Origin of the sequence: Paenibacillus faecalis, assembly GCF_900289175.1 — a bacterium.
In the GTDB taxonomy this organism is placed as follows: domain Bacteria; phylum Bacillota; class Bacilli; order Paenibacillales; family Paenibacillaceae; genus Paenibacillus_AQ; species Paenibacillus_AQ faecalis.
This window is the reverse complement of the sequence record NZ_LT985747.1, coordinates 3,313,295-3,370,965: the sequence shown is the minus strand read 5'-3', so window position 1 is coordinate 3,370,965 and position 57,671 is coordinate 3,313,295. Positions and strand designations below refer to the sequence as shown.

The window sequence follows — 57,671 nt, the reverse complement described above, 5'->3', positions numbered from 1 at the left end:
GCGTCTGCGGAAGAGCAGGGCTAATCAACGGATCTTTTGCCAGTATATTATGGATGCTATCCTTTCCGTATCTAGTACTATAATTATAGATGAATATTCCCTCCGAGATGAGCAAGTTGATTATTTCGTGAGCTCGCTTATTACGAAAGATAGCCCGGTTGTGTATTACACGTGGGATCGAGATCTTGCTTAACGAATACCCGGATGGTGTTCTAATGTAACCTTCAGCCGTACATGTGTCTAGAGATAGGTCCTGTATTCTGAAAAAACAAGGAATCAGCCCATACGATTTGGCCGCATCTTCATAGTTCTCTATTGACTCTGTACCGGTCTTCCCGCTTGGAATACCGCGGTACGTACTGTTATTGAGTAGGATCCCCACATATTCCGGCTGCATGCTACCTCCTCCTTGTCACAGTTTTCGACAATCATTTATTTGTTTATCAGTTTATGCGGTATACAACCTGTCCCGGATGGACGGGTGTCGAGTGGTTACCGCCTATTCTTCTTGAAGCAGTTTCAGTTGTCACCAATATACCCTCTTCCGGTATATGCTAAAAGTATGATGTGAGAAGGGTGTGGAGCTATGAGCTTGCGGAAGGTTGCGGTAGTGACACCGGGGTCATTTGTTATTCCGTCGGGTAGGAGTAGCTCCGTTGAACGGGTGGTGGAACAGACAGTACCCTTGGTTCAGGGGGCGATGGATATTCGGATTTATGGAGTTGTAGGAAAAGGCTTGCCACCTAAAGGAACGATTCATGGGGTTCCATGTTATCGATTACCGTTCGGCGCATCCTACTATCGATCCTTGTTGCGCAGACTTTACAAGTGGAGACCAGATGTCGCAGAAGTTCATAACAGGCCACTCTTGGCCCAACGGCTCAAAATGCATCTTCCAGGTGTGAAAATGGTGCTTACATTGCATTCTAATACTTTTATCAGCCCTCCATATATGAACAGAAAACGATTTGGTAAAATAGCTGGCACGATGGACAGAATCGTAGTGAACAGTCACTTTCTGTTAGAGGATATAGTTTCATACCATCCTTGGCTAAGGGAAAAAATAACGATTAATCATCTTGGGGTTAACTTGGAGCAATTTTCTCCTCCATTCAGCCCGATAGCGAAGGCACTAAGAGAAGCAAGGCTTGCACATTATGGATGGAAAGGACGAAAAATTATTCTGTTTGTCGGTCGCCTGATTCCGGAAAAGGGGGTTCATCATTTGATTGAGGTTCTACCTCAAGTCATTGATAAGCACCCTGAGGCACTTTTGCTTGTCATTGGCAGTGCCTCATATGGATCGGATAGGGATACACCTTATATCCGAAAGTTAAAAGATGCTGCGAAATCATATCAGACATGGGTGAAATTTCTCCCGTTTATACCTTATCCCGGTATTGCGGACTGGTATGCACTTGCTGATATTGTGGTTGTACCTTCTTCACCAAGAGAAGCCTTTGGATTGGTTAATGTGGAAGCGATGGCAGCAGGAGTTCCCGTAATTGCTGCAAATGCTGGAGGTATTCCTGAAATTGTGGATCACGGGATAAACGGATATTTAATTCCGCCTGATCATTTAGCAGCCGGATTGTCTGAACGGATAAACGCATTGTTGGAAGATGAGATTCTCCGGACGCAAATTGGGATGGCGGGACGGGAATCAGTACGCCAGCGTTTCAGATGGGAGCATACGGCAGAGCGATGGGTTCGGCTGATGCAAAATATATAAGGTTGTAACAACACGGGGCAATCATGAGTATGGGGAAACTTTCCTGGGGGGCTAATCATATGAAAGACAGTTTACGATGAGAAGACGGCGTATGAAATTGCGAAGAGCTTTAACTGCTGCTCTTCGTGAAGTGGGGATGAAAAAGGCCTATAAATCCGGGTTTCAGGCTGGTTATGATTTAGGATTTCAGATTGGAAAAGAAGATAGCTGTCGTCCTTTTGATGGGGTCAGTATCATTATACCGACCCGCCTTCATGGTGAGAATGTAATGCGTATCATCCAAAAAATTGAAGCCTTAACTCCACATCCGTATGAGCTGATTGTCGCAAACGCTGGATCTTCAGAGGTGACCATGCAATATTTACAGAAGCGGACTGGATCTGTAAGACATATCTCGTCCAGAAACGGTGAAGGCATCGTTGGTATTCTAAACAAGGCATTTTTTGCTGCACATGGCCAAATATTGGTCGTTTTAATAGCTGTCTCACCTAACATTAATGATTGGATGGATGATCTGATCATGGAACCCAAGAGAGATTCATTGAAAATTACCGTTGTTACTTCTGCTTCCTCCAGTCATTCTCCAGAATTAAAAGCAACCTCAATATTAGGAAATGTAGATGTTCATTCTCGTATGAATGTTTGCTGTCTTGTGTTCAGCAAGGCGCTGTTATCTGATATTGGATGGTGGAATGAGGGTTTTGCAACCTTGAATGAAAGCATGAGTGAATGGTTAAGTCGAATTCCCAATCAGAATAAAATCATGGTAGAGGCTTTCAATAGATTTATCTGATCCGAAATGTAGTGTTGATCGTTTCGTATGTATAGATTTTTGCACCGGTCGACAAGGTCACGCATATGTTGAAGAAAAGGTCTGAAGGAGCGTTCCGAGTTGGAAAATAAAATCAATGATATGGTGGAGCATCTTTCATATTCTCAGAAGCAGATGGCTCGAATCTTTGAAGCGCAGCGGCACGCAGCAGTTCGTATGTCCCAAATCATAAGCTCGTTACCCAATCGTCAGCTTCAATCCCCTGAAACATTAATGAAGTCTGATGGAGGTCAGGTAGAGCAAGTAAACGGTAGCATTACAGCTTATTTGAATGCTATGGCCGATCTGCAGCAAAATGTGGCCGACACCTTGGAAATTGCCATGAAAGAGCTAAGGGTAAATGAGCAGGTGGAAGAATAGAAGTAGCAACATCGGTGACATAAGGGGGAAACGTACATGAGCAAAGAAGAATCTTTCATGCGGATTTTGGATGCATCAGTTATGATTCAGCGAAATACGTACCTTATTTTGCAAGGAAAGGCTATTGAATCGGAAAAAGTCTGTCAGTGGGTTTTGAGTCAGTATGATAGAGGTGGCGAATTGAAGGACTCTTTAGCCATTCATGAACAGATTGTGGAGCAGATTGAAGGTTTGACACGCATTGGATCAGGACTTTGCCGTAATCTGCGTATCGTTATGGGTACCTCTGAAGATGAGAATAACGTCGGCATGGGGTTTGATACGCTTGATTTTGGAGAACAGAATTGATGAAATCACGAATATATCGGGAGCAGGAGGCTAAAGTCGCCCTAATCTCTTCGATTGCAAAAAGTCAAGAAGCATTGGCTGGGATACTGGGAAATATTGCGGAAATAACAGCGCACCCCGATATTACTGCACGTACACTTGCAGAGAATATCCGGTTGCTTAATGCCTATCAATCTATAATGGCTGAAATGCTGACAGGCATACGGATTAACCGTTCCAAGAAAGGCAAACCATCTTCACCTTGGTTAAAGAACGAGTGTTTAACATGTGGAAAGGAAAATATGTTAGAGATTAGAAGATCGGGGTTACAGGAGGACTAGGTATGAAGGCATCAATGGAAAAAGACAGCGGTAGGTTAACGCTTCATTCTGGGATCCGAAAACCGTCTTCAAGATTAAGGCGTAGTCTTACGATCAAAGGAACAAAGCGACGTTACCGTACCCGTTTCGTACGGCGTAAACGACGCAGTATAAGAGGGCGTTATAGAAGCAGGCAGGAAATCCACCGAAGACGGTCTATCCCCCACGAATCCCCGGCTATTCATCAAGGTTATGATCAAGCATACTATGAAGATTTTAAGGTTGGATTTGCCCAAGGCTACGAAGATGGGCATTTTGCAGAAGCAGCTTCAACAATGCCGGGAAAGGTGATTGAATGAGGAAGAGGTGTTTTGTCCACATTCGATCATCTCTTTTTTTAGGCATGGCGGATATCTATACTTCCAATATCGTAGGTGAATGAATGATACATATATCTTTTGTTGACATAGAATGTTTAAAAGCGAGAATGGAGTGAGGTCTAGTGAATCGGACCAGCAAAATAGACAAGCGATTGATTCGAAGAACATGGCGTAAAATGAAATTTTCCGAATCATTCCGGTTTCTTTCGGCAAAGAAAATATCACTAAATCATAGAAAAACGAACTGTCTAAAAGATTCATATAAAAGCAGTATATGGAAAATTATTATTGATGCTGACAAGAAAAGCTTTCCCGTCATACTTAAAATATCCAAAAAACTGAAAGAAGCGAGGCCGGAAAGTACGGTTGAAAGAAATATATACCGTAAAGCAGTCAAAATTTTGCAACCGTTTATGCCTAAAGTGTATTTTACCAAAAAAAATGTAAGCGATCGCGATTTGTGGGTGTTCATGGAATATATTGAACCTATTAAAGGAAGGGTTCAATATAATCCTGATCACTTTGACAAGATCATTCCGACATTGGCAAATTTGCATGCGGCTACGATGGAAGATCGCTTTATACAGCAGGAAAAATTATTCGGACGTTGGTTGCCTCGATATGATTCCAAGGAAGCACGTGAGGAAAGAGTACGTTTAAATGAATTAACGCTATTTTATTTAGACGAGGCGATGAAGAATAAAGAGCTCAATAGTAATATCCAGCCGTATCATTCCTTACTACAAGCTCTGTTGAAGAAGGGAGCGGAATATTTTCCGGAGGTGCGAAAAGCAGGGTGCTGTATTATCCATGGGGATTTACACACCGCTAATATAGCCTGTCACGATGTGAATGAGAACGAATGGGACATCAAATTTATCGATTGGGAAGGTGCAAAATATGCTCCTTGCTGGTTTGATCTCGTCAATTTGATTGGCGTTTTTTTAGCCTATCGCAAGGAGTGGAAAGATCAAGAGGAAGCGATTACCCATCGCTGCGTACATTTGTATGCGAATGAAATGAGAAAGAACGGTGTTACTTTTAATTCAGATCCAGTGGAATTATATGAGAAGGCCTATTTAAAAAAAATACTGGAGAAAAGCTTATACCTGCAGTTGAATTGGGCGGTTACCGGCAAAAAAGAAGCGAAGCTGCTGTCGACTTATTTAGAAAAGGTAAGAGTATTCGGGAAAAAATTTGAATTGTATTAGCTCGTATGATGCCAGCGTATATCAAATTTTTTACTGTCAGGATGGCGGTGATCAACATAGGATATAGAAGAATTTTGGAGTGGAGGACTATGGATATGGCGAATGTACATGATTCAGCTGGATACGAGCAGGGCAGAAGTGATGGATTTAATAAAGGTAAACAAGACGGATTTGTAAAAGGGTTTGAGGATGCTAAAGCCATGTTGGATAACCCGCCGCTTAATGATATAAGTCTGAAATGGAGAGAGCATCATTGTGCTGAGCAGTTTGCGCCCCATTTTGGTACATCTGTCGTATTAAACGATCAGAAAATGGAATGTTTGAAAGAAACGTCTAAAAGTGCGATTTGGAAGCTGGAAGTATTGGCTTACAAACAAGCATCTCCTATTATTTTGAAAATTTTTAAACCACCCATTATTGATGAAAAGCTTACAGAACTAAATATGTATCGTAAGGTCAGTTCGATATTACCGGATTTAATGCCTACGATCTATTTGATTTTAGAGGGAATGAACGGTGATGACGTATGGGCATTTATGGAGTATGTCCCTCAAGTAAAAGGTCAAGTTATTTTTACCCCGGATCATTTTGATCAGATTATCCCTTCCTTAGCCAAGCTTCATGCTCTAACCTACAACGATAACTTTTACAATAAGTCGGATGTATTTGAGGATTGGCTTCCTCGATATGAATCGGAAGCTGTATCTGCCGAACGTATGAAGCACCATGAGAAGACTTTGGAGTATCTAGATAAAGCAATGGACCATCCTGAATTCAAGCAAAGGCTGAGTTCCAGTTACAACGATTTGAAGCGCATTTTGAAAAAAGGGCCGATCTATTTCCCTGAGCTTATTCAGGCAGGTAAAAGTATTACCCACAATGATCTGCAGACCCCGAACATGGGATGTCACAACATAGCTGAACCGAACTGGAACATTAAATTTTTGGATTGGGAAGGCGCGCGTTTCTCACCTTGCTGGTTCGACATGTTCAATTTGGTAGGCGTGTTTTTTGCTTACCGCAAGGACTGGAGAGCCGACGAAGATTTGGTGATTGAGCGATGTGCAAACCTATACGCTGCTGAAATGCTGAAGTATGGGATCTCCTTCGACGGAAGCCCGGTCCAATTGTATAAAAAGGCTTATCTGGAGCGTGTGCTGGAACGAAGCCTGTATCATCAGCTTCTCTGGGCAGTTGATGGTACAAAGCCTGCCCATCTGCTGGATGAATATGTGGAGAAAATCAAAGTTTGGGGTAAGGAGCTGGGATTGTATTAAGGTTTGCCTAATGACGTAAAAAGGAGGGATGTGCATGAATCATGTATTAACCTATCTTGATTTGGCAGATTCCTTGTTATGCTCTACCCCCACTCGAGCCCAAATTGCCGGAAGCCCTAAGCTTGCCTTCCGTCAAACCTACCGGATCAGAGTGGACCGAACGATGCCCTTTGAATTTATCGCCAATTTAATGCCTCCTTTTTGCAGGTTATGGGAAGCTGACGTTCGTTTTGTTTATTCTGAATACGATGCCGCTCTGACGGGACTTGGTGGAGATATGCAGGCTGACGCTTTCATCATTTGGATAGATTGGCGAGTCTATTTAAAATCGATGACAGCACAGGAAGCCATCCATTGGCTGAATGAAAGAATTCAAAAATTACGCGCGGCAACGAATAAACCGATATGGGTAAATAACTGGCCGGAGTCCCTCGTAGAAACCGATACCCTGTTCAGTTTTTCTGCAAGCGATCGGGGATGGTTCCGCAAGTTAAACATGCACATATCGGAATGGATTGAACGGAATACGGACTGTATGCTCATTGATTTAGCTGCGCTGGCCCAAGGATGCTCCGAACCTTTCCATGATTACCGCAATGAAGAAATAAGCAACTATCCGTTTTCTAACGAGGCAACGATTTTGCTTTCCCGCCACTTGAGCGTACATCTCCTTCCGGCTGCATTTGCCCCCCGGCTTAAAGCAATTGCTCTGGACCTTGACGACACCCTATACAACGGGGTTTTAGGAGAAGAGGGGCCGGAAACGGTATTGCTGACGGAAGGCCATTATCTTTTGCAGAGGCTGCTGCTTCGGCTTAAACAGTCGGGTATTATGCTAACGTTGTGCAGCCGTAATGAGGAGCAAGATGTCAAAGCGTTGTTTGAAAAGCGGGATGATTTTCCCTTAAAGTGGGATGATTTTGCGGCGGTTTGTGCCAACTGGCGGACGAAAGCAGAAAATCTCGATCGATTGGCGCAGATATTGAATATTGATCCTTCCGCTTTTTTGTTTGTGGATGATAATCCAGCTGAATTATTGAAGATGGCGGCCGCTCGGCCTGAAGTTCATCTGTTTCGGGCCAAGCGAAACGGTAGAGAAACAATGAAGGGGTTATGTCATTACCCGGGGCTTTATCAACTTCATCCCGACGATGCGGCCTTATCAAGAACAGCGGATATTCAAGCCAATCAACAGCGGGAGAGAATCCGGCATGAAGCGTCTGATTATAACGCCTATTTAGCCAGTCTGAAAATGCGGATAACAGTTTATGAGAATGATTCTTCCCAAGCCAGGCGGCTGTACGAATTAAGCCGTAAAACGAATCAATTCAACCTTGCTTTAAGGCGGATGACCGAAAGCGAAGTAAACGAAGCGATGGATATTAACCATTATCTATGTGTTGCCGTTTTTCTTTCGGATGTTTTGTCCGACAGTGGCTTGATCGGTGCATTTATATGCCGGATCGAAGGAGATCAAGCGCAATTGATTGAAACACTTTTTAGCTGCAGAGCGCTCGGCCGGGATATTGAAACGGTGGCATTCGCTTGGGTATTGGAGAAATTAGCGGCACGCGGAGTTCAGCATTTGCAAATCGATACCATCCAGGGACCGCGAAATGCTCCCGCTCTGGACTGGTTAAAGCGCTTTGTCGATGATCCTTCAAAACCGCAATCCCTTCATGAACTGTTGAAACGCGTCAAAGCAGCATGCCGTGACCATCCGGCCATGGTGGAGGTGAAAGCATGAATAATGAGTTACGGAAACAAGTCGGATCGATTCTGTCCGAGGTGCTAAATACAACGCTGTCGTCGGATGAAAATCCGAAACGCAAGGAAATGCCGAACTGGGACTCATTGAAACATATGGAACTCATTTTACGTCTTGAAGAGGAGTTAAATGTTCGCTTCTCGATCAAGGAGGTTGCAGCAATAACGAGTTTAGATGATTTAGTTGAGATCATAGAGGTGAAATCGTGAAACATAACATCATGGTAGAACGCTTCGGGATTCGATTAAGGCCGATAACGATGGATGATGCCGAGTTTATTTTCAAACTTAGGAGATCACCTGAATTGTCCAAGTATATCGGGGAAATCGATTCCCGTTTCTTCATCCATGAATCATGGCTGGAGGAGTACTTTCATCGAGAGGGCGATTATTACTTCTGTATTGAACTGTTATCAGGAAAAGCTGTCGGCACAATTGCGGTCTATGATATCGCAGATCAAACCGGTAATTGGGGCAGGTGGATTATCTCCCCTTTGATTCCAGCCGCCCCAGCTAGCGTGTGGCTTATTTTTCATGTCGCATTTGATATTCTAGGTTTGTCCAGTGTTTATTCCAACACGGTGATTGATAATGCAAGTGTTGTGTCTTTCCATGACAATTGCGGTCTGCCCCGTACAGGGATCGAACGCGATGGTTTAACCATCAAAGGCGTTTCTTATGATATGGTCATCCATACGGCAACAAAGGAGAACTGGCCTTTAATTCAAGAAAAATTGGAGAAACCAGCTATTTTGGCAGAGCGGCTGCTTATGGAGGAGGCCGACAGATAATTGTCACTTGCACATTTCGGGACAGCGAAGCTATTCGCTGTTTTTTTTTGTTACGGCTGCTATCCCGGTCAATACGAGGAGCTTTTTTGAGGGGCATTATGATGACTTTTGGTCCGGCTATAAGGACAAATATCAATGTCAACAGATCGGTACAATACATATTCTGTATACTATCAAAACATTCATGGGAGGTGATAATTTGAGTAAATCCATTGGTATAGTAGGCGGAATGGGCCCATATGCAACCATTGATTTGTTTCAAAAAATCGTAGAGAACACACCAGCAAAGACTGACCAAGAGCATCTAAGAATTTTGATCTATAATAATCCAAAAATTCAGCCCCGATCACATGTCTCCGAACCGAATCTGGTTAGCCCGCTGCCCGAGCTTATCCAATCCTGCTTACTGCTCGAGCAAGCGGGAGCAGATTTCCTTATTATGCCTTGTCATACGGCACATATTTGGTATCAGGATTTGAAAAAAACAGTAAGTATACCGTTTATCAGTATAATAGACAATACGGTAAAAACGCTGCTCGATCAAAACCGGTTTAATAACTGTAAAATGATCCTGTTTGCATCTGAAACGACGATCAAAAACCGCTTGTATCAACAAGCTTTTGCTAATTGCCCAATTGAACTCATTATCCCCGTTCCTGAAGAACAGCAAGTAGTTGATGCTGTGATTCGAAATGTGAAAGCAGGTAAATTAACAACAAACCCGTATCTCATTCATCTTGATCGTATAATAGAAGCCTATCAGAAAAAGGGAGTCGACGTATTTTTGGCTGGTTGTACAGAAATTCCGTTAATCACTCCTTATTTGAAAGTAAAACCAATCTTTATCGATACTACATTAATGCTGGCCACGACTGCTATCCGATATGCTTCACAAACTATACACACTGGAGGTTAGTGCCCTGATGACTAGATTCATGAGACAAAAAATTGCAGTAACCGGCAGTTGTGGGAAAACTACGGTTAGGGAGCTTATTGCAGCGATACTGGAGACGAAATGGAAAGTGCTCAAAACGAATGGTAATAGAAATTTGCCGGGACATACGAAAAAAAACGCACAAACATTTGAATCGGATCCATCTTATCAAGCCGTTATTTTAGAAATGGGGATGGGAAAGCTTGGAGCGGGTATTAGGCATTGCCGTTACTTCAAGCCGAATATCTCAGTCATTACCAATATCGGCACTGCTCATTACGGCAACCTCGGAAATAGCATTCGAGCCACTGCTGCCAGTAAATCAGCACTGATCCAAAATATGGACCCTAAAGGAACGCTGTTTATCAATAGAGACGATAAACATTCCAGATTGTTGTCAATAAAATCTTTTACAGGAACAGTCATCACCATAGGAATGAAACGACGAGCCGATTATCGGGCACAAGATGTAACCTATACAAATAAAGGCATGACTTTTCAGGTTATGCTGGACGAAAAACTAGAGAAGTTCTTTATACCTGCTTTCGGAATTCATAACGTGTATAATGCATTGTTCGCAATTGCAATAGCCCACAAGAACAAATTCACTGCCGCAGAGATAAGAGCAGGTCTGCAGGCTTACAAAATACCCGAGCAAAGACTGAACGTCTATTCGTACACGAAGAAATCGATTCTGATCGATGATACGGTTAATGCCAATCCCCAATCTATGAAAGCGGCTATCGATGTATTAGTTGAGCTTGGCAAGAAGAAGAAGAAGAAAGTCGTTCTGGGATCGATGCTAGAGCTTGGCGAATTTACCGAAAAAGGTCACAAAGAGATTGGCAAATATTTAGCGGAAAAGAAAGTAGATATGATATATTTGCTGGGTGATGAGACGCGATGGATTAGAGAGGGAGCAGTGGATTCCGGGTTTCCGACCGAACGGATTCAGCACTATACTGACCGAGATGCCCTTCATGTCGCTTTAATCAATCAATTTGAACGTAAGAGCGCCATTCTCGTGAAGGGTTCATGCTTAACCGATATGAAACAAACTGTCAATTTCCTGTTAGATCAATCCAATAACGTCAACATCAACCCAACGAAAACGTCCTTGAATGAGGACTATATTTATGTGAATAGCAAAACCAGGCTGAAGGAGTCTTTGATGTCCGATACAGTCACGATGCATTTCGGGCAAATGACGAAGGAGTTCAAGTTAAAGATCGACGATAAATTACGGACGGGAGAAGTCCGTTTTCCTCACAAGCTGACAGATAGAGTTACAATACCGGACTTGCAATTTGACTACTATTTCGAAGGAAGAGATTTATATATCGGACCTGTTATCGGCATTCACGCGAAGGATGTTTATCATCTCCATCCGGAAAAACAACTGCTACGCTTCACCAGGTATGCAGATATTAAAGGTCTAGTATTTCTATTTAAAATACGGAGAATCGATAAAATCAATGGCACGATTAAAGGATTGTATTATTGTCCCAAGACCAATTCGTTTGTAAAGGGAGTGTTTCCTTATCCTTCGGCGATATTTAACCGGGCGTCGATGCCGTCGGACATTTATCAACATCTTAAAGAACGTATCGGAGACAATATCTTTAACTATCCATATGGACATGTGGATAAATATCTATTTTGGGATGAAATGTCAAAAAGATCCGAAGTAAAAAATCTCCCCGACACGATGACGTACAATGCGGAAAATCTGGACCAAATGCTGAGAAAGCACAGCGATGTCTACCTGAAGCCGACAACGCTAGCCGGTGGGAAAGGCGTCCTTCGAATCGTCGCGTTAAAAAAATCCTTTCTGCTGTACAATACCAACGGCCAGGTATTCCAGACAGTATCCAAAGACATTTTACTGAAAAAAATAGAAGAAACCCGGCTGACAGAAAAGAATTATATTATTCAACAATCCATTCCTTTCTATAACAGACATGGCAACAAGGTCGATTTTCGCGTTTACTTCCAGCGAGATAAAACAAAAAACTGGAGATATTCCGGAATGGAAGCCAAAATTGCAAAGGAAGGCAGTATCATCTCTAATTCAAAGAAAAGGAAAAAGATCATACCTGGTGAGGAGGCTCTTCGCAGAATCTATCATTTAAACAAACATCAAACCAAACAAAAAATACAAGAGATCTCGATGATTTGCATCGGCCTATTGCAAAAATTCAACCAATATTGGGGTCATATAGGTGATACTGCGATTGATTTGATCATCGATAAACAAGGTAAGGTTTGGATTCTGGAAGTGCAGTTGGATTATGCCTCTGAAATTAAAGCAAAACGAGATGAGGACGAAAGATTCATTCTGCCTAATATCCTTCCCACGCCTATCGAATATGCCAAATCGTTAACGGGTTTTTAAGCTTAACGTTTGAAAAAAACGGAGCATTGCTGGTAAACAACTGTTGCCGGCAATGTTCCGAAGCTTCGATCAATTGAAGGTATGTGAAACAACCCGAGATTGGCAAGCAGTTAGTAACTCAGTAACATCGATGAGCTGTACAAATTCCAGAGGAGCCGGATGCGATGACCTGTACGTCCGGTTCTGTGAGAGGCCCATGCACATGTGCATGGGCCTATATGTACGGATAGAGTCACCAAATTCGTTTTATTTCGCCTTAATGTACGAATGCCGTTACAGGAAAATAACCTATACATAAAATGAGGAGAGAAGTTTACTTGAAAAACAAACTGGCAGGTGAGAAACATGTCGAAACGAATTCCTGCACGCACCGCAAAGAGAGTAAAGAGAAGGCCACTTCCGTTCATGATCAGAAACGCAGAATCCCCAAAGGTATCCGTTATCATTCCTGCTATGAATGAAAGGAAGACCATTGGAGCTGTGATTCGTCAATCCTATCAGGTGCACCCCGAGACAGAAGTTATCGTTGTTGCTAACGGTTCCACAGACGGTACGGCTGAAATCGCACAGAGAATCGGTGCGAAAGTTATCCATTTACCCAATGCTCTTGGACACGACGTAGGCCGAAGTGTCGGTGCTAAAGAGGCTCAGGGAGAAATTTTACTATTCACCGATGCTGATATTGTTATTAAGACAAAGGATTTCATACCCTTGACAAAAGCAGTGGAAGACGGCGTGGATGTGGCCTTAAATAAGTATTTGGGGCCGACCGGCAAGACACATGTACACAGTGTTGTGCTTGCTAAGCATGCGTTAAATATATTGGTCTCGAATCCCAAATTAAAAGGTGCCTCCTTAACAACGATTCCACATGCTATGAGCCGCTATGCAATGGACCTGATCGGTGCTGATAATTTGGCAGTCCCTCCGAAGGCTCAAGCTATAGCTATAAATAAAGGCTTGAATGTTCGCGCTGTCCATGAGGTGAATGTAGGGAAAAGCAATCCTAGAAGAGGAAGAACGAAAGGAAAAGATCCCATTGAAGGACTTATCGTTGGCGATCATTTGGAGGCGATCGATTGGTTTATTTCTAAAACTGGTGTACGCGGCAATCGGTCGGATCTGACACGTAACAGAGAAAGCGTGTGGTGACTTCATGGTGAATAGAAAACGGAGACGATTGGTGAAGGGCTTTTCAAGTTCTTTTAGAAGAAATTTAAAATTATACAGAAAATCAATCAAAAAGAAGAAACGGAATGTTCGTGAATCGGGGTTTCTTCATACTTCAAAAAGGAGACCCATTCCCAAAAGAGTCTTGAATTACTGGCAAGAAAGAGCTTATTTAGCAGGTTTTCAAGCAGCAACTGCAGCACATTTGCAGGAGAAGCGATCGGAAGAGCCAGTGGAGAGTTTCCATCAACAAGTAAATCAGAGCTGGAATCATTGGTATCAAGCCGTAAAACCTTTCCCATGGCCGATTTACCACGCTGCTGCTGCCAAATTTATGGAGGGATATTGTAAACTCTCCAAAAAGATTTTCCGTCATTGTGTATTGCTCCCGACAGATAAAACGGTAGCTGCAATCGTTATGGTCATGAATGAAAAAGATACGATTCAGCAGGTAATTGAACAACTAAACCGGATGCCGCTGCACGAAATTATATTTGTTGTGAACGGCTCGAAGGACGAGAGCTTTGAATTGATTCGAAATCAATCAGATTCGATCATCGTTCATTACCAACAAGCGTTGGGGCATGATGTCGGTAGAGCCATCGGGGCAAAGTTGGCCAATTCTGATATTTTACTATTTCTGGACGGAGATTTTCCGGTGCTGGCGGAGCATCTCATCCCTTTTATTGATGCCATAGCAAAAGGAAATGATATTGCATTAAACAATATCTCTCCTTATATCGGAGTATTCTCGGATCGAGATGATGTGACCATCGTTAAAGAATTTGTAAATCGGTCGATGTCCAGGGAGGATCTTGAGGCAAATTCGCTGACCGCTGTCCCACATGCTATAAGTAAGGAAGCGGTAAGAAGCATCGGATATAGCAATTTGGCGGTCCCACCGAAAGCGCAGGTTATTGCCATAGAAAAGGGATTATCCATAAACGCACCTGCCAGTGTGGATGTGATTACAAGGAATCGCCTTAGGGCGCGAAATAGTGGTCCCAATAACGCTGTTTCTGACATGATCATTGGAGATCATATCGAAGCTTTACAAACGGTAATCGAATGGAAAGGTTCAAGGTTATCTTTTCCGGATCAGATCAGACATCGTCAAATTACCAAGACATGAAGGTGGATAGTATGAGAAAAACGAGCATAATTATCCCGACTTATAACGGAAAAGAACTGCTTAAAGATTGCATTTATTCCATTAAACGATATACAGAACAACCGCATGAAATCATTGTTGTCGATAATGGCTCTTCCGATGGAACTGGTGATATATGCCGCCAGGAAGGAGTTACTTTTATTTCACTCGCTAATAATGTTGGCTTTCCGGCAGCTTGCAATAAAGGATTGAAGATCGCTACCGGCGATACACTTCTTCTGCTAAACAATGATGTTATTGTTTCACGGAATTGGTTGGGTAATATGCTGGATTGTTTGTATAGCAGTTCAGAGATTGGGATTGTTGGACCGCTCACGAATTATGCAAGTGGCAAACAGCAGGTTGATATGCCATACAGCAATGTAGAGGAGATGGAACAACGACTCAATGAGCCAGATGCCCGAAAATGGGTTCAGGTCGATCGTATTGTTGGTTTATGTTTTTTGTTTAAACGAGAGTTAATGGATCGAATCGGACTGTTGGATGAGCGGTTTTCTCCTGGGCATTATGAGGATGATGATTACTGTTACCGGGCAAGGCAAGCAGGATATACGTTCAAAATTGCGGGAGATGTATTTGTTTTTCATCATGGAAGTGCAAGCTTCGGCAAACAGGATGTAGGCAAGTTAAAAAGACTTATTGAGCGTAATCGGCAAAAATTTATGGAAAAATGGGGAGTCGACCCGACGATTTATGTATAGTCGATTTCTGTGCAGAAAGGGAGGGTTATATGAAGGGCGTTATACTGGCGGGAGGTACTGGTACCCGACTTTACCCGCTGACAAAAATCATAAACAAACATTTACTTCCTGTTGGGAATTTTCCGATGATCTGTCACGGAATAGAGAAGCTACAAAGTGCGGGTATTAAAGAAATTTTGTTGGTTATTAGCAAGCAATCGGCAGGTCTATATACTGAATTGTTGGGCGGTGGAAGGGAGTGGGGAGTCCGCCTTACTTATAAAATTCAGGAGGAGGCTGGCGGGATTGCCCAGGCGCTGTCACTCGCTGAGTCTTTTATGAAGCCTGATGAAAAATTCCTTGTACTCCTCGGAGATAATTTGTTCGAGGATTCGCTAACAACTTATGTTCAATCCTTTCAGAAACAGAAAAAAGGAGCTCGAATACTTCTGAAGAAAGTTCATGATCCTGAGAGATACGGAGTTCCTATTTTGGAAGAAAATACAATTTTAAGAATTGAAGAAAAACCTGAGAATCCTAAATCCGATTTTTGTGTAACAGGCATTTATATGTATGATACAACTGTTTTTGATAAGATTCGGGGCATTAAGCCTTCTGGACGCGGTGAGCTGGAGATTACCGATGTTAACAACGTGTATGCAGCTGAGGGACAACTTGCTTATGACGTTTTAGACGGATGGTGGACGGATGCAGGAACCTTTAAATCCTTGCATCAAGCCAGCGACTGGCTCTTGAAATGAAAGAGATGAATCGAATTGAATCCGGAGGCCTGACTGCATGCAAACAACAAAGGTGAATTTGTTACAGCAGGGAATGTGGTTAACGGAGCAATCCGTGAGACAAAAAGGGTACAAAGACGGTTTTGAGCAGGGACGCAGAGAGGGATACCGGCTTGGTTTCGCCGAAACAGCTCTTCGTCCGCTGTCACAAGACAAAATAACTGTTCGGAATCTTCATATTCTTTATGTAACCGCAGGGATCGGCGTTCCGTATCCAGCGCTGGATCAGGCGGTGATTGACGCTTTTAAGGATTTGGTTCTTAAGATTACGGTCGCGAATCCTTCGGAAGATGTAGTTACTCTGGCTAAAAAAAATCAACCTGATCTTGTTCTTGTTCTTAACGGAGTCGTCTTGGAAGCAGATACAGTTAAGAGGTTAAGACAACATGGGTTTAGAACGGCTGTCTGGTTTACCGATGATCCATACTACACGGATTGGACCGTATCTATCGCGCCCCGATACGATTATATATTTACGCTTGAATCAAGCTGCCTTCCCTTTTATCGAAAGTTAGGATGCCAGCATGTGTATCATCTACCCTTCGCAGTGAATCCCAAAGTATTTCACCCGAAATACGTATCCACTTCTTATCAAACGGACATCTGCTTTATTGGAACGGCGTTTTGGAACCGGGTAGAGGTCATCGACCGACTTGCCTCAATGTTGAGAAATAAAAAGGTGGTCATCTCGGGATGGTGGTGGGATCGGCTGCAAAACTACTCCCTCCTTTCTGACAAAATCAAGCTTGGTGATTGGATGACTCCCGAGGATACAGCCAGCTACTATAATGGAGCGAAAATCGTTATCAATCTTCACCGCGCAGCAGATGACGATACGATCAACGCCAATAGCCGAAAAATACCGGCTCATTCTGTTAATCCACGAACATTTGAAATAGCCGGCTGCGCCACATTACAATTGTCCGATCTTCGTCGGGATTTAGGTCAGGTATATTCTGCGGGAACTGAAATCGGGACCTATGGTTCTTATGATGAGCTGCTAGAAAAAATTGAATATTATTTACAGCATGAAGAAGAGAGACAGCAAATGGCTTTAAACAGCTTGATAAGAACGAGAAGAGATCATACCTATCATAATAGATTGACTTCCATGCTAAAAATTATTTTTCCTTAGTCAATAGATGAAAATGGATGGGTATACCCGTTTCCTATTTCATTTCAAAGAATATATTGAGCGTAAGATGGGGTGATCACCATACGACAGCGCTTAGGAAAAGCAAAGCATAAGCGAGCCAAAAGACGTATTCTTAGGCGAGAATTCAGCAAGAAGCGAAGAAAATCCTTAAACAAGGTTTTCGTACCATCCGAGTGTAATTGTGAACAGAAGTTGCTGGAGCAGGCCTCTGCCTCGTTTAACCAAGGGTACGATACCGGTTATGACGAGGCATGGGGGAGGGCGATGCAAACCGTGTCAGCTACGCCATCCTTGCCGGTAACGGAGCCTGTTTCGGACCAAGTGATAAAGGAAAGTAACGAAAAAGAATACAAAAAGGGACTATATGACGGAGGAGAAGGGATTGTGGACTCCATCCTTCCAGAACTGGAGATTCTCCCCGAAATTTCGGTTCGACAGATTATCGAAGTTGGTATGAAACACATGAGTTCGCACTATTACAGACTCCTTGATGCTTCGGAAGTTGCCACCAGGATTAGGAGTGCTCTGAAGAAGCGCTCGCCTTTGTCTCTTATTCGTCTAGGTGACGGAGAATTGCTGACGCTGGCACAGGAAGTTGTGATGAGTGAGGAAGAGGTGAGGAAAGAAGGACATTTTTTAAGTTATTCCGGCGTGAATTTACCGGATATTGCGGCTCGAAATATGCTGGTTAGGGCTATACGAAAAGCAGACCTTATCGGAATCCCTAAATTACGACTGCCTAACTTTCAACCTCTAGCATTTTCCGTATTGAAGGCTCATCGGATTGACTATCGAAAATTGAAATTGACGTTATCGACAATTAACTATGCACTGAATCTGGAAGGATATTTGCGGGGGATTCTTGCGGGCTATCGTGTCCTGATTGTGGGAAATTCAGCACCAGCACTTTCAAAAGTTTTTCAAGACAGCGGTATCCACGTGACTGGAGTTGTTAGTCCTGTGAACGGAATAGGCGACATTCCGAGAGTCATGAATGAAATATCGGCTGCCTGTGACTTCGATATCGCACTTGTTGGAGCTGGGATTCCCGCTGTAATTATCGTGCAGCGCATTGCTTCTGAGCTTGGCAAAGTTGCGATTGATTTCGGACATTTGGCTAATTCATTGGTTCAAGGAGAGTCTATCCTATGAACAACAGGAGATATAGCAATAAAGGATATAACGATGGCTATATTAAAGGATTTAATTCAGGCTACGCAGATGGGTATAGACGTGGAAAAGCAGAGGGAGCCATGCGCAGTACAACTTACTTTGAAGGTACGAGCATCATCATTCCGACCTATAATCAGCTTCATTATTTAAAGGAGTGTATCGAAAGCGTTGTTCGATATACACATGAGCCATATGAGTTGATTATTATCGACAATGCATCTGTTGACGGAACAACGGAATACCTTAAATCGGCTAAAGGGATGCGATTTCGGATCAATCAAGAAAATTTGGGGTTTGCAGGCGCAGTAAATCAGGGACTTATGATGGCGAGAGGAACCACCTTGTTGATCTTGAACAATGATGCTGTCGTTACTTCCAACTGGCTGTCCAACTTGCTTGCCTGCCTGCACAGCAATTCACGATTCGGGATTGTCGGACCTGTAACGAATTACATTAGTGGTGATCAATTAATTGATGTCAGTTATACGAATATAACGGAGATGCAGCAGTTTTCCCGAACACACAACCAATCCAATGCTCGTTGCTGGTCCGAAACAAGCCGGTTGACTGGCTTTTGCATGCTGCTTCGTCGGAAGGATTTTATTCGATTAGGTTATTTTGATGAAGGTTTTCAGATCGGAAACTGTGAAGATGACGATTATGGACTACGTGCTCGGCTTCTCGGAATGCAGCTTATTATCGCGAAGGATACATTTATCCATCATTACGGCAGTGTGAGCATGAAATCATTAAGTTCCAGGTTCGATCAGGTATATGCGAACAATTTGAGTTTCTTTTCGAACAAATGGAGTGATCCTCATGGCATCCTGTCCCTTGATTGGCAGCGTAAAACAGATAGCGTAAACCTTCAAACCATTGATTCGTATCCAACTTGTGTGGTTGTGAAAGGAGCCGGTTCGAGGTCGTATTGGATAGAGCAAGGAAACCGCTATCCGATTGACGGCACAAATCCAGTGCAGGCTGTTCGCGTATCTCAGGTCGATCTGCGGAATTGGCCTCTTGGTAAAGTCATGTCCGCAGAGGACGTAAATCGTCGCATGAAGGCCGTGTATGGTTTACTCGATGATGGCAAGGTTACAGAAGGAAGACTTGTCAAAATACGGAATGGCAGTGTTTTTCAGCGTAAAGGGAATAAACTGCATCGGTTTCTCAATCGACACACATTAATGGCTTGGCAGCTTGATTCTTTTGAACCGTTGTCAGTCAGTCCTGACGAGTTACGGGATTACGAGGAGGGGGCCCCGATTATTCCGCCTCCGGTAATTAAGGCAGATAACATTTAAATGAGCAGAGGGTGAAATTTATGAGAAGGGGTAAAAAAATCCGTAATTTCAGATCGAAAAAAAGATTGTTAAGAAGCAGGAAACTGATCAGAAGAGGAAGGAGAGGACCGGGAAAGAGATTAAGCATTGCAACGCCAGCGCAGCAAGCCATAAATTACAATCAAGCGTATGATAAGGGTTTTGATGAAGCATATAATGAAGGTTTTAACGTTGGCTATTCGGAGGGTATGGAAGCTGGCCATCAAGAAGCTTATAAAGGAGAAGGATAAGATGGCTTTAAGAAAAAAACAAAAGAGCAGAATGCGCCGCCTGAAACTGAGGAAGCCTTCCGTTACCCAAAACGCATATCAAAGAGGACGTATCGATGGTTTTCAAAAAGGAAGAGAGGATGGTTTTCAACATGGGCGAACAGTAGCCCAAATCGCTTCTAACAACGCAGTAGCGGTTATTGAAACTGAGCTGCCTAAAATAGATGTTCTTGTGATCGCAGCGGGAATGATTCCCTCTTTAGAAATAGGCGTTCTTCAACCTTTTAACGCATTGAATAAAAGCAGTAATCTAAAATATGATATGAAGCTGGAGCATGAAGTGAGTAAAGAAATGATAGCAGCGGCAGATACCATTGTGTTTGTACGCAATGTTGAACCTTCGGCCTATACGTTATTAGAGCTGGCGCACCAACTCAGGAAGCGGACAGTATATGTAATCGATGACAATTTCCTGGAAATTGAACCGACAACTGCTGTCGGGCAATACTATTGCGATCCGGTGCGAAGAGAAACGTTTATCAAATTTTTAAGAAGCGCTCAAACCATTAAAGTAGATGCTCCTGATCTCGGTACGTATATTCAGGAACGTTTTAATAAAAATGTTATATATTTTCCCGGAAGTGTCGACTTTGACTGGCTTGATAAGCAAAAGAGAAGTGATCGAGGGCGGGAACAAATCGTTATAGGTTATGCTGGGGGCGAGAAAGAGGAAGATTTTTCCCCTGTCATACCGGCGTTGAACAAGATTCTTGATTACTATGGAGGATTTGTGAGACTGGAGTTCCTCGGATACATTCCCAAAGCTTTTGTCGATCGTCCAAGTATAAAATTTAAAGGTGGAGGTATGGAATACAAGGATTTCATGAAAGAACTGAATCGGTGCAATTGGGATATAGGGATAGCGCCACTCGCCGATACCTTATTTAATAAGGGGAAAACGAATAATAAATTCCGCGAATATGGTGCTTGTCGAATTCCAGGAATTTATTCCAAAGTACCTGCTTATGTTCCTTGGATTACTCAAGGTGAATCCGGGTATCTTGTTGAACATACCGAGAGCGCTTGGTTTGAAGGGATTAAGACTATGATTGAAGATCCGCCGATGAGGGAACGTATCAGAGAAAATGCAGGGACGGCAGTAAGGCAGCATTTTTCGCTGCATACGTGTGTAGACCATTGGAAGAAATTTATATTGAAAATGTAAATTGAGGGGGTGAGAGAAATGGGGAGAAAAGGAGATATAAATGTACTCATCATCGGATCAAATAAAATTGCTTCATATAAGATTGGGATTGAACAGCCACTCCGATATCTTGAACAAAAAGGGGTATGCTCATTTGACGTGAGATCAGATGATGAGCTAAATAAATCGAGAATAGGAGAAGCGGATATTGTCATCTTCTTTCGCACGGTTCAGCATGAAGCATATAAATATCTTGAAATGGCTCATGAGATGGGAAAAAAAACGGTGTATGTCATTGATGATCATTTCTTAGCCATGTCCCCTGATTCAGATATTGGCAGATACTATCATGAATCGTCACGCAGAAAGACTTATGTCAAGTTTCTTAAAAACGCTCAAATTGTCAAAGTCGCCTCAAGTTTTTTTGCCAGGCATCTTGAAACGCATTTTCAGCCGAATAAGATTGTATATTTTCCGGGAAGTGTAGATTTCTCCATAATATCTGGTTTGAAAAAGAAGAAAAAAACGGAGAATCAAATTATTATCGGATATGAAGGCGGAAGAAAGCCGGTGGCTTTCGCACCTGTTATAAAGGCGCTAGACGAAATATTAAGGAAGTATGGGGATAAAATTAGAATCGAGTTTTGTGGATATGCTCCGGATGAACTTGTAAATAAATCACAAGTGCATACAGAACCTTATGATGAAAATTACAAAAAATTTCTAAAGCGTCTATACCGTTCAAGCTGGGACATTGGACTCGCTCCGCTTGAGCGGACATTGCTGCATGATTGTAAGAGCAATAACAAATTCCGTGAGTATTCTGCTTGCCGAATTCCGGGTATCTACACTTCCTCTCCGGCATACGAAGAATGGGTTCAAAACAAAGAAAGTGGCTTGGTTGCCTCGGAAACAAGTGAAGATTGGTATGAGGCTATAGTTGAGCTGATCGAGCAACCGGAACTTCGACAGAACATTGCAGAACATGCGGAAAAAATAGCTTGGGAAAATTTCTCGATAGAAGCTTGTGCTGAGTGTTGGCGCTCACAAATTTTAATGAGAAGTAACTGAGGTTATGAAAGGAGAGGTTTACTTGGATTATAAATTAATACCCGTTCTTCAACCAAGCATTGGCCAAGAGGAAACTGACGCAGTAACAGAAGTTTTACGTTCTGGATGGCTTGGTCTTGGCCCTAAAACTGAACAATTTGAACGGGAGTTCGCCAAGTTTGTCGGTAGCCGATTTGCGGTAGCACTTAATTCTGGCACGGCTGCACTTCATATGGCTATGGAGATCTTAGGAGTTGGACCGGGTGATGAAGTTATTGTGCCTTCGATCACTTTCATATCCACGGTTCATGCGGTTAGTTATGTTGGTGCAACTCCGGTCTTTGCAGATATTGAAAGAGACACCATCAATATATCTCCAGCTGATATCGAACGAAAAGTTACGGATAAGACGAAAGCCATTATTGTCGTGCATATGGGAGGGCATCCTTGTGATATGGATGCAATTCACAAGATAGCCACATCGAAAGGGATCAAAATTGTTGAAGATGCCGCGCATGCTTGCGGTGCAGAATATAAAGGGAACCGAATCGGATCGATCAGTGATATTACTTGCTTTAGCTTCCATGCTGTCAAAAATTTGACATGCGGTGAAGGGGGCGCTATCACCTGCAATACCGAGTGGATGAATCGAAAACTGCGTGAGATGCGATGGGTTGGTATTTCACGTGATACATGGATACGATCTTCCAATGAAAAAGTGTATGCATGGCAGTATTTCGTTGATAAAGTGGGCTATAAATACCATATGAACGATATGCAAGCGGCTATGGGGCTCGTTCAATTAGGCAAGTTGGGTCACTTAAATGGAAGACGCAGGGAAATAGCGGAACGATATCGTTCCGAGCTGAAAGATTTGGAATGGATCGAGCTTCCTCGGGAACACCCTGATGTCAAAAGCTCATGGCATTTGTTTCAGATTAAATTCAAGGAAGAATCTTTGAGAGATCGTATGATTGTTCATCTGCAAGAACAAAATATCGCTACTGGTGTTCATTATTATCCTTGTCATCTTCATCCTGTTTATCTTCATCTAAAAGCGGTCGTTCCGCTTTCGTCTGAAATCTGGAAAAGTATTCTTACCCTTCCTATCCATCCAAATGTGACAGAAGAAGATCAAGAACGGATCATTAATCGCATCAGGGAGTTTAAACCATGAAGAAATTAATGATTTTAGGTGCAGGTATTTCTCAGCTACCATTAATTAAAAAGGCAAAAGAAATGGGATTGTACGTTATTGTTGTAAGTAGGCAGGGGAACTATCCAGGATTTTCACTGGCTGATAAAGTTTATTATGAGGATACAACCAATATAGAAAAAGTAGCGGAAATCGCCCGTTTCGAAGGGATCGATGGAATATGTACGACAGGTACGGATGTGGCTGTAAAGTCGATTGGCAAGGTCGTCGATGAAATCGGGGTTAGCGGATTGAATTATGAGTCTGCTCAGTTATCATCAAACAAGTGGAAAATGAAGCAAGCGTTTATGGAGCACGGCGTGAGAACCGCCAAATTTGTAAAAGTCAGAAATAAAGAGGAAGTCTATGCTGCCTTCGAAGTGCTTTCGATGCCACTCATGTTCAAAGCGGTAGACGGTGGAGCGAGCAAAGGGATTGTAAAGGTTACGGATAAAGAGCAAATCGACGATGCATATGACAAAGTAAGACGAGATACAAAGCTCGATTTTTTTATCGTTGAAGAATTTATAGAAGGAACCGAATTTGGAGCGCAATCTTATGTGTATAATCATGAAATTCAATTTATTATGCCACATGGGGATATGATGTTTTACGGGGACGCTGGTGTACCGATCGGTCACTATGTACCTTATGAATTACCTGATGATGTGGAACAGGATCTTTTTAATCAGTTAAAACAAAGTATTTTGGCACTCCAATTGAATAATTGTGCGATTAATGCAGATTTTATTTTAAAAGACGATAAAGTGTTTGTCCTTGAAATTGGGGGAAGAGCCGGAGCAACTTGTTTACCGGAACTTGTCTCTACTTTTTATGGATTTGATTATTATGAACAGATAATCAGGGCTGCTCTTCATATGAATCCTACGTTCTCTGTCGAGTCTTTTCAACCTTGTGCCTGCGAACTCTTAATATCCGATAAGGAGGGTGAAATTACGAAACTTGAGAATGGGAACGTCAGTCATGAAGATATTATTCAAATATCTTTTGATTATAATGTAGGTGACCGCATCAACAAATTCCGAGTTGGTACGGATCGAATTGGGCAAATTATCGTCAAAGGTGAAAGTTTGGAAGAGGTTATAAATCGATTGAATAAAGTGAAAGGGAATATAAACGTACAATTAAAATGATTAAACCCTACAAATCTCGATCGTCTCAAATGATGATCGGGATTTTTCACGTCTAATGAACAGCCATTGAAACAAAGCTTAAGACTTGAAGGTCAATGCCAAAACCTTTCAGCATACACGGTTATCCCCGAGGCCATCATAACAATGTCAGCAAACAAAACACTATGAGATGGAGGATGAATTATGATCAAAACCAAAGCCCTCGGTTTAACCCTGTCAGCTGCAATGATCGTCAGCTTGGCCGGGTTAACGGGTTGTGGAAACCCTAATGACGGTAATAATAATGGTACAACAAGTACTAATAACATCAGTACAAAGAATAACGGGCGTGTTGGTACGTATTCTGCAAACAACAATAATAACAATAACAACAACAATGGTACACAGCATGATCTGACGAACTTGAAATACAGTCAGACGCTCTCCAGCAAAGTTTCTAACGTTAAAGGCGTTCGTGATGCCCATGTGTTTGTTGCTAACAACAAGGCGTTTGTAGCGCTGTCACTTGATAATCAAAATGGGCAGAATGGGATTCAAAATAGAACCAATGGCACCAATGGCAGTATGACTCAAATGAATACAGGAAAAACTCCGGCCCCAACATTAAATGGCACGACTCGCAACCGTACTAATGACGGTACTTATGGTACCACAGGTACAGGCAGTATGGGCTTGCTGCGTCAAATGACAACACCAACAAGAACGAATACGAATAATCCATCGACAACGCATCCGTCTGGAACCAATTCCCAAGCCCCGCTCGATAACAATACCGGAATGGGACGCGGTACTTTAGATGGTAATTTTACTACAAACAATATAAATGGCACCAATCGAACAATCACTGGACGTTACGGTGGAAATGTAAACAACAATGTAACAAATGCGAATAGTGTTCCTCAGGATGTTCGCGAAGCTGTTAGCAGCAAAATCCGCAGTGCAGCTCCATCCTGTGATCAGGTATATGTATCCGCCGATCCTGATTTCTTTAATCAATCAGCAGGATTTTCAAATAATAATGGAAACGTAAATGGTAACACCAACGGTAATGGCAACGCTAACGGTAACGGTACTCCAGGAGGAATCGTTAACGATGTAACGAATGCGACAGGGAATATCGCTCACGATATTGGAGCTTACATCAATCGTCTTTTCCCTATGAACGCCAATTATGATGGTACAAACCGCGATGGCAACATGAACTATAACACCCGAACTAACCGGTAACAATTTAATATAAAAAGCTCTTGCCGAAAAATGGCAAGAGCTTTGACTTTTTTCTAATACTTACGATCTCCCTGAACCCATACACCATCGATATCCAAGTCTGAATTTAGGAGAAGTACATCAGCCTGATAGCCTTTTTTAAGTAGGCCGGTTCGATGAGAAATCCCAAGTCGTTTGGCCGGATTCAAGCTGGCGATTTCAGAAGCACGTTCCATGCTGACTCCGATTTCGCGAATCAGGAATTGGAAGCCCTTGATCATTGTTAAGGTGCTGCCGGCAAGGCTGTCACGCTCGCCTTTAAGCTTGGCTACGCCATCTTTTACGATAACCGGAAGATCTCCCAAAGTGTATTCCCCATCAGGCATTCCTGTAGCCGACATGGCATCGGTAATGAGGATCAGTTTTTCATTTTGTTTCATTCGCTCCAAAATGCGTATACCTGCTGGATGAACATGAATGCCATCTGCAATAATTTCAGCGCTTAGACGATCATCACTAAGCATGGCTCCGACAGTGCCGGGATTGCGGTGATGAAGCCCCGTCATGGCGTTAAATGTGTGTACACCATGGCTTAATCCGGCATCGATCGCGTTTAGAACTTCGTCATAAGAAGCATCCGTATGACCGAGCGCAGCTGTTATGCCATGCTCTTTAAGCCAGGCAATCGCTTCTAGCGCACCTTCGCGCTCAGGAGCAAGCGTGACCTGTTTGACAAGACCAGGATAAGACTTTTCCCATTCCTCGAGCCATTCAATGCTTGCTGGAACGATATGCTCCGGATTTTGAGCACCCGGCCATTTCGGACTAATAAACGGACCTTCCAGATGCACGCCTTCCAGCCTTGTATAAGGCATTTTTTGCTGGCGGTATTCGTGAACTTCTTTAAGAACGGAATCAATTGCCTTTTTTGGTGCTGTCATCGTTGTGGCCAGCATAGCGGTAGTTCCTTGCGAACAGTGGTAAGAAGTAATGGTATCCAGAACCTTCTGGTCGGAATCCATGAAATCTTCACCATTGCCGCCGTGAACATGAATATCGATAAAACCGGGAATAATATAATGATCGGATTGATCCCGTATAATTTCTGCTTCAGATTGATCCAGATCAGATGGCATCGCGGAAGCTTCACCTGCAAATACAATATGCTCACCGCGTATAGCGAGAACGCCGTTTTTCTTCATTCCTTCCGGAGTCAATACTTGGCCGTATAACAGCGTCAGTTTGGTTTCGCTACCACTCATTTAAACAGCCTCCCAGCCCCTTGATCCATAAGGACAATGACGTTTGGATGGCATTGCAGCAATGATGCAGGACAATCTGTTGTAATCGGTCCTGTTAATGCACGATGTGCGATTTCAGCTTTGTCTTCCCCGCGGATGAGAAGCATGATCTGATTGGCTTTCATGATGGATCCAACGCCCATCGTTACGGAATGGGTTGGAACGTCATCTATCGAAGGGAAGAAGCGTGCATTCGCTTGACGAGTCTTCTCTTGCAATGGAGCGAGATGTGTACCGCTGGTCAGACTCTTGCCGGGCTCGTTAAAACCGATGTGTCCGTTATGGCCGATACCAAGCAGCTGCAGATCGATTGGACCATGTTGCTCCAGCATCTGGTCGTATGCACGACATTCCTCTTCCAGATCGGCTGCATTTCCGTTAGGAATATGTGTCTGTTCAATATTGATGTCTATATGTTTAAATAACTTCTCGTTCATGAACGTGCGGTAGCTTTCCGGATGATTTTCAGGAAGTCCCACATATTCGTCCAGATTGAAAGTAGTTGCTTTAGAGAAGCTAACAAGTCCCTTACGATGCATTTCAATAAGTCTTGTATAAAGTCCAATCGGAGTGCTTCCGGTAGCCAGACCCAGCTTTGCATATGGTTTAGCATTCAAAAGACTGGTAACTTGGTTAGCTGCGGATTGCACGAAGCCTTCTTCATTTTCATAAATATAGATATTCACAGATTATTGACCTCCTCGGCTTTTGCGATAATTTTTTACATTATGATAGGACTGCTCCAGACGGGGAACATAAGTAGAAAAGTCTCTGCTGGCCATTCCCATAAATAATATATCAATAATATGAAGTTGAGCGATACGTGAAGCCATATCTCCCCGGCGCATGCCTTCTTCCAGCGAAGAAGAGTACAGCGCGATATCTGATAAGGATGACAAGACACTGCTTCGGTACGATGTAATACTGATTGTAAAAGCGCCTGCATTTTTGGCACAGGATAAAGCATCAATGGTTTCAGGGGTTTCACCGGAATAAGAAATAGCGATAGCCGCATCATTTGACGTAAGCGTTGATGCAGAGGTGATTTGCATATGTGAATCAGCAAAGGCAGTACAGTTTTTTCCGATCCGAATCAACTTCTGGTAAAAATCCTGGGCCACAATCGATGATGTGGCAATACCGTACAGATCGATACGCTTCGACCGGCATAACACGTCCACGGTACGTTCCAACTGTCCTAAATTAAGCAGTGAAGTTGTATCCTGGATGGATGTTACATGGTTTGTTTCAATCGCTTGTACGATGTCAGCCAGCGGGTTTCCGGCTACGATATCCTGATATTTTGTATGTCCTGAACGCGATTGTTTTTCGGCATGCGCCATTTCAGTTGCAAGCTTGACCTTAAAATCGGGATAACCTTTACAATCAAAATGTTTGCAAAATCGGGTTACAGTGGCGGCACTTACATTGCATTGATCTGCGAGCTCCTTGATGCCCATGTGAACGACTTCTGAAGGGCGATCCATTATAAACTCGGCAAGTCGCCGTTCCTGCCTAGGAAGGCGGTTCTTTTCTACGGCGATAATATGCAGGACTGGTGCCATAGCAGGCCTCCTTTATATTATGGACTCGTGACATGAAACAGAAACTTGTTGTGAAAATAATTTTTGTATTTATCCTATTTAACAAGAAAATTATTTTTATATCTTCATCATAGAGGAAGTGTATTCAGGAATCAAGAGAAATAAATCATGTCCGGCATTCAGCCCAATTTAGAACATATTCAGCACCTTAACCCTTGTTTTTACATAGTATGAGTTGACTGTATCCCTTAACCTTGTTAGACCACACATACCCGGGCAAGGAGGGGTGACACCATTGAAGGGGAATGACCATAACAGCAAGTTTTTATTAACCCACCGTGAGCGTGAAGTGTTTGAACTGCTGGTACAGGACAAAACCACTCGCGACATCGCCGGGCAGTTGTTCATTAGCGAGAAAACGGTGCGTAACCACATCTCTAACGTTATGCAAAAGTTGAATGTTAAGGGCCGCTCACAAGCCGTTGTCGAATTGATCAAGCTAGGAGAGTTGAAAATTTAAGCTCTTTGCAATTCGATGTGCATGACGAAAGCCTTCTTAAACCGCCAGTCGGGGTAAGAAGGCTTTTTTGTATTTTTAGAAATGAAGCAAAATCTAGGGAATGAAAAAACCGAACTTTCATATAAATAGCAAAAAACAAGCGATGTTCTGATCCTAAACATCGCTTGTTTTAATTGGTAAATGTAATTTCCATGGTTTCAAAGTTGGCTTTACATTTGGCTCTTGTCATAAAATCAATGCCCAGTATGCCGTCAAACCCGTAAGGCTCTTGTATAGACCCGAGTTGGATGGGGAAATCATCCAAAGTAAAATGTTCAATTTGAAGCTCAGGGATGACTTGTTCATAACAAATTTCACTCGTTCCCCCTACGCCATACATTCGCTTTACCTTTCCGTTTATGAAGTCAATGTAAATTCCAATCTGAACAAGTATATCGGTATCAAAGACTGTAGCAGCACAGCCCGTATCGAACAGGACGTTCGGCAAAATGATCGATTGATTGTTGTGAGTTATGTTCAAAGAGACAATAGGAAGGCCATGCTGCAATTGTATCTTCATAGGCGTTGCCGTACGCCTGAGAAGAATTCTTCAACAACTTCTACATCGCTTCGGCTGGTATGGAATACATATAGTTCGCGTGTCGGATGCAGTTTGTGAAAATGCTTGTATCCGTTCCACGCTTCTTGTGGATTGTCATAATCCTGAATAACCGCCAAGTCCTCTAACTGACGCACACGGTTATTGGAGCTTGCTTTGATTGCCTCCACCAGTACAAAACGACCAGGGTGCAAATCGGTAATTTCTCCCCATTTCATCGGCTTCACCTCGCCTGATTTTCTTTGTTTATTATATCATAAACGTTGCAAGAGCAAGGCATGTTGTATAGAAAGCTATCTATTATATACTTTTTAACTTAGGAGGTACAAATTGAAAAAAATTATATGGTGTTCTTTAACGAGTGTAATAATATCGGTTATTGTTTGGTATATTATTTTAATGATTATTACGCCAACAGATTCAATAGACTTTATATTGGCAGCAGCGTTAACTATATCGTTGCAATTATCCATTATTACTGGGCTATTAATCTCCAAGAAATAGATCTTTTCGTACAACTGCGTGTTTTTCTTGCTTTTATTACCATTAGTATACTGGAGAAGACATTATAAATTAAGAAAATAAAAAAATGTAATATGGACTGAACAAATAAGACCCTATTAACTCTTACCTAATAGGGTCTTATTTGCGTTTATTATACCCTCTCATGATTTTTAGTTTTTTGATTGATTAAGTAGACGAAAAAGAAGATCCGGTGGAAGTATTCTGATTCATCCAGTCAAGCGAAGCTTCCGATACATTTTTCCAGTCGGGGATTTGTGATTTGTGTTGTTCCACCCAGCTCATGCAATACTGCGAGTCTATATTCTGCTCTTGGCACTGTCTCAGAAAGGACAGGATGTTTGATTGCGTACAGTTTTGCCAGGTTTCACAAGTTTGATGAAAGATACTTTCCATTTTGTTTTGCAATGATTGATCATTTACACTAGCCATCGTTTGATTCCTCCATTTAAAAAATATGTGCAAAGATGCCTGCATTCAGTTTGTCCAGAAATGATAAATTTATGAAATAAGCCATTAAAAAAAGCAACCTCACATCCGCATAAAACGGATTGTTTGGTTGCTTTTTGTGTATTTACACCCAGCCCATGGCTCGCGCGACCTGTGCGACAATAAAGGTGACGCCAATGGCAATAGCCGTTGGAATCGCAAAGGCTAGAAAGGTCCATTTTTTACTCTTGGTTTCTTTGTATATGTTCACAAGCGTTGTTCCGCATGGATAGTGAAGAAGTGAGAATAGCATCATATTCAGTGCTGTCAGCCACGTCCAGCCTTGATTCACGAAAATCTGCTTCAGCGCGAACATATCTTCCACCTCGATCAATGCTCCTGTAGCCAAATAGCCCATAAGCAAAACCGGAAATACAATCTCGTTGGCCGGCAGGCCAATGATAAAAGCCATCAGAATAAAGCCATCCAGTCCGAGGGCCCGAGCGAACGGGTCCAGAAAACCGACAAAATGCAGCAGGATGCTGGTGTCGCCTATATAAATATTGGCCAGAATCCAGGTCAAGACGCCTGCTGGCGCCGCCACAATGACAGCTCTTCGGAGAACATACATCGTTTTATCCAGTGTTGACCGAAGGATCGTGTTCAATATTTTCGGTTTTCGGTAAGGAGGAAGCTCCAGCGTATAGTGAGAAGGCACTCCCTTTAACGCAGTCTTGGACAGTGCCCAAGATACGGTAAACGTAACAACAATACCGATCAGTACCATCCCCATGACAACGGAAGCTGTCACAAGTGTTTTGGCTCCACCGGAAAAACTTGCAGCCATAAACAGGGAGGAAAGAACAATAAGAGTTGGCCAACGCCCGTTGCATGGCACGAAGTTGTTGGTCAGAATCGCCAGCATTCGTTCTCTCGGAGATTCGATAATCCGGGTGGACATGATGGCTGCTGCGTTGCAGCCGAATCCCATAGCCATCGTTAGCGATTGCTTGCCGTGCGCGCCGCTCTTTTTAAATAGTCGATCCAGATTGAAAGCGACCCTGGGCAAATAGCCGTAGTTTTCAAGAAGAGCAAACACCGGGAAAAAGATTGCCATTGGAGGCAGCATGACGCTCACTACCCAAGAAGTGCCCCGAAAAAGTCCCAGAACGAGTATACCGTAAAGCCATTCAGGCGCATGGACAGCTTCAAATGCGAGTGTGAGATATCCTTCGATCCATCCAAAGAAGCTGGCGAGCATGGAGGAAGGTATGTTAGCACCTGCAATGGTCAGATAGAACACCATACCTAACAGACCAAGCATAATAGGGAAACCCCACACTTTGGAGGTAAAGATATGATCTAGTTTCTCCGAACGGTACAGACGTTTCTTGTCAGTTACCGTAACTGCTTCCTGACAAAGTTCCTTCGATTTTTTGAATAGATCCCCGACTATGCTTTCACGGACATGATCAATCTGATCAGCAGGAATGGTGGCTGTTAGAGCTTCCAAACGCTTTAGCTGCTGCTCCATAGTGGACTGTACCCCCTTTAGCTTGGGATGAAATCCGGTCCTTCAGCGTGGCAACCAACTTCTGATCTCCGTCCAAAAAGCGGATAGCAAGCCACCTTGAGGGATAATCGGTTCCTATAATATCTATGATTTCGCTCTCTAATCTGTTGATATCCATTTCAAGCTGCTCGTTGTATTGCATTCGGTAAGGAGTTGTTTGGATTTGCCCCATACACATGCGAAGCAAATGATCTGACAGTACATCTAAGCCTTCTTTATTTCTTGCCGAAATTGGGATAACAGGTACACCGAGCTTGTCGGAAAGCTTGCCTGCATGAATCTGGATTCCTTTTTTCTTCGCTTCATCTATCAAATTCAAGCAAACAATGACGCGGTCGGTCATTTCGAGTACCTGAAGCGCCAGATTGAGGCTTCTTTCCAACGCAGTGGAATCAAGAACGAGCAATGTAATATCAGGTTTCTCAAAAACGATGAAATCACGCGCTATTTCTTCGTCTGCAGAATTAGAAAACAAGGAATAAGTACCAGGGAGATCGACGATTTCGAACCGAGTATTTTTATATTCATAATATCCGCTTGCGAGGCTGACGGTTTTTCCGGACCAGTTACCAGTATGCTGCTTCAGTCCTGTCAAAGCATTGAACAGCGTGCTTTTTCCGGTATTAGGGTTTCCTGCCAATGCGATCGTAAATGTTCTCATGATGATAACACCTCGCCGTAGATGAACTGGCTTTCTTCTTTTCGCAATGCAATGACTGTACCTGCCACTCTATATGAAACAGGGTCTCCTAATGGGCTTGGCTTCAGCACCTCGATAACCGAGTCCTGTACGAACCCAAGATCCAACAACCGGCGTTTTAGTTCACCCTGGATATCCACTTTTTTAACGAGAAACTTCTGTCCGAAATCCGCCTGATACAGTGTTTGGTATTTATTTGTCTCGTCCATAAAGTTTAACCTCTCCCTATTAAATTGGGTCTAGCCTATATTGTTTCCTAAATGCAACTTTAGGCTTATAATATGCTCATACAGTTATAATGTCAATGAAAATGGCAAAAAAGTTCGATTTTCGGTTTAGAATTGAAAGAAGTGCTCAGGTGCGGTAAAGTGATCTTAAAACAGGGAATTATGGATGCGAATGGCTTTGAGTTCTTCTCAGGATGTTTCAAGCTTGCTGTTCGAATATGATTAGGTTTTTGGGGCGAGTAGATGCCCACGAAATCGTGGAAGCTATGATGAAAAGAGGGATAATCATGGACAAGCAGTCACATGAACTTTTACGGGAGGAACAGGCAGTGGAAGCCTCACGCTTGCTGAAAGCGATATCCGATCCAACCAGGATTCGGATTCTTCATTTACTATCCCAGGAGGAGTGTTCTGTCGGCCATATTGCAGAGGTGCTCGGTATGAGTCAGTCTGCCGTATCACATCAATTGAGTCATTTGCGCAGTTTACGATTGGTGAAATATCGGCGTGATGGCAACACCTATTACTACACCTATGAGGATGAGCATGTCATTGGTATTTTACATCAGGTACTGGAGCATATTTCGCATTAGGAGCGGACAATGACAAATCGTTCTCTTGACATTCTAACCTCCCGGATGTAATTTAATGAAAATGAGTTTGTAAACAACCTTGATCAAGGACATAAGCTCGCAGAAACGGCATCACAGAGAGAAGGCCTCAGGCTGAAAGGCTTTCATGTACGGCTGCGTTCTTCCTACCTTGTAGTTGCTTTACTGCTTTGCAGTGAAGCCGGTACGGCCCGTTATCGCCCATATAAGGATCATTCACTATTTAAGAAAACAGTGAAAGATTGAAGCAGGGTGGTACCACGAGCACATTCGTCCCTTTGGGCGGATGTGCTTTTTTGTGATTTCACGAATAAGAGAAGGGAATGAGGATTATGAGACAGAGTCAGCTATTTATGTCAACTTTGCGTGAAGTACCAGCCGAAGCGGAGGTGATCAGCCATCAGCAGCTGCTTCGGGGCGGATATATCCGTCAGGTAGCTTCCGGGGTTTATACTTATTTGCCGCTTGGCTGGCGTGTTCTTCGTAAAATCGAACGGATTGTTCGTCAGGAGATGGAAGCTGCCGGCGCGCAGGAACTCCATATGCCAGCCGTTCAGCCTGCTGAACTGTGGAAAGAATCCGGAAGATATGAGATCTACGGCCCTGAGCTCATCCGGCTCCGTGATCGGCATGAAAGGGAGTTTGTACTTGGACCGACACATGAAGAGGTGATTACATCACTGATTCGTCAAGAGGTTTCATCTTATCGGAAACTGCCGTTTAATCTGTACCAAATTCAGACCAAATTCCGTGATGAAAGACGGCCTCGGTTCGGACTGCTGCGTGGTCGCGAGTTCTTGATGAAGGACGCTTATTCTTTTGATCGGGATTGGGAGGGACTTGATGTCTTCTATCGGAAAATGTATAGCGCATACGAGCGGATTTTTAGCCGGCTTGGTCTAAACTTTCGGGCCGTGGAAGCGGATGCCGGAGCAATCGGCGGTCAAGGCGAGACGCATGAATTTATGGCTTTGGCTGAAATCGGAGAGGATACGATCGTATCCTGCAGCTCTTGCCAGTATGCAGCTAACCTGGAGCAGGCAAGAATGGGTGCTGTTCATGGGAGTGACGTTACAACGGGCAAAAGAAATGCTGAGCTTCCAGCGATGCAGACTGTCCATACACCAGGTGTAAAAAGCATTTCGGATGTGGTTCAATTTTTACAAGTAACTCCTGAACAGCTCATTAAAACGCTGTTATATAAAGCTGACGAGAAGCTGGTGGCGGTTCTTGTAAGGGGAGACCGGGAAGTGAACGAAGTCAAGGTGAAGTCCTATATTTCTTCAGAAACCGTTGAACTGGCAGATGCAGAGGAAGTCCGGCTTGCGACTGGTGCTCCAATCGGTTTTGCAGGCCCCGTTGGGCTGCCGCTGCAGCTGCTGGTAGATTCCGAAGTTGCTTTAATGCAGGAGGGGATCACCGGAGCGAACGAGGCTGATTTTCATCTGCTGCATGTCCGCCCCGGCATCGACTTTTCACTTGAGTATACCGGTGATTTCCGGAATGCTGCAGAAGGTGACAGCTGCTTCCGCTGCGGAGCACCGCTTTCGTTCCATCGGGGCATCGAACTTGGGCATGTGTTCAAGCTGGGCACTCAATATAGCGAATCTTTGGGTTCGACATATGTTGATATTGACGGTCAGGAAAAGCCCGTCGTTATGGGGTGTTACGGTATTGGCATATCCCGTGTGATGGCGGCGATCGCCGAGCAAAGCATCGCAGATGAGCGGTTGATATGGCCGATAGCAGTGGCTCCGTATCAGGTTCATGTTGTTCCGGTAGCTGTTAAGGATGAAGCTCAGATGAAGTTGGCCGAAGAGATTTACCAGGAGCTGACAGGTTCAGGTATCGAAGTGTTGCTCGATGACCGTGATGAACGGGCCGGCGTGAAGTTTAAAGATGCTGATCTCGTAGGGGCCCCGTATCGGATCGTTGTTGGCCGCGGTGCTTCGTCGGGTGAGATAGAATTCACTGCTTTAGACGGAAACAAAGAGAATCTACAGGCAGTGAAGGCCGTTCAGCATATTCGTGATGTTTTGCAGGGCCGGTTCTAATGATATAAAAAAAGCAGGCAAAAACGGCGCGTACGCGATTTGCCTGCTTTTTTATGGTTATGTGCATACAAACTTTGATTCAATCATCTTCGTTTAATGGGAACTTGCAGCTTCAAGCATCCAAGCGCATAACTTAAAAGCGCTGAGCGAGGTTTTTCGCTGCCTGAACTCCTTGATGGTAAATATCTTCTGCTTTATTTGGGTCCACCGAGAGCTCCTCGATCAGCAGATGCTGGAAGTTTTGAATGCCGAGGAAATTCATGATGGTCTTCAAATATTTTTTCGAGAATTCCATGTCAGCCGCTGGGCCATCGGAATAATGTCCGCCACGCGCTTCAATGAGAAGCACCGGTTTATCCGGTACAAGTCCAATTGGACCAGCTTCGGTATATTTAAATGTTTTTCCTGCTACGCAAATAGTGTCAATATATGCTTTCATCATAGGCGGAAAGCTCAGGTTCCAGAATGGCGCCGAGAAGACGACCTTATCCGCGGCGAGAAACTGATCAGTCAGCTCGTTCATGCGATGAACCTTATCCTGCTCAAGCGGTGTCAATTGGCTGTGAGCTTCGAACTTTCCCCAGGCGCTGAACACATCCACATCAAGGAAAGGAATATCGGAACGGTACAAATCAAGCGTCACGATCTCATCTTCAGGATGATTATTTTCATATGCCTCCAGAAATGCTTGAGCCAGACGTGTGGAGTAAGAGGCTTCGTCTGCTTTCGGATTAACTTTAACGTAAAGTAATTGTGCCATAACCAGGCAGCTCCTTTCCGAATCCTTTAAATTTTTAGAATGCGTTCGTAGTATAGCAAATCGAGAAGCTTGTACTTGTGATGGATGTCATAATATGTAGTATGGACGGCTCATCCTTGTGAAATACAGCAAACAAGGCGGAATGTTCTGTCCAGGTTTTCTTGAATAAGATTACATGATATCAGGCGTTCATTCAAGTGTAATCGGTTACTTCTCATCCACTTCATACTTTGTTACAATGAGTTACAATTACCATGCTGTAGTTCCAATAGCGGTCGATCCCACCTGTAGTCAACAACTTTGATTCCACTAAAAAAGGAAGGTAAATGAGGGCATGAGGATTCTCCATTTTATTAAAAAGCAGCCAATCAAGCTGCAATTGTGGAGCGGCATTATCATTACCGTCGTCATTACGTTAGTCACGTTAACCATTTCTTATTGGCAAACATCCAAAGTTATCTATGAGAAGAACAGCCAATTTACTGACAAAATCGTCGAGAACATTGAGCAATCGATTAACTCTAACGTTGACTCAACTAGCAGGATCATGACGAGCATAACTTTTAACGAAAGTATTCAGCAATTTTTAGTTGAAAATAACACTGTTAAAAAGTATGAATTGCATCAGCAGGCATCTGCCTTTTTAACAAAAATAAATACGATGAAAAGCGGAATCCGGCATATCATTCTTGTCGGAAAGAATGGAAATTCAATCAATCTGACCGAAGGGATCAGCACAAGAGTGACGATAAAGAAAATGATCGATAAGCTGCCTGATACATATCCGGATAAGACGAAAATTCATTACTTGGGCTTCGAGCCCGTCAGCTATGAAGGTTCTACGGAAGAGCTTATTTTCGTGGGTACGACCATTGTAAGTGTTGACCCTAATCGGTATTTTGATGAGGAAATCGGTCACCTCATTCTTCTACTAGAGCCGAAATCTATAACCCCTTCCCTCGAGTCAATGAGGCAGGATGCCTCTGGTGATCTATATATTGTGGACAGCGACAATACCGTTTTAACCAGCAGTGTTGCCGGACAACTTGGTAAGTCCAAAGTTTTTGATCAGAAGAAGGATGATATTGTGTTTTCAAAAGAACTCCCCTTTTTCAAAGGCAAAATTGTCAGTGTTGTTAAATCGGAAGCGCTTTTGAAAGGAATCTCTGATATACGCCGAGCCGATACGATCATTTTTATGATCGTTTTCATGTTTATATGTGTTCAGTACATCATCATTTCGCGCAACATTACGCAACCGGTGCGTTCTTTTGTCCAGTTTATCAGTCGGATTAAAATGGGGAAAATGGATATGTTGCAGGATCGGATTCAACTGGAGGGGTATGCAGAAATTACTCTCATGGCCCATAAATTTAATCAATTGCTTGATGAAATCGATTCGTTAACGAAAAAGCTTTTGGAGACGTCGGCGCAAATGTATCAGGTGGAAATCAGCAAAAAGGAAACTGAATTAAATTTTCTCAAAAGCCAAGTCAATCCGCATTTTTTATACAATACGTTGGAAACGATTCAAGGTATATCCGCAGTCCGAGGTCAAATGGAAATTGCACAAATCACCCGATCGTTAAGTCGTGTTTTTAAATACAGCATTAAAGGCGAGGAAGAAGTGCTGCTTCAGGAGGAAATGGAACAGATTACACATTACCTTTACATACAACAGGTTCGATTCGAAGATCGTGTTGAAATCCGTTTTGATCTTCCCGATGAGGTGTTAGCTATAAAAGTAGGGAAAATGATTTTGCAACCGATCGTTGAAAACGCTTTTATTCATGGTGTTGAAAGAAATATCAACAAGACCGAATTGCAAATTATGGGGCGGCTTGATCAACGCCAAGACCTCGTTCTCATCGTCCAGGATAACGGAATCGGCATGGACGAGGATCAGCTCGCGAAAGTAAGAAAACAATTATCGGATGTGCAAGATCCGTCTTTGCTAACCCATAGCAAGGATCGGCAAAACCGCATTGGTCTTGCCAATGTTCATAAGCGAATTCGGCTAACCTATGGCGAGCCTTACGGGGTGACTTTGAAGAGCAAGAAGGGCAAAGGAACAGAAGTCATTTTAAGATTGCCGGGAAGGAAGAACAGCGATGTATAAAATGTTTATCGTGGATGATGAAAAGTGGGTCGTAGAAAGTTTAAAAGCCAAGGTCGAATGGCATAAGCACGATTTTTCCATTGTCGGCCAGGCGTATAACGCATATGATGCGTTGGAGCAGATCAAACAACTGAGGCCGCATTTGGTCATTACGGACATTAGGATGCCTGGTATGGATGGTTTGGATTTGATTAAACGAGCAAAAGAAGAGGAGCTCGACCCCGTTTTCGTAGTGGTAAGTGGTTATGCAGATTTTGTATACGCGCAAAAGGCGATCTTGTACGGGGCTGCTGGGTATATCCTGAAAACATTTGAGGATACGGAAATCATCGAGCTGTTGACAAAGGTTCGTAATATTTTGAACGACAAAGAAGCTTCCAGGCAAACAGAATTCGTTTCTATGTTGCAAGGGAACAAGTATAAGGATGATCGGAAAATCGTTGAGTTGATGGAAAAAGCGGGTTTTCGGTGGATGGACTCCGGAGTCTCGGCCGTTGTAACGGTAGGCGGCGATCGCCAGATCGTGCTCGAACATATCAATTGGCTACCAGTGAAAATTGGGAAATACAAATACGCGTATTTGTTTACGGATCAGCCGTCAGATCTTATTGCAGAAAAACTGCGCCATTCTTCCGAAAAATTTCATGGAATCGGGTTTGGTACTCGCATAAACGATGTTTCTCAAATCGATGAAGCGATTCAATCCGCTATTGAAGCAGCGTATCAATATTTTATTCATCCCGGTGGTACGGTGTACTTCTATGAACACAGTAATTTTGATGAGAACATGAAGAAGACAATTGGGAAAATATACGAAGCCATAATCAAGAAAAATATCCCTATGATTCATCATTATTTTTTGAAGTTGGAGGCCTTTGCCCGATCCGGAAATTTAACAATGAAACATTCCTTATCCATATATAATGCCATCATCTCATTTCTTTGTAATCTGACCGAAGATTCTGATGAAGACTTTGTTTTTACCTACGATGAACTGGCGGATCTCTTCCCTGATGTGTTCCAAATGTTTGCCGGTTTGAAGGAAATGATTGCACATAGCTTCGGGGAGTCGGAGCAGAAAATTCAGGAGCATTCTGCAAATGAAACGTATGTTAAAATCATCAGCTACATTGATGCGAACTTTACAAGCGAGATCTCGATTCGGCATTTGGCTCAGAAGTTTCATTTAAATTACAGTTATATCAGTCAACTGTTTCGGAAGGAAAGCGGCCAGACGTTTACATTGTACATAACGCAAAAAAGGATTGAATACGCTTGCAAACTGCTGAAAGAAACCGATCTGCCGATTAACGAAGTGGCGGAGGTTTCTGGTTTTGTCGACTATTTTCACTTTGCTCGGGTATTCAAGAAAAATACCAGCTTAACGCCAACGGAATTTCGGAAAGGGTGTTCCGAATAAAAGCATGTGGAGGGTCAAGGATGACGAGACAGCCTAAAAAAATGCAATATTGAACAACTAATTTCCAACCATATGGTTTCTCTTTCAGATTCAGTAAGATTGACCATGAGCAGAATATTTGAATCTGAAAGAAGGGGAGACATGCAGGAGAATATGACGAATTCAGGGCATTCATTGCTCAAACGAATGTGGGCGGCAAAATATTTATACTTGATGGCACTGCCTGTATTATTGTTTTACGCTGTATTTAGTTATGCGCCTATGTACGGAATTACGCTAGCTTTTAAAGAGTTTAGTTTTGCCGATGGAATTACGGGAAGTCCCTGGGTCGGAATGAAATACTTAAACGAAGTGTTTGCTCTTCCTGAATTTTGGGAAGTGGTAAGAAACACGCTGATCATTGCGGGAGGCCGTTTGTTGCTTGAGTTTCCGGTTCCCATTATTTTTGCGCTGCTACTTAATGAAGTGTTACACAAAAAATTAAAGCGCTTTTATCAAACGGTATACACATTTCCTCATTTTTTATCGTGGGTCATCATGTCCGGTATTGCTTTCAACTTTTTAGGAGATATGGGACTGTTCAATCAGATGCTTACGGCGCTTGGATTAGAGAAACAAAGATGGCTGATGGATGAATCTGCGTTCAGATGGTTATTGTTTGGTTCGAATATATGGAAGGAGATGGGCTGGGGGACGATCATTTATTTGGCAACAATTTCAGGAATCAATCCTTCGCTATATGAGGCGGCTGAGATGGATGGGGCAAATCAATGGCAGAAAATGAAAGCGATTACAATCCCATCCTTGAAGAGCACGATCGCCATCTTGTTTATTTTGCAGGTGGGGACGATGATGAACGCCGGATTTGATCAAATTTTGAACTTGTATAACCCGACGGTTTACAGTGTTGCGGATATATTGGACACCTATATTTACCGTGAGACATTTTTTGCCGGAGCCAGCTTTAGTTTTTCAACAGCGGTCGGACTGTTCAAATCGGTCGTGAACTGTATTTTGCTTGTGACTGCAAACTATATCGTCAGGAAATTGGGACAAGAAGGTGTCGTTTAATTGAGAAAATTCACATCGTTTAATTTTGGGATCCATGTCGTATTGATGGCTGTAGCGATCTGTATGATCGTCCCCTTCTACAGCGTCGTCATTAGTTCATTCGCCTCCGTAGAAGCGATTGGGAAGCAAGGGGTCTATCTAATCCCTACTTCATTTGATCTATCCTCGTATAAATATATATTTTCGGGATTGCAAGTCTGGAAATCGCTGGGGGTATCGGTGTTTGTAACGATTGTTGGAACGGCGACAAGCATGCTGTTTACAGTGTGTGGCGCGTATGCCGTATCGAAAAAGAAGATGCCCGGCTCAAAAATTATACTGACCTGTATCGTATTTACGATGCTGTTCAGCGGCGGTCTTGTTCCTTTTTATTTGACGGTGAAAAATTTGCATCTTCTGAACAATCTGGCAAGCCTGATTCTTCCGACAGCGGTGAATACGTTTTATTTCATCATTATGCTCAGTTATTTTCGCACTGTGCCTGAGGCGCTCGAAGAATCGGCGAAAATCGATGGTGCGAATGATTTACAGATTTTGTATAAAATTATTATTCCAACTTCCGTACCTACGATGATTGCAATTACGCTCTTCTATGCAGTGGATCGTTGGAACGATTGGTGGAGCGCTATGATCTTTATTCGCGATACTTCCAAGTTTCCGATGCAGCTGTATTTACGTGAAATGTTAATCGACGTCAACAAAATGATTTCCGGAAATGTCGGAAGCTCCTTTGTTGATCAGGCAAGAGATACATTTCCGCTTGGCATTCAAATGGCTGCAGTCATGATTACGACGTTGCCGATCATTTTCGTTTATCCATGGCTTCAAAAATATTTTGCCAACGGTGTCATGCTCGGAGCCATTAAAGAGTAAGCCGGATTTTTTAGGGCGTCTGTCCCTCAATTTATATAATTTACAGGAGGACTATTTATGAGAAATACGAATAAGGGAAAGTTACTTTTAATGATTGTTCTAACATTTGTACTCGTTTTTGTATCCGCTTGCAGTAAGAATGAAGATTCAGAAGCAGGCAGTGACAACACAAACGCTGCTAAAGAACAAGTCGAAGTGAGTGTAGGGTTTTGGGATGTGGAGAAAACTTTTGAAGGCAGAGATTCGGATGAAATGCTGAAAAAGATTGAAACGGACTTCGAAATGACCTTTAAGCCGATTAACCTTAGCTGGGCAGATTATTCGGAAAAACTCAAGTTATGGGCAGTGTCAGAGGAGCTGCCGGATGCATTTGCCATCGACTTGGTCGGAGGGGATTGGGATACGTATAACAAGTGGATCGAACAAGGGATCGTTCGTGCATTACCAGAAGATTTAAGCAAATATCCGAATCTGGAGAAATTTATGAATCAACCGGACATCGCTCCGTTAAAGCGTGATGGGAAATTTTATATGATTCCTCGCCGAGGAGGCAATGCCGATCAGTGGTCTTTGGAAAGAGGGATCATTGTCCGCAAGGACTGGATGGAGAAGCTGGGTATTCCTGTTCCAACCACATTCGAAGAGTATAAGGCTTTATTTAAGGCGTTTGCAGATCAAGACCCGGACGGTAACCAAAAAGATGACACGATTGGGTTAACTCCAAAAACGGCGGGGATGATCGATGCTGCATTTATGGGAACATCCATTCCACAAATGGCGAACGGTGCTTGGGTCTTCGAGGACGGAAAGTGGATTCCTCCGTTTGCTTCCAAGCATGTGGTCGAGGGTATTCAGCAGCTGCGTGAATTGTATAAAGAAGGCGCGCTTGATCCTGACTTTGCGCTTATCAAAGGCAATGATGCTGTTGAGAAATTTGCCCAAGGCAAGGCAGGAGCATTAGGAGGACAAATTGCCGAGGATGCATTGATGAAGGTTAGAGACCTGTGGGACAAATACAATCCGGATAAAGTGTTTGAAGATTCTATTCTCGTGCTGCCGATTTGGGAAAATAGCGATGGTGAGCTCTATCGGTTTACGACGACTTCGTATTGGTCTGAGACATACTTCAGCAATAAGGTCGACGATGAGAAAATGGATCGGTTACTGCAATTTTTTGATTACAGCCTTTCACAGGATGGAATGGATTTCTTCCTTTACGGCTTTGAAGGCGTAGATTATACAGTAGATGGTGATAAACGTGTCATCACATTGCCGAAAGATGAGAAGTCCGGTGCTTTTGTCAATTTGAATACGAAATACAAATCGGTGGATTTTCTGAAGGATTTTGCAGCTTGGCAGGTGCACTATAACTTCGATGATGACCTTAAGAAACAATTGTTCGGTGAGAAATTGGCAGGTATTCAGGAAGAAGCGTTCAAGTTCCAAATGAGCAACGCCAAAATCATCCCGACAAACTATAGCATTAATCTCATGTCAACGCCGGCTAAAGACAAGCTTTCTTCTATTAAATATATCGATGAAATTACAAAAATTATTATCAGCGATGATGATCCAGCCAAAATGTGGGGAGACGCGATGAAAAGCTACGAAGACAAAGGGTTGATGCAAGCGATCCAAGAAGTGAACGATGAAGCGCAAAAACAAGGAATACAATAACAGAAAACAGATACGAAAAGCTTGCTGCGGATCATTCAATTAAACCGTGGCAAGCCTTTTCATTTTAGCGTAAACTGCCTTATTAAGAGTTCTTCGAAGGAAAAGAAGCGCTGTTGGCGAATATACTATAGTGACTTACTCCCTTGCGTTTTTGTTTAGTTATACGAATGGGATGAAGTCCTTTTTTATGTCGTAAAAAATAGACAAGGGGGATGATACCGATGGCGAAGTGGTATGAGAAAAGCTTTGGAGAAGATTATCTGCTCGTATATCAGCATCGCGACGCGCAAGGAGCTGCTCACGAGGTACAGAAGATGATATCATGGCTCAATCTCCCGGCAGGGGCCAAAGTACTTGACTTATGCTGCGGAATGGGACGCCATGCACTTGCCTTGTCGCAAGCGGGTTATAAGGTGACAGGCATCGATCTGTCCGATGTCCTGTTAAGGGAAGCCAAACAGCAGGATAAGGACAATATGGTTACCTGGATTTTATCCGATATGCGTCACTTGCCAGTGAATGATGATGAGTTTGACGCGGTTCTTAACTTGTTTACATCATTTGGCTACTTTACGAAGGATGAGGAGCATATAAAGGTGCTGCAGCAAATATATCGTGTTCTGAAGCCAGGCGGACAATTTATTATTGATTTTTTGAATCCGGATTTTGTGGAGCGTAATCTTGTTCCAGAGTCCTTTCGGGTATCCGGGGACCAACGGATTGACGAGAGAAGACAGATAGAAGGCGGCTATGTGAAAAAGGATATATCCATCACTGATCTGAATAGCGGTAAGACACGTCATTATTGCGAGCGCGTAAAGCTTTATAGACTCGATCTATTTATGTCTATGGCCGAAGCGGCTGGATTGTGCATTGACCGGGTCCTTGGAAACTATAATGAGGAAAAATATAATTCGAAAACGTCCCCGAGAATGATTTTTCTCGGTCGGCGTCCTATGGAGAAGAGCTGATGAGACATAACATGAGCGGACAAAGTCCGGAAATTTCACATATTGATGAGCATGGACTAATACAAGTCAAGATCACATTATCGAATCCGTTGCGCTGGGTGAACAGTTATATCATGCGGGATGAAGATGGGATGACGCTGATTGATCCGGGGCCTCGAACCAACACTTCGGAGCAGGAATGGAAGGATGCTCTGACAATGCTTCGGATTGGGTTTGACGAGATTACAACTGTTGTAATCACCCATCATCATCCGGATCATTATGGAATGGCAGGCTGGTTTCAGGAGAAAAGCGGGGCTGATGTATGGATGTCAGAGCGTGCCCATCAAGAGGCTGGGCTGATGTGGGGAGACTTTGGTGCAGCGGATATGAACGAAGAAATGCCTGCTTTTTTTGCTCTCCACGGCATGCCCCAAGCCTGGCTGAGTCAACTGCCTGAGCACCTAAACAGCTTTATTGCGCAAGTATCCCCCCAGCCTAAAGTAACTTATATCCGTGAGGACACGCCGCTGCGCATGGGGGGCCGTGTATGGCTGCCTGTGCAAACCGCCGGCCATGCACCGGGGCATCTGTCCTTCTATCATCCGGACAGCGGCGTCATGATCTGCGGCGATGCTGTATTGCCGCAGATTTCGCCTAACGTCAGCCTCGTGCCCGGCAGCGATGCCGAGCCGCTTTGGCTCTTTCTGGAGGGGCTGCGCCGCCTCCGGGAACTGCCTGTCCGGGTCGCATATCCCGGACACCGCCACCCGTTCACGCATTATCGTGAACGGATCGACGCGCTCCTTTTACATCATGAGGAGCGCTTGACAGACATTGCCGGCATGTTGTCTAGAGCCGGCGGCCTTACCGCCTTCGAGGTCTGCACAGCCCTCTTCGGCGATCAGCTCGGCATCCACCAGATGCGCTTTGCGATGTGTGAAGCGCTGGCTCATCTCGCCGAGCTTGTCCGGCAAGGACGGGCAGAACAAAGGGAAACGGAAGCGGGAGTTTACCGATTTAGGCTAGTTTGAGTAGCATTTTCGGATCTTGTGAATAGCACATTCACCCAATGATCTATACAAGTGTGTCAGTGTGCGGGCTACAGCATATTCATAACAATCAGGACTTTTTAGGAACACGATTTTGAGTTTAAAAAGCGTGTGTAACTCTCAGGCGAGGGAGGCTTCAGTTCGGGGCATGTGATAAGGCCCTCTGTTGTTGCTAAAGATACTGCCACCTAAACTTTTACGTCAGGAGGACACTTCTTTTGTTTAACAACAAGGAATTATTCAAAACGGTGTTCAAGGAACAGTTGGTCAGTCGTTTGGGAAGAAGTATGGAAGATGCGACGGCAGGTGATATTTATAAAATTCTCGGTGGTCTCATTCGAGAATGGGTCGGTCAAGAGTGGGCGAAGACCAATCAGAATTATAGAGTGCAGCAGGAGAAGCAGATATATTACTTTTCAATCGAGTTTTTGATCGGCCGGCTTCTGGGCAACAACCTGTTAAATCTCGGTATCTTGAAAACGGTTCAAGACGGATTGCTCGATTTAGGCTGGGACTTGGAACAAATTGAAGAACAAGAGCCGGATGCGGGTCTCGGGAATGGAGGATTGGGACGTCTTGCAGCATGCTTTCTTGATTCTCTGGCTTCCTTGAAGTATCCCGGTCACGGCTGCGGAATCCGGTATAAATACGGCTTGTTTGAACAAAAAATCGTCGATGGCGATCAGGTGGAGCTTCCTGATAACTGGCTCCAGAAGAGCTGCGTATGGGAAGAGCAGCGGTTGGACGAAAGAGTTGAGGTTTGTTTTTGGGGCCGGGTGGAGGTACGTGAAAAGAACGGCTCACCTGTGTTTGACACAGTGAATTGTGAGAAGGTGTGGGCTGTCCCTTATGACGTGCCCATTATAGGTTATGATAGTTCCATTGTGAATACCCTTCGATTATGGAGTGCGCAGCCATCGATCGATCCTTCTGTAATAAAGAGTGGTGAGTTTAACAGACATGACCGATTTTTGGATTATACTCGTTCGGTAGAATCGATCTCTGAATTTTTGTATCCGGACGACTCTAGCTATGAAGGCAGGTTGCTGCGCTTGAAACAGCAGTATTTCCTATGCTCTGCGGGCATCCAAAATATACTTCGTTCGTTCGATAAATTAGAACTTTCTTATACAAAGCTGCCTGATAAAGTTGCGATTCATATCAATGATACACATCCTGTATTGGTGATTCCCGAGCTGATGCGTATTCTAATGGATGAGAAGGGCTATGGATGGGATGAAGCCTGGGATATTACAACCCGGACGGTTTCTTACACCAATCATACTTTGTTAAGTGAAGCATTGGAGACATGGCCTGTTCATATGGTACGTGAACTGCTGCCCCGCGTCTATATGATCATCGAGGAAATGAACAAACGTTTTTGCGGCATGCTGCTCGAACGCTATGCAGACCGTCAGTATTTGGTGTCTCAGATGGCGATCATTGAGCATGATCAAATCAAAATGGCTCATCTGGCTGTAGTCGGAAGCCACAGTGTCAATGGAGTGGCTGAACTTCATACTAAATTGCTAAAAGGCAGTGTGATGAAGCCGTTTGACGATCTGTTCCCGGAACGCTTCAACAATAAGACGAATGGAATTACGCATCGCCGCTGGCTGATGCATTCCAATTCCAAGCTTAGTCATTTGATCAATGAAAGCATCGGAACAGAATGGATAAAGCATCCGCAGCAACTGCTTCAGCTGAAGTCGTTCAAAGATGATGCGGCATTTCAGGAACAAATAATGAATATCAAGCGTAACAACAAGCTGCGGTTAGCAGCGTATATCGCTCAAAAACAAGGGATTACAGTCGATCCGGATTCCATCTTTGATGTTCAGGTGAAGAGGCTTCACGGATACAAAAGACAGCTGATGAACATTTTGCACGTCATGCATTTATACAATGAAATCAAGGATGCACCGACGGCAGATCATGTGCCGAGAACTTTTATATTTGCTGCCAAGGCAGCTCCAGGCTATTTATTGGCGAAAAGTATTATTAAGCTGATCAATGTGGTCGCGGATGTTGTGAATAAAGATCCCGAGGTCAACAGCAAATTGAAAGTGTTGTTTCTGGAAAATTATTCGGTATCGTTAGCGGAGAGAATCATTCCCGCAGCCAATGTGAGCGAGCAGATTTCCACAGCCGGCAAGGAGGCTTCCGGCACCGGGAATATGAAATTTATGATGAACGGTGCGCTGACGATCGGTACGCTAGACGGTGCAAATGTTGAGATGTACGAGATGCTTGGGGACGATAACATGTTCCTGTTCGGGCTGCGCTCTGAAGAAGTATTGGAATTTTATAAACATGGTGGATATCTGGCTAGAGATGTTTACGAGCAGGAGCCATGGATCAAGCGGGTTATTGACCAATTGGTCGTTCCTGGCCCGTTTTGCACTTATGATCGTGAATTTGAACTCATTTTTCAGTCGATTTTAGAGCATAATGATGAATATTTTGTGCTTTATGATTTGGATAGCTACGCTAAAGCACAAGCTGCAATTAATGAGGCTTATTTGAACCCGCAGGACTGGGCAAGCAAATCCATCGTGAACATCGCCTGCTCGGGACGATTTTCCAGCGACGGTACCATTCATCAGTATGCAGAAGATATTTGGGATATCCGGCAGGTGCAACCGTCGAATTTTGTGTAAAAGCGATAATCTATAATGTTATAAAGCAGGTAACCCAAGGCATTTGAAAAGCTCCTCTATAGGTAGACAGGAAATAATAAAACCTGTTTATCAAGGGGAGCTTTTTAGCTCCTAAAACGGACAAAGGTCACCTACAATACCTTCAGTATCGCAAAAAAGATCAAAACGGAAGTATCCCCCTTTGCTATACTGAATTCATCGACGGGCCCGGAGGTAAGGTTTTATGCTCTATAACGAATACAAGGATATGATTGATCGATCAATCCGCTATATTGAACAGCATCTTTTAGAGGATATTCGATTGGAACATGTAGCGAATCATGCGGCAGTATCCATGTTTCATTTTCACCGTATTTTTCAGTCCATTGTAGGTATGAGCGTTACAGAATATATCAGGCAGCGCCGGCTCACCCACGCAGGCGGTGAACTGGCCCGTACGGATAAGAGGGTATTGGATATTGCCATCGATTATAAATTTGGCACGCAAGAGGCATTTAGCCGGGCGTTTAAGAAAATGTTCGGCATGCCGCCAAAGCAGTACCGAAACTATTATTCATCTTTCGTAACAGTAAAGGAGGAAAAGGAAATGATGACAAAGTTGCCCCAAGGCTGGATTAGAGGTGGAAGTCATCCCGAGGAATACGAGATGGGAGTGAACACAGAGGTTGTGCATCGTGGAAAAACGTCAGGAAGGATTCATGCAGGCGAAGATGCGAGTAAGGAAGGTTTTGGGTCGTTGGCGCAGTTGTTCAAAGCCAAGCATTATTTGGGAAAGCGTATCCGGTTATCGGCTTTTGTGAAAACGGATAAGGTAGCGGTAAGAGCAGGGCTGTGGATGCGGGTGGACGGACCGGAAAATGAAGTGCTGCAGTTGGATAACATGGAGGATCGGCCCATCACAGGTACTAATGATTGGCAGCTGCACACCGTTGTCCTGGATGTTCCTAAACAGAGCGCCGCTATTGCTTTTGGCGTGATGCTGACCGGACCCGGAACGGTATGGATCGACGAAATCCGTCTTGAAGAGGTGGATCATAAGGTGCCTTCCAGTAATATGTTCGCTCTTGATTCCGAAGAGGAGTATGAGTTGCCGGATGGTCCGATCAATCTGGAGCTGAACCCTTAAACCCGATTATTTTCGTTTTGCAAACGAAAACCGGGTGCCTTCTCTAAGGAAGGTACCCGGTTTTTTATGATTAAAGATTATGATCCTCTTCCGTTGTTCCATGCGTTTCAAGCTCAACTTCCTCTTGTTTTCGGTGTGCAATACGGCTGCTGGCCGCAGCTGCAACAGCGCCGACAATATCATCAAGGAACGTATGAACATGTTTGTCGGATTTATCGTTTAGCCGCTCCAATATACCAGGCTTCAACTTGTCAATATAACCGTAGTTCGTAAATCCAATGCTGCCATAAACATTTACAATAGAAAAAGCCAGTATCTCATCAACGCCATAGAGACCTTCATCATGGACTAACATATCTTGAAGCGGAGAGAGGAGCTTTCCTTCTTCCGCTAACAAATCCAACTGGATGCCCGTCAGCACGGCATTCTGAACTTCCCGTTTGCTGAGCACAGCCTCTACATTTTCAATACATTCTTCCATGGTTAACACTGGATAGTACTTTTTCTGAAGGACCATTACCAGCTCGGCGATTTCTTCCGTGGTAACTCCTCGCTTGTGGAGCAGATTCCTTGTCGCTTCTGCGACTTTCTTGCTGTTCAGACTATAAGGTGCTTTTTCGTCTGCCATGATCTCACCCCGTTATTGTAGTAGTTGTTTTTGACCAATATATAGATTGTACTTTTTTCTTCACTACTTTGTCCAGAAACCGGAAACGAAGGGGCATGTTTTGAAAACGGGCTCGTATACATAAGAGTACAACCTGTACAAAATGTAGGGAGGAACAATATATGACGCGTAAACGTAATATTCGCGGGCTATGTGTCGCTGGGCTTATCACGGTTCCGATGATCGTGTCCGGCTGTGGTCCATTTGGCGGGAAGGAATCGGAGGCTATTGATCCGCCGCCTGCTCAAGTGGAATCGCAGATGATCAATGCTGCTTCAGGAAAGTCGATGCAAGGTCAGGTCGGCGTACAAACAACCGTGTATTTGTCTGATCAGAAAGGAATGCTTGCTCCGGTTACTCTGGGTATTCCTGAAGAAGGGAAAGATCCGATTGTCGGCGCCCTGGAAGTGATGGTTGAAGGGGGAGCCTATGCCGGGTATATTCCCGTAGGTTTTCGTGCTGTTCTTCCGGCAGGGACACAGATCAAAAATGTAACGATTGACAAGGAAAATAAAATGGCTGTCGTTGAATTTAATGAGGCTTTTGGTGGATACAAAGCTCAGGATGAACGGAAAATTTTAGAGGCTCTTACCTGGACCCTCACCGGTCATGAAGGAATTGAAAAAGTACAGATTTGGATGGAAGGCGCTAAATTGAATGAAATGCCTGTGAATCGTACGCCACTTGATCGTCCATTGTCGCGGACATTAGGAATTAACTTGCAAAAGGCAGATGACACACAATATTCCCAATCATCACCAGTTACCGTTTATTTTTCAGGATTATCACCAGCAGGCATTCAATATTATGTTCCGGTAACGCGTCTGGTCGCATCCGGGCAGGACACCGTAACTGCAGCGTTGAACGAGCTGATTCGTGGTCCTCAGCGTGAAGATGGTCTGGAGCAGGTGATGACCAGTGAGACGTCTGTTGCGGGAGTGAATAAAAATGAGGACGGTTCGCTTACCGTTTCATTAAATGAAAGCATGTTTGAATCTGGAGACGAGATTCCTTCCGAGATGCTTCAGGCGGTCGTGTTAACAGTTGCAGAAAATTCGAATAACGCGAAGGTAAAAATACAAATGAATGATATGACCGAAGTCAAGGGAGATGATGGGCGCAACTACAGTGAGCCTGTCAGCAAGCCAGAATTTATTAATGAAATCCCTATTTAAGAAGGCAGATTTTGTGAAAAGATGCTTTTATGCCTGCACTTTGGTAGAATAGGGGATGCTAATTAGGATTGCGATAAGATGTAGGAGGAAAAAAACATGAGATTTAACGGACGCAAGAGCGACGAGCTTCGGCCGATGAATTTATCGACCCATGTGAATAAATATGCGGAAGGCTCCGTGTACATCGAAATGGGAGAGACCAAGGTGCTGATTACAGCAACTGTGGACGAGAAGGTTCCCCCGTTTCTGAAAGGACAAGGAAAGGGTTGGGTGACAGCGGAGTATTCCATGCTGCCGCGGGCAACGCAAACTCGCAATCAGCGGGAGGCGAACCGTGGAAAACTCAGCGGCCGGACGATGGAAATTCAGCGACTGATCGGCAGAGCGCTCAGGTCCGTTGTGAATCTGCATGCGCTAGGTGAACGTACGATTACGCTGGACTGTGATGTTATTCAGGCCGATGGCGGTACCCGAACAACTTCCATTACCGGTGCATTTGTAGCGTTGGCGATTGCAGCAAATAAAATTGCTGAGCAGCATAAGCTGGCTGTTTTCCCGATTACTGATTATTTGGCATCTGTCAGTGTCGGTGTTGCAGGTGGGCAAGCACTTTTGGATTTGAATTATGAGGAAGATTCGAAGGCGAAAGTGGATATGAATCTTGTCATGACCGGCAGCGGCAAATTTGTTGAGGTACAGGGTACTGGGGAGGATAGCCCGTTTTCACGTGAAGAGCTCGATCAGATTTTGGAGCTTGGTGAAAAAGGAATCCGTGAGCTGATTTCACGTCAGCAGGAAGCGCTTGGACCTATTGCGGCGAAAATCGGCACAGTCAATACCAGAAGCGGAGTGTGACTCATGAATTTGCAGGGAGACGTTATCATTGTTGCAACACGAAACCAAGGTAAAATCAAAGAATTTTCACACGCCTTTGCACCTCTTGGTAAAAAAGTGGTCAGCATGTTTGATTACCCTGAAATTCCGGACGTCGTAGAGGACGGACAGTCTTTTTCCGAAAATGCGATGAAAAAAGCCAGAACGGTCGGGGATTCGCTGGGGATGCCTGTTCTCGCTGATGACTCAGGTCTATGCGTGGAGGCGTTAAACGGAGAACCTGGGGTTTACTCTGCACGCTATGCCGGCGAGCATGGAGCGGATGAGGATAACAACCGAAAACTCCTTTCTGAGCTTGAAGAACTGCGTCTTGGAGAAGATACGGAGCAGCCGCTGCTTAGTCCAGCACAGTTCGTCTGCGTTCTGGTATTGTATGATCCGGCGACAGGACAATTGATAGAGACAAAAGGAACGGTGGACGGATGGATTACTTCAAACCCGGCAGGATGTGGAGGCTTCGGCTACGATCCGTTATTTTATGTTCCTGAATTTGAAAAAACAATGGCTGAATTGACGCTGGAAGAAAAGCAGTCGATCAGCCATCGCGGCGCGGCGCTGCGTCAACTGGTGGCGAAGCTGCAATAGATGCTTGGTTTGATGTAAGCGGTGGTTTCGAATTATCGCTTACTATACATAAAGGATATTTTCCAATCATTTAGGTGTGAATGGGAAATATCCTTTTTTATTAGATAAAAAACACCATTTATCGAATAGTCACATGGTAATCTTTCAGCCAATAATTCACCTGCGCCAGATATGCAAACAACTGGGGTCCCGACATCAGCTGCCCGAACCAGGGCAGGTTGGAGGATGCATCGGAAGAGGAAGCAAGCTCTCTGATTTTGGCAGTGTTTATAAGCGGTATAATGGGGGAACTAGGATCATCCAGAATGGAAAGGATCTGCTCCTTGACGGCTGTCAGATAGTTCGGATTATGCGTTTTTGGATAAGGGCTTTTTTTGCGGTACAGCACATCTTCAGGCAATATACCTTCCAGCGCTTTTCTTAGTATGCCTTTCTCTCGGTCGCCCGCTGTTTTAATACTCCAAGGAATATTCCATACATACTCAATCAGTCTGTGATCTGTATAAGGTACGCGTACTTCCAAGCCAGCGCCCATGCTCATCCGGTCTTTCCGGTCAAGCAGTGTTGGCATGAAACGGGTAATATTAAGATAAGACATCATACGCATTTTAGATTGTTCACTGGTTTCTCCCTTCAGGATCGGCACTTCTGCGATGGCTTCGCTGTAGCGGTCACCTAAATAATCATGTGGACGGACCCATTCCCGGATTTCAGGGGAGAGCAATTCTGCCCGCATTTTCGGGGCAACAGACCAGGGGAATGTTCCTGAATTCAGCATTTTTTCTTTATGAAACCAGGGATATCCGCCGAATATTTCGTCAGCAGCTTCACCGGAAATAGCTACAGTGGCCTTCTTTTTGATCTCTTGGCAAAACAAAAGCAAGGAGGCGTCAACATCGGCCATACCTGGCAGATCTCTTTTTCGAGTCGATTCATCCAGCGCTTCGATCAGCTCCGGCGTATCGAATTCAATCCAGTGATGTTGCGTTTCAAGTTCTTCATGCATCCGCTTAATCCAGGGGGTATCCGCCCCGGGCTGAAATGAGTGGGATTTAAAATGTCTATCGTTATCAACATAATCCACGGAGTAGGTATGAATTTGACTTTGCCCCGTCCGTTTATAGTATTGTACAGCGATAGCGGAGAGGGCGCTGGAATCAAGTCCCCCTGACAGAAGCGAGCAGACGGGAACGTCGGATATGAGCTGTCTTTGTACTGTGTCGCAGAGCAGCTCACGAAGATGGGAGGTGGTCTGTTCCAGGTCATCTTCGTGCGGTTTGCTCGTAAGCTTCCAATATGTATAGGTCCGAAGGCCGCCCTGATGAAAGATCATCGCTTGCCCGGGCTTCAGTTCCGATACATTTCGGTAAACACCATGCCCCGGTGTTCTTGCCGGACCGATCATAAACACTTCGGCCAGGCCCTCGGGGCCAACAACAGGCTCTACCTTTGGATGCTGCAACAGTGCTTTTGGCTCTGAGCCGAATATAAGTGTTCCATCAACGTAGCTGTAAAATAACGGCTTTACCCCGACTCGGTCCCTTGCCAAAAATACTTGTTCCCTCACACTGTCCCAAATGGCAAATGCGAAGATCCCGTTTAAGCGATTCAGGCAGTCGGGCCCCCATTCGATATAGGAGACAAGAAGAACTTCCGTATCACATTTTGTTTTGAATCGGTGTCCTCTTCGGATCAGTTCATCTTTCAGTTCTGACGCATTATATAACTCTCCATTATATACAATCGCGTAGACCTCTTCTTCTTGCTGGATGATCATAGGTTGGGCACCGTTCTCCGGATCGATAACACTGAGCCTGCGGTGACCAAATGCGCACGGGTTAGAAATCCAGGTGCCTGATCCATCTGGGCCACGGTGTGCGATACTCTCCGTCATTCTAACCAGCAGCTCCGAATCCTGCGTTAAGTCACCTTTCCATTGAATAAATCCGGTTATTCCGCACATGACGGCTTTTCATCCTCTCTTTGTCATTGACATCGCTGATCTTTTGTTTACGTCATTAAAAGTGATACAGATATTATGCCGAAACAAGGCATAAAATGTCTGTCCTTTAACGAAAACTATGAGGGAGGACGATTTTGATTGGAAGGAGTGATAGCGTGATGGACAAGTCAAAATATTATGTTTCCGTTCATGGTCGTTCCGTTTTGAAAGAGCAGGGACAGAGCGCCTATGAGTGGGAAATTGAGGCTACGCCGGAAGAAGCAGATCAGGTAAGAATAGAGCTGGACTTAATGCAGGAAAAGGAAGAGGAGGCGTTCCCGGGTTACATGTTTCCTTGGCCGGATACACCTGAAGAGAGTACAAACGCACCGTTTCAGAATTCACTCGATCGTGTGTACATGTCGATTTATCGTCTGGGAACAGCTGAAACTAGGCATCAGATGGAGCAGCTTCGGCTGCTGCCCCATTTTACTGACCACTAAAGGAGAAATGGTTACCTATGTATTCGATTAAGAGTGCAACAATACGACGTATGACGCAAATAAACGGTACACCATGTGCTGAGATTGAGGTTCACCCCTCTTCTGAAACCGATACCGTAATATTGGCCTATTTGGCTCCATCGGCACCGATCGGGGGGTATGAATTAGTGAAAGTCGTTCGCAGTAACGCCTCTCTTGAGCACGATTGGTTTGATAACTGTATGCATACCGCTTTTGAGGATGCAACGGATGTTGCATTTGAAAATATTACAATCGGTACAGCTGAAGAGGAACGAGACCAATTTAAACAGCAGCTCTTATCTCATGGAACATTGAAGCAGCAGTTGAATGAACGGTTTTATGAAGGCAACGCACCATAACCGCTTAAGATTAATAAAGAGACCATGCTGACGGGCATGGTCTCTTTAATTATGGCGTGCTCATTAAATAAAGGACCTGGCTTTATGCCTGGTCCTTTTCCATAACCCGGTTTAAAGTTTAAATTAAGAGCATGATCTTGCTATGCATACTCTCGGAGTACCTGAATTCCTTTGACCACATTGTATACAAATGCGCTGAAATAGATGATACCGAACAAGATCAAATATCCAATCACTGCACCAAAAGAACCTGCGCTTATAGCCAAAATAATCAGCACAATGGCTGCGATGACAGGAAAAAGGTGAGAGACAAGGGCACGTTTAGCGTGCTTTTCAACATAATGATCTTTGGAGAGGATCCAAACGAGAATTGGCAATATAAACGGTGCGAAAAAGATACTGAAGTAGGATAATGATGCAAGTAACTGCCGCATAGAGTCTCTCCTTTCAATCTTTATTTGTTATACATATTACCCTGTTAGCTGCAAGCTGATTCAAAATCATATGGTTCCCGCAAAAAAGTTCTTTGAATTTCCGCGAAGATACGATATAATAAATTTCGTCATTGTTTTATGACTGCTTATACATAGTTTTGTCCCAGTAGCTCAGCTGGATAGAGCAACGGCCTTCTAAGCCGTCGGTCAGGGGTTCGAATCCCTTCTGGGACGCTTGAAGTAACCGCCATTAGGCGGTTTTTTGCGTATTCCAGAAGGTGAGAACCCCAAATAGGGGTTCGTCGAAGCATAAACTTCGATAGCGTACACTTCGCAGTCGGCCTAAGCAGGCCGTATCCCGAATTGGGACGCTTTGGATAAACCGCCATTGGGCGTTTTTTTTTGCGTATTCCAGAAGGTGAGAACCCCAAAATAGGGGTTCGTCGAAGCATAAGCTACGATAGCATACACTTCGCAGTCGGCCTAATCAGGCCGTATCCCGAAATGGGACGCTTTAAGTTAAACCGCCATTGGGCGGTTTTTTTGCGTATTCCAGAAGGTGAGAACCCGAACTACTGCAATTTTAATTAAAAAGCCTTATACTAAATAGTATCATTAGGAAGTGGAAGAGGTAGGGCGCGGGGCCACGGTATCTTTTGCCGAACCGTACTGATGAGTTCATAAGTATCATACATTTGATAAATATCATACATAAAGGAGAGATCGCTGATGTCATTTACGAAAATATCGCAGAACACCGCTATTCTTTTGGAACATGCCAGAAGATCAGGGCTAGGGGAAGAGGAGCTACTACAGGCTGTTCGTTCGAGTCAGGTTGAAGCATTCCGTGTCGCTCAGAATAACCGGTTCAACTATGCAGAGCTGTTCAGTTATGCAAAGGAGCATGGCGAGGATTTGGAAAAGGCTGTGGCAGAAGGCTACAGAATTACATTTAATACGAGAAACGGTTTGAAAATATGGCTGGAAGAAGCTTTTCATCTAAATTCGGAAACTGATTTTACAGTTGGTGAAGGGGTTATTGAAGGGCTTTTACTAAAGGAAGAAGAGCTGGATCGATTGAAACTGGCTTTGGCTGTGAACTGGACAATTGCGGAAGCAATTAAAACAGACCAGGGCTACAGCGTTAAATTGACGATTCGAGGTTTGCAATAATGGATAATGCTATTTAAAAGCCCCCGCTTAGCGGGGGCTTTTAAATTGGATCATGTATACTTGGGAGGTTTACATGCGGCTCGGTGTTGGCAGCCCAAGAACCTCTAATGCTTCTCCTAGCGTTTCCTTGAAAACATAAGTTAACCATATACGGAAACGGAGTACGTCACCTTCCGCTTTGAGAATCGGACAAGCTCCATAAAAGTTATTAAACAGTGAGGCAAGCTCATATGCGTAATTACATAGCGAATTAGGCGATAGTTCTTTATCCGCTGAATAGAGTGCATCTTGCCA

Annotated in this window: 59 protein-coding genes and 1 tRNA gene (2 of these 60 running past the window's edge); 45 read left to right on the top strand and 15 right to left on the bottom strand. The window is 43.8% G+C overall.

What is annotated here, in order from left to right; genetic code table 11:
* Positions 1 to 397 carry the beginning of a YheC/YheD family endospore coat-associated protein gene (locus C8268_RS15990; protein ID WP_106768591.1) on the bottom strand. It extends 707 nt beyond the left edge of the window, so only the first 397 of its 1,104 coding nucleotides appear in the window; its start codon is at positions 395 to 397; its stop codon lies off the left edge, out of view.
* A gap of 189 nt (positions 398 to 586) precedes the next feature.
* On the opposite strand from C8268_RS15990, the gene C8268_RS15985 reads away from it, so the two are divergent.
* The 26 genes from C8268_RS15985 (at position 587) to C8268_RS15860 (ending at position 25,858) form a co-directional block, all read left to right on the top strand.
* Positions 587 to 1,732 (top strand): glycosyltransferase family 4 protein, encoded by a 1,146-nt coding sequence (locus tag C8268_RS15985; RefSeq protein ID WP_106768590.1) that lies wholly within the window; start codon positions 587 to 589, stop codon positions 1,730 to 1,732.
* A gap of 91 nt (positions 1,733 to 1,823) precedes the next feature.
* Positions 1,824 to 2,525, top strand: coding sequence for a glycosyltransferase family 2 protein (locus tag C8268_RS15980; RefSeq protein ID WP_106768589.1), 702 nt, complete (start codon positions 1,824 to 1,826; stop codon positions 2,523 to 2,525).
* A 99-nt stretch (positions 2,526 to 2,624) separates the two neighbouring features.
* Positions 2,625 to 2,924 (top strand): nucleoside-diphosphate sugar epimerase, encoded by a 300-nt coding sequence (locus C8268_RS15975; protein WP_106768588.1) that lies wholly within the window; start codon positions 2,625 to 2,627, stop codon positions 2,922 to 2,924.
* A gap of 36 nt (positions 2,925 to 2,960) precedes the next feature.
* Complete coding sequence (locus C8268_RS15970; RefSeq protein ID WP_106768587.1) at positions 2,961 to 3,272, top strand: alpha-helical endospore appendage domain-containing protein; 312 nt, start codon at positions 2,961 to 2,963, stop codon at positions 3,270 to 3,272.
* Positions 3,272 to 3,592 carry a hypothetical protein gene (locus tag C8268_RS15965; RefSeq protein WP_106768586.1) on the top strand — a complete coding sequence of 107 codons (321 nt, stop codon included), beginning with the start codon at positions 3,272 to 3,274 and terminating at the stop codon, positions 3,590 to 3,592. The genes C8268_RS15970 and C8268_RS15965 overlap by 1 nt, the downstream gene beginning before the upstream one ends.
* A 2-nt stretch (positions 3,593 to 3,594) precedes the next feature.
* A complete protein-coding gene (locus C8268_RS15960) occupies positions 3,595 to 3,930 on the top strand; it encodes a hypothetical protein (protein ID WP_106768585.1) in 336 nt (111 codons plus the stop codon).
* Positions 3,931 to 4,073: 143 nt separating this feature from the next.
* Positions 4,074 to 5,162 (top strand): aminoglycoside phosphotransferase family protein, encoded by a 1,089-nt coding sequence (locus C8268_RS15955; RefSeq protein WP_234032838.1) that lies wholly within the window; start codon positions 4,074 to 4,076, stop codon positions 5,160 to 5,162.
* Between the two features lie 95 nt (positions 5,163 to 5,257).
* A complete protein-coding gene (locus C8268_RS15950) occupies positions 5,258 to 6,439 on the top strand; it encodes a phosphotransferase (protein ID WP_106768584.1) in 1,182 nt (393 codons plus the stop codon).
* A gap of 34 nt (positions 6,440 to 6,473) precedes the next feature.
* Complete coding sequence (locus tag C8268_RS15945; protein WP_106768583.1) at positions 6,474 to 8,186, top strand: HAD-IIIC family phosphatase; 1,713 nt, start codon at positions 6,474 to 6,476, stop codon at positions 8,184 to 8,186.
* Positions 8,183 to 8,416 carry a phosphopantetheine-binding protein gene (locus C8268_RS15940; RefSeq protein ID WP_106768582.1) on the top strand — a complete coding sequence of 78 codons (234 nt, stop codon included), beginning with the start codon at positions 8,183 to 8,185 and terminating at the stop codon, positions 8,414 to 8,416. The genes C8268_RS15945 and C8268_RS15940 overlap by 4 nt, the downstream gene beginning before the upstream one ends.
* Complete coding sequence (locus C8268_RS15935; RefSeq protein WP_106768581.1) at positions 8,413 to 8,997, top strand: GNAT family N-acetyltransferase; 585 nt, start codon at positions 8,413 to 8,415, stop codon at positions 8,995 to 8,997. The genes C8268_RS15940 and C8268_RS15935 overlap by 4 nt, the downstream gene beginning before the upstream one ends.
* A 199-nt stretch (positions 8,998 to 9,196) precedes the next feature.
* Positions 9,197 to 9,913, top strand: a complete 717-nt coding sequence (gene cuyB / locus C8268_RS15930; RefSeq protein ID WP_106769982.1) for a cysteate racemase — start codon at positions 9,197 to 9,199, stop codon at positions 9,911 to 9,913.
* Positions 9,914 to 9,920: 7 nt separating this feature from the next.
* A complete protein-coding gene (locus tag C8268_RS15925; RefSeq protein ID WP_199794860.1) occupies positions 9,921 to 12,326 on the top strand; it encodes a YheC/YheD family protein in 2,406 nt (801 codons plus the stop codon).
* Positions 12,327 to 12,671: 345 nt separating this feature from the next.
* The gene (locus tag C8268_RS15920; protein WP_106768579.1) at positions 12,672 to 13,478 is read left to right on the top strand and encodes a glycosyltransferase family 2 protein; all 807 of its coding nucleotides are present in this window, start codon (positions 12,672 to 12,674) and stop codon (positions 13,476 to 13,478) included.
* 163 nt (positions 13,479 to 13,641) lie between these two features.
* The gene (locus C8268_RS15915; protein WP_234032836.1) at positions 13,642 to 14,628 is read left to right on the top strand and encodes a glycosyltransferase family 2 protein; all 987 of its coding nucleotides are present in this window, start codon (positions 13,642 to 13,644) and stop codon (positions 14,626 to 14,628) included.
* Positions 14,629 to 14,639: 11 nt separating this feature from the next.
* On the top strand, positions 14,640 to 15,368 hold the full coding sequence (locus C8268_RS15910) for a glycosyltransferase family 2 protein (protein WP_106768577.1): 729 nt from the start codon (positions 14,640 to 14,642) through the stop codon (positions 15,366 to 15,368).
* 29 nt (positions 15,369 to 15,397) lie between these two features.
* Positions 15,398 to 16,108 (top strand): sugar phosphate nucleotidyltransferase, encoded by a 711-nt coding sequence (locus C8268_RS15905; protein WP_106768576.1) that lies wholly within the window; start codon positions 15,398 to 15,400, stop codon positions 16,106 to 16,108.
* A 37-nt stretch (positions 16,109 to 16,145) separates the two neighbouring features.
* Positions 16,146 to 17,282, top strand: a complete 1,137-nt coding sequence (locus tag C8268_RS15900; protein WP_106768575.1) for a glycosyltransferase family protein — start codon at positions 16,146 to 16,148, stop codon at positions 17,280 to 17,282.
* 285 nt (positions 17,283 to 17,567) lie between these two features.
* On the top strand, positions 17,568 to 18,455 hold the full coding sequence (locus C8268_RS15895; protein WP_234032834.1) for a GT-D fold domain-containing protein: 888 nt from the start codon (positions 17,568 to 17,570) through the stop codon (positions 18,453 to 18,455).
* Entirely contained in the window at positions 18,452 to 19,780 is a 1,329-nt protein-coding gene (locus tag C8268_RS15890; protein ID WP_106768573.1) for a glycosyltransferase family 2 protein, read from the top strand. Before C8268_RS15895 ends, C8268_RS15890 begins: the two co-directional genes overlap by 4 nt.
* 20 nt (positions 19,781 to 19,800) lie before the next feature.
* Positions 19,801 to 20,049 carry a hypothetical protein gene (locus C8268_RS15885; protein WP_106768572.1) on the top strand — a complete coding sequence of 83 codons (249 nt, stop codon included), beginning with the start codon at positions 19,801 to 19,803 and terminating at the stop codon, positions 20,047 to 20,049.
* Between the two features lies 1 nt (position 20,050).
* Positions 20,051 to 21,253 (top strand): glycosyltransferase family protein, encoded by a 1,203-nt coding sequence (locus C8268_RS15880; protein ID WP_106768571.1) that lies wholly within the window; start codon positions 20,051 to 20,053, stop codon positions 21,251 to 21,253.
* An 18-nt stretch (positions 21,254 to 21,271) separates the two neighbouring features.
* Positions 21,272 to 22,303, top strand: a complete 1,032-nt coding sequence (locus C8268_RS15875; protein WP_234032832.1) for a glycosyltransferase family protein — start codon at positions 21,272 to 21,274, stop codon at positions 22,301 to 22,303.
* A gap of 22 nt (positions 22,304 to 22,325) precedes the next feature.
* The gene (locus C8268_RS15870; RefSeq protein WP_234032829.1) at positions 22,326 to 23,459 is read left to right on the top strand and encodes a DegT/DnrJ/EryC1/StrS family aminotransferase; all 1,134 of its coding nucleotides are present in this window, start codon (positions 22,326 to 22,328) and stop codon (positions 23,457 to 23,459) included.
* On the top strand, positions 23,456 to 24,631 hold the full coding sequence (locus tag C8268_RS15865; RefSeq protein ID WP_106768568.1) for an ATP-grasp domain-containing protein: 1,176 nt from the start codon (positions 23,456 to 23,458) through the stop codon (positions 24,629 to 24,631). The genes C8268_RS15870 and C8268_RS15865 overlap by 4 nt, the downstream gene beginning before the upstream one ends.
* Before the next feature lie 183 nt (positions 24,632 to 24,814).
* Complete coding sequence (locus tag C8268_RS15860) at positions 24,815 to 25,858, top strand: YhcN/YlaJ family sporulation lipoprotein (RefSeq protein ID WP_106768567.1); 1,044 nt, start codon at positions 24,815 to 24,817, stop codon at positions 25,856 to 25,858.
* Between the two features lie 53 nt (positions 25,859 to 25,911).
* On the opposite strand, the gene nagA is transcribed toward C8268_RS15860, so the two are convergent.
* From nagA to C8268_RS15845, 3 genes are read right to left on the bottom strand one after another with little or no spacing between them, the layout of a single operon-like run.
* Positions 25,912 to 27,099: an N-acetylglucosamine-6-phosphate deacetylase gene (gene nagA / locus C8268_RS15855; RefSeq protein WP_106768566.1), complete on the bottom strand. Its 1,188-nt coding sequence runs from the start codon at positions 27,097 to 27,099 to the stop codon at positions 25,912 to 25,914.
* Entirely contained in the window at positions 27,096 to 27,824 is a 729-nt protein-coding gene (gene nagB / locus C8268_RS15850; RefSeq protein ID WP_106768565.1) for a glucosamine-6-phosphate deaminase, read from the bottom strand. Before nagB ends, nagA begins: the two co-directional genes overlap by 4 nt.
* 3 nt (positions 27,825 to 27,827) lie before the next feature.
* A complete protein-coding gene (locus tag C8268_RS15845; RefSeq protein ID WP_106768564.1) occupies positions 27,828 to 28,703 on the bottom strand; it encodes a MurR/RpiR family transcriptional regulator in 876 nt (291 codons plus the stop codon).
* A 274-nt stretch (positions 28,704 to 28,977) separates the two neighbouring features.
* On the opposite strand from C8268_RS15845, the gene C8268_RS15840 reads away from it, so the two are divergent.
* Positions 28,978 to 29,202: a helix-turn-helix domain-containing protein gene (locus C8268_RS15840; RefSeq protein WP_046678368.1), complete on the top strand. Its 225-nt coding sequence runs from the start codon at positions 28,978 to 28,980 to the stop codon at positions 29,200 to 29,202.
* 169 nt (positions 29,203 to 29,371) lie between these two features.
* On the opposite strand, the gene C8268_RS15835 is transcribed toward C8268_RS15840, so the two are convergent.
* The 6 genes from C8268_RS15835 to C8268_RS15805 all read right to left on the bottom strand — a co-directional run bounded on the left by C8268_RS15835 (position 29,372) and on the right by C8268_RS15805 (position 33,233).
* Positions 29,372 to 29,761 (bottom strand): aspartyl protease family protein, encoded by a 390-nt coding sequence (locus C8268_RS15835; RefSeq protein ID WP_106768563.1) that lies wholly within the window; start codon positions 29,759 to 29,761, stop codon positions 29,372 to 29,374.
* On the bottom strand, positions 29,758 to 30,018 hold the full coding sequence (locus C8268_RS15830; RefSeq protein ID WP_106768562.1) for a hypothetical protein: 261 nt from the start codon (positions 30,016 to 30,018) through the stop codon (positions 29,758 to 29,760). The genes C8268_RS15835 and C8268_RS15830 overlap by 4 nt, the downstream gene beginning before the upstream one ends.
* 472 nt (positions 30,019 to 30,490) lie before the next feature.
* Positions 30,491 to 30,754, bottom strand: coding sequence for a hypothetical protein (locus C8268_RS15820; RefSeq protein WP_106768560.1), 264 nt, complete (start codon positions 30,752 to 30,754; stop codon positions 30,491 to 30,493).
* A 142-nt stretch (positions 30,755 to 30,896) separates the two neighbouring features.
* Complete coding sequence (locus C8268_RS15815; RefSeq protein WP_106768559.1) at positions 30,897 to 32,285, bottom strand: nucleoside recognition domain-containing protein; 1,389 nt, start codon at positions 32,283 to 32,285, stop codon at positions 30,897 to 30,899.
* Positions 32,233 to 32,985 (bottom strand): FeoB small GTPase domain-containing protein, encoded by a 753-nt coding sequence (locus C8268_RS15810; RefSeq protein ID WP_106768558.1) that lies wholly within the window; start codon positions 32,983 to 32,985, stop codon positions 32,233 to 32,235. Before C8268_RS15810 ends, C8268_RS15815 begins: the two co-directional genes overlap by 53 nt.
* A complete protein-coding gene (locus C8268_RS15805) occupies positions 32,982 to 33,233 on the bottom strand; it encodes a FeoA family protein (protein ID WP_106768557.1) in 252 nt (83 codons plus the stop codon). Before C8268_RS15805 ends, C8268_RS15810 begins: the two co-directional genes overlap by 4 nt.
* A 305-nt stretch (positions 33,234 to 33,538) precedes the next feature.
* Between C8268_RS15805 and C8268_RS15800 the strand changes: the two genes are divergently transcribed.
* On the top strand, positions 33,539 to 33,844 hold the full coding sequence (locus C8268_RS15800) for an ArsR/SmtB family transcription factor (RefSeq protein WP_106768556.1): 306 nt from the start codon (positions 33,539 to 33,541) through the stop codon (positions 33,842 to 33,844).
* Between the two features lie 350 nt (positions 33,845 to 34,194).
* Positions 34,195 to 35,916 (top strand): proline--tRNA ligase, encoded by a 1,722-nt coding sequence (locus C8268_RS15795; RefSeq protein ID WP_106768555.1) that lies wholly within the window; start codon positions 34,195 to 34,197, stop codon positions 35,914 to 35,916.
* A gap of 133 nt (positions 35,917 to 36,049) precedes the next feature.
* Here the strand turns inward: C8268_RS15795 and C8268_RS15790 are convergent, their stop codons facing one another.
* Positions 36,050 to 36,676 carry an FMN-dependent NADH-azoreductase gene (locus tag C8268_RS15790; protein ID WP_106768554.1) on the bottom strand — a complete coding sequence of 209 codons (627 nt, stop codon included), beginning with the start codon at positions 36,674 to 36,676 and terminating at the stop codon, positions 36,050 to 36,052.
* 334 nt (positions 36,677 to 37,010) lie between these two features.
* On the opposite strand from C8268_RS15790, the gene C8268_RS15785 reads away from it, so the two are divergent.
* The 9 genes from C8268_RS15785 to C8268_RS15745 all read left to right on the top strand — a co-directional run bounded on the left by C8268_RS15785 (position 37,011) and on the right by C8268_RS15745 (position 49,624).
* Positions 37,011 to 38,795 (top strand): cache domain-containing sensor histidine kinase, encoded by a 1,785-nt coding sequence (locus C8268_RS15785; protein ID WP_106768553.1) that lies wholly within the window; start codon positions 37,011 to 37,013, stop codon positions 38,793 to 38,795.
* Positions 38,788 to 40,215: a response regulator transcription factor gene (locus C8268_RS15780; protein WP_106768552.1), complete on the top strand. Its 1,428-nt coding sequence runs from the start codon at positions 38,788 to 38,790 to the stop codon at positions 40,213 to 40,215. Before C8268_RS15785 ends, C8268_RS15780 begins: the two co-directional genes overlap by 8 nt.
* Positions 40,216 to 40,356: 141 nt before the next feature.
* The gene (locus tag C8268_RS15775; protein WP_234032826.1) at positions 40,357 to 41,286 is read left to right on the top strand and encodes an ABC transporter permease; all 930 of its coding nucleotides are present in this window, start codon (positions 40,357 to 40,359) and stop codon (positions 41,284 to 41,286) included.
* Positions 41,287 to 42,159 carry a carbohydrate ABC transporter permease gene (locus C8268_RS15770; protein WP_234032825.1) on the top strand — a complete coding sequence of 291 codons (873 nt, stop codon included), beginning with the start codon at positions 41,287 to 41,289 and terminating at the stop codon, positions 42,157 to 42,159. It abuts the gene before it with no gap.
* 57 nt (positions 42,160 to 42,216) lie between these two features.
* Positions 42,217 to 43,836, top strand: coding sequence for an extracellular solute-binding protein (locus C8268_RS15765; RefSeq protein WP_106768551.1), 1,620 nt, complete (start codon positions 42,217 to 42,219; stop codon positions 43,834 to 43,836).
* A gap of 221 nt (positions 43,837 to 44,057) precedes the next feature.
* The gene (locus C8268_RS15760; RefSeq protein WP_106768550.1) at positions 44,058 to 44,807 is read left to right on the top strand and encodes a class I SAM-dependent methyltransferase; all 750 of its coding nucleotides are present in this window, start codon (positions 44,058 to 44,060) and stop codon (positions 44,805 to 44,807) included.
* Positions 44,807 to 45,820 (top strand): MBL fold metallo-hydrolase, encoded by a 1,014-nt coding sequence (locus C8268_RS15755; RefSeq protein WP_106768549.1) that lies wholly within the window; start codon positions 44,807 to 44,809, stop codon positions 45,818 to 45,820. Before C8268_RS15760 ends, C8268_RS15755 begins: the two co-directional genes overlap by 1 nt.
* A 236-nt stretch (positions 45,821 to 46,056) precedes the next feature.
* Positions 46,057 to 48,498 carry a glycogen/starch/alpha-glucan phosphorylase gene (locus tag C8268_RS15750; RefSeq protein WP_106768548.1) on the top strand — a complete coding sequence of 814 codons (2,442 nt, stop codon included), beginning with the start codon at positions 46,057 to 46,059 and terminating at the stop codon, positions 48,496 to 48,498.
* A 223-nt stretch (positions 48,499 to 48,721) separates the two neighbouring features.
* Positions 48,722 to 49,624, top strand: a complete 903-nt coding sequence (locus C8268_RS15745; RefSeq protein WP_106768547.1) for a helix-turn-helix transcriptional regulator — start codon at positions 48,722 to 48,724, stop codon at positions 49,622 to 49,624.
* Between the two features lie 70 nt (positions 49,625 to 49,694).
* On the opposite strand, the gene C8268_RS15740 is transcribed toward C8268_RS15745, so the two are convergent.
* Positions 49,695 to 50,252 (bottom strand): phosphatidylglycerophosphatase A family protein, encoded by a 558-nt coding sequence (locus C8268_RS15740; protein ID WP_106768546.1) that lies wholly within the window; start codon positions 50,250 to 50,252, stop codon positions 49,695 to 49,697.
* A 161-nt stretch (positions 50,253 to 50,413) separates the two neighbouring features.
* On the opposite strand from C8268_RS15740, the gene C8268_RS15735 reads away from it, so the two are divergent.
* From C8268_RS15735 to C8268_RS15725, 3 genes are all read left to right on the top strand, one after another.
* Positions 50,414 to 51,466, top strand: coding sequence for a GerMN domain-containing protein (locus C8268_RS15735; RefSeq protein ID WP_106768545.1), 1,053 nt, complete (start codon positions 50,414 to 50,416; stop codon positions 51,464 to 51,466).
* 96 nt (positions 51,467 to 51,562) lie between these two features.
* The gene (gene rph, locus C8268_RS15730; RefSeq protein ID WP_106768544.1) at positions 51,563 to 52,321 is read left to right on the top strand and encodes a ribonuclease PH; all 759 of its coding nucleotides are present in this window, start codon (positions 51,563 to 51,565) and stop codon (positions 52,319 to 52,321) included.
* A 3-nt stretch (positions 52,322 to 52,324) separates the two neighbouring features.
* Positions 52,325 to 52,945 (top strand): XTP/dITP diphosphatase, encoded by a 621-nt coding sequence (locus C8268_RS15725; protein WP_106768543.1) that lies wholly within the window; start codon positions 52,325 to 52,327, stop codon positions 52,943 to 52,945.
* A 118-nt stretch (positions 52,946 to 53,063) separates the two neighbouring features.
* Here C8268_RS15725 and asnB read toward each other — a convergent pair whose 3' ends face one another.
* Positions 53,064 to 54,908, bottom strand: coding sequence for an asparagine synthase (glutamine-hydrolyzing) (gene asnB, locus C8268_RS15720; protein ID WP_106768542.1), 1,845 nt, complete (start codon positions 54,906 to 54,908; stop codon positions 53,064 to 53,066).
* A gap of 158 nt (positions 54,909 to 55,066) precedes the next feature.
* Here asnB and C8268_RS15715 point away from each other — a divergent pair, with 158 nt between their 5' ends.
* Together C8268_RS15715 and C8268_RS15710 are read left to right on the top strand one after the other, a co-directional pair.
* Positions 55,067 to 55,390, top strand: coding sequence for a hypothetical protein (locus tag C8268_RS15715; protein ID WP_106768541.1), 324 nt, complete (start codon positions 55,067 to 55,069; stop codon positions 55,388 to 55,390).
* A gap of 17 nt (positions 55,391 to 55,407) precedes the next feature.
* Positions 55,408 to 55,770, top strand: coding sequence for a hypothetical protein (locus C8268_RS15710; RefSeq protein ID WP_106768540.1), 363 nt, complete (start codon positions 55,408 to 55,410; stop codon positions 55,768 to 55,770).
* Between the two features lie 140 nt (positions 55,771 to 55,910).
* Here C8268_RS15710 and C8268_RS15705 read toward each other — a convergent pair whose 3' ends face one another.
* Entirely contained in the window at positions 55,911 to 56,204 is a 294-nt protein-coding gene (locus C8268_RS15705) for a magnetosome magnetite crystal formation protein family (protein WP_106768539.1), read from the bottom strand.
* A 160-nt stretch (positions 56,205 to 56,364) separates the two neighbouring features.
* On the opposite strand from C8268_RS15705, the gene C8268_RS15700 reads away from it, so the two are divergent.
* Positions 56,365 to 56,438: transfer RNA gene (locus C8268_RS15700), tRNA-Arg, on the top strand.
* A 495-nt stretch (positions 56,439 to 56,933) separates the two neighbouring features.
* Positions 56,934 to 57,377, top strand: a complete 444-nt coding sequence (locus C8268_RS15695) for a hypothetical protein (protein ID WP_106768538.1) — start codon at positions 56,934 to 56,936, stop codon at positions 57,375 to 57,377.
* Between the two features lie 69 nt (positions 57,378 to 57,446).
* Here the strand turns inward: C8268_RS15695 and C8268_RS15690 are convergent, their stop codons facing one another.
* Positions 57,447 to 57,671, bottom strand: the 3' end of a protein-coding gene (locus C8268_RS15690) for an arginine--tRNA ligase (protein ID WP_106768537.1). The gene runs 1,641 nt beyond the window's last position; only the last 225 of its 1,866 coding nucleotides appear in the window; the start codon falls outside the window, past its right edge; it ends in the stop codon at positions 57,447 to 57,449.

Bases quoted from the DNA above. Each gene is read 5' to 3' on its own strand.
- C8268_RS15705 (WP_106768539.1), bottom strand. From the start codon at position 56,204: ATGCGGCAGTTACTTGCATCATTATCCTACTTCAGTATCTTTTTCGCA.
- C8268_RS15775 (WP_234032826.1), top strand. From the start codon at position 40,357: ATGCAGGAGAATATGACGAATTCAGGGCATTCATTGCTCAAACGAATG.
- C8268_RS15735 (WP_106768545.1), top strand. From the start codon at position 50,414: ATGACGCGTAAACGTAATATTCGCGGGCTATGTGTCGCTGGGCTTATC.
- C8268_RS15765 (WP_106768551.1), top strand. From the start codon at position 42,217: ATGAGAAATACGAATAAGGGAAAGTTACTTTTAATGATTGTTCTAACA.
- C8268_RS15890 (WP_106768573.1), top strand. From the start codon at position 18,452: ATGAACAACAGGAGATATAGCAATAAAGGATATAACGATGGCTATATT.
- C8268_RS15795 (WP_106768555.1), top strand. From the start codon at position 34,195: ATGAGACAGAGTCAGCTATTTATGTCAACTTTGCGTGAAGTACCAGCC.
- asnB (WP_106768542.1), bottom strand. From the start codon at position 54,908: ATGTGCGGAATAACCGGATTTATTCAATGGAAAGGTGACTTAACGCAG.
- C8268_RS15970 (WP_106768587.1), top strand. From the start codon at position 2,961: ATGAGCAAAGAAGAATCTTTCATGCGGATTTTGGATGCATCAGTTATG.
- C8268_RS15985 (WP_106768590.1), top strand. From the start codon at position 587: ATGAGCTTGCGGAAGGTTGCGGTAGTGACACCGGGGTCATTTGTTATT.
- C8268_RS15790 (WP_106768554.1), bottom strand. From the start codon at position 36,676: ATGGCACAATTACTTTACGTTAAAGTTAATCCGAAAGCAGACGAAGCC.
- C8268_RS15965 (WP_106768586.1), top strand. From the start codon at position 3,272: ATGAAATCACGAATATATCGGGAGCAGGAGGCTAAAGTCGCCCTAATC.
- C8268_RS15835 (WP_106768563.1), bottom strand. From the start codon at position 29,761: ATGAAGATACAATTGCAGCATGGCCTTCCTATTGTCTCTTTGAACATA.
- C8268_RS15940 (WP_106768582.1), top strand. From the start codon at position 8,183: ATGAATAATGAGTTACGGAAACAAGTCGGATCGATTCTGTCCGAGGTG.
- C8268_RS15925 (WP_199794860.1), top strand. From the start codon at position 9,921: ATGACTAGATTCATGAGACAAAAAATTGCAGTAACCGGCAGTTGTGGG.
- C8268_RS15845 (WP_106768564.1), bottom strand. From the start codon at position 28,703: ATGGCACCAGTCCTGCATATTATCGCCGTAGAAAAGAACCGCCTTCCT.
- C8268_RS15695 (WP_106768538.1), top strand. From the start codon at position 56,934: ATGTCATTTACGAAAATATCGCAGAACACCGCTATTCTTTTGGAACAT.
- nagA (WP_106768566.1), bottom strand. From the start codon at position 27,099: ATGAGTGGTAGCGAAACCAAACTGACGCTGTTATACGGCCAAGTATTG.
- C8268_RS15805 (WP_106768557.1), bottom strand. From the start codon at position 33,233: ATGGACGAGACAAATAAATACCAAACACTGTATCAGGCGGATTTCGGA.
- C8268_RS15910 (WP_106768577.1), top strand. From the start codon at position 14,640: ATGAGAAAAACGAGCATAATTATCCCGACTTATAACGGAAAAGAACTG.
- C8268_RS15920 (WP_106768579.1), top strand. From the start codon at position 12,672: ATGTCGAAACGAATTCCTGCACGCACCGCAAAGAGAGTAAAGAGAAGG.
- C8268_RS15780 (WP_106768552.1), top strand. From the start codon at position 38,788: ATGTATAAAATGTTTATCGTGGATGATGAAAAGTGGGTCGTAGAAAGT.
- C8268_RS15880 (WP_106768571.1), top strand. From the start codon at position 20,051: ATGGCTTTAAGAAAAAAACAAAAGAGCAGAATGCGCCGCCTGAAACTG.
- C8268_RS15815 (WP_106768559.1), bottom strand. From the start codon at position 32,285: ATGGAGCAGCAGCTAAAGCGTTTGGAAGCTCTAACAGCCACCATTCCT.
- C8268_RS15905 (WP_106768576.1), top strand. From the start codon at position 15,398: ATGAAGGGCGTTATACTGGCGGGAGGTACTGGTACCCGACTTTACCCG.
- C8268_RS15820 (WP_106768560.1), bottom strand. From the start codon at position 30,754: ATGGCTAGTGTAAATGATCAATCATTGCAAAACAAAATGGAAAGTATC.
- C8268_RS15960 (WP_106768585.1), top strand. From the start codon at position 3,595: ATGAAGGCATCAATGGAAAAAGACAGCGGTAGGTTAACGCTTCATTCT.
- C8268_RS15945 (WP_106768583.1), top strand. From the start codon at position 6,474: ATGAATCATGTATTAACCTATCTTGATTTGGCAGATTCCTTGTTATGC.
- C8268_RS15715 (WP_106768541.1), top strand. From the start codon at position 55,067: ATGGACAAGTCAAAATATTATGTTTCCGTTCATGGTCGTTCCGTTTTG.
- C8268_RS15725 (WP_106768543.1), top strand. From the start codon at position 52,325: ATGAATTTGCAGGGAGACGTTATCATTGTTGCAACACGAAACCAAGGT.
- C8268_RS15800 (WP_106768556.1), top strand. From the start codon at position 33,539: ATGGACAAGCAGTCACATGAACTTTTACGGGAGGAACAGGCAGTGGAA.
- C8268_RS15895 (WP_234032834.1), top strand. From the start codon at position 17,568: ATGCAAACCGTGTCAGCTACGCCATCCTTGCCGGTAACGGAGCCTGTT.
- C8268_RS15785 (WP_106768553.1), top strand. From the start codon at position 37,011: ATGAGGATTCTCCATTTTATTAAAAAGCAGCCAATCAAGCTGCAATTG.
- C8268_RS15810 (WP_106768558.1), bottom strand. From the start codon at position 32,985: ATGAGAACATTTACGATCGCATTGGCAGGAAACCCTAATACCGGAAAA.
- C8268_RS15760 (WP_106768550.1), top strand. From the start codon at position 44,058: ATGGCGAAGTGGTATGAGAAAAGCTTTGGAGAAGATTATCTGCTCGTA.
- C8268_RS15980 (WP_106768589.1), top strand. From the start codon at position 1,824: ATGAAATTGCGAAGAGCTTTAACTGCTGCTCTTCGTGAAGTGGGGATG.
- C8268_RS15830 (WP_106768562.1), bottom strand. From the start codon at position 30,018: ATGAAATGGGGAGAAATTACCGATTTGCACCCTGGTCGTTTTGTACTG.
- rph (WP_106768544.1), top strand. From the start codon at position 51,563: ATGAGATTTAACGGACGCAAGAGCGACGAGCTTCGGCCGATGAATTTA.
- C8268_RS15755 (WP_106768549.1), top strand. From the start codon at position 44,807: ATGAGACATAACATGAGCGGACAAAGTCCGGAAATTTCACATATTGAT.
- C8268_RS15885 (WP_106768572.1), top strand. From the start codon at position 19,801: ATGAGAAGGGGTAAAAAAATCCGTAATTTCAGATCGAAAAAAAGATTG.
- C8268_RS15740 (WP_106768546.1), bottom strand. From the start codon at position 50,252: ATGGCAGACGAAAAAGCACCTTATAGTCTGAACAGCAAGAAAGTCGCA.
- C8268_RS15745 (WP_106768547.1), top strand. From the start codon at position 48,722: ATGCTCTATAACGAATACAAGGATATGATTGATCGATCAATCCGCTAT.
- C8268_RS15860 (WP_106768567.1), top strand. From the start codon at position 24,815: ATGATCAAAACCAAAGCCCTCGGTTTAACCCTGTCAGCTGCAATGATC.
- C8268_RS15865 (WP_106768568.1), top strand. From the start codon at position 23,456: ATGAAGAAATTAATGATTTTAGGTGCAGGTATTTCTCAGCTACCATTA.
- C8268_RS15710 (WP_106768540.1), top strand. From the start codon at position 55,408: ATGTATTCGATTAAGAGTGCAACAATACGACGTATGACGCAAATAAAC.
- C8268_RS15900 (WP_106768575.1), top strand. From the start codon at position 16,146: ATGCAAACAACAAAGGTGAATTTGTTACAGCAGGGAATGTGGTTAACG.
- C8268_RS15950 (WP_106768584.1), top strand. From the start codon at position 5,258: ATGGCGAATGTACATGATTCAGCTGGATACGAGCAGGGCAGAAGTGAT.
- C8268_RS15875 (WP_234032832.1), top strand. From the start codon at position 21,272: ATGGGGAGAAAAGGAGATATAAATGTACTCATCATCGGATCAAATAAA.